Origin of the sequence: Pseudoalteromonas neustonica (genome assembly GCF_001653135.1) — a bacterium.
GTDB lineage: Bacteria > Pseudomonadota > Gammaproteobacteria > Enterobacterales > Alteromonadaceae > Pseudoalteromonas > Pseudoalteromonas neustonica.
The window spans coordinates 1-57,671 of sequence record NZ_BDDS01000013.1 but is presented as its reverse complement, the minus strand read 5'-3'; the positions used below and the strand labels follow the sequence as shown (position 1 = coordinate 57,671).

Sequence of the window (57,671 nt, the reverse complement as noted above, 5' to 3'; positions counted from 1 at the left end):
TATGGCTAAATTGTTGTACAGAGCATGATTATGCTTATTGGCAGGGGGGCACGTATGAGCAGCGTTTAACAGCTGATCAGCAGTTACAACACTGTGTGGCTCAAGTTGGCGAACCTGCAATAGCACAGCTTATGTTAGCGGGTGTTCGAGTGGGAGGGAGTCCTTATTTACCAACATCATTTAGGTGGGGATATGGCTGGTCCTATCCACGCTGGTATCAGCCGTTAACCGATGATGAAAAACAGCAAATAAAACGATAAAAATAATGTTAATAGATAGAGAAACTCTTATATTTCTTCATCTTTAATTCAGATGATCTTGCTAGGCTAATAAATTTAATGAACAGCCTGTACTGTATATTATTAGTTAAAATGGCTTTATACCCAAGCCACCTCAAAATGCAGAATTCAGCGTTTCACAGGGGCTTAATATCAAGGCGTTGCTTTGCAACAATGGCAATCCCTTTTAAGAAGGAACAACGATGAGAGTAAGTGACTGTGAAACGCCCAATGGGTTGGTTTAAAAGCGATTTATACTGCGTTATTTTTATAAGGGATTGATTTTAAAAATAGAACCACTATTACTTGCAATCAATGCCTTGCCTAAATCGCTTTTAATTCCAACGACGCTCACATCTTGAGGTGGCTTGGGTATATATTTAACCTAATTAAGGAACTAACGTGTTAATAGCAGAGATAATAATAACCACTATTTTATTTATTTTTACTGTATTACCTATGTCTTATAGCCAGCATTACTTAGTGAGAAGTTGTGATTTTGTTCGCCTGCAGGTTTTTTATTTGGCGTTGTTTAACCTTGTTATAGTTATGTCGATGCTCCTTATTTTTGGTGGAGATTATTTGTGGTGGGCAGCAGTAGCGGTGGCTAACAGTATTATTGTTAGTGTTCAAGGTTGGTGGATATTTCCTTACACATGGTGCGCTGCGCATGAGGTTAAAAGTGCCCAAAGTAACGCGCAGCATAGTATTCGTATTATGTCAGCCAATGTATTAATGTCGAACCATAATAGTGATGCATTGCTAAAGTTAGTTGATAAGCATCAGCCCGATTTACTGATCACGCTTGAGTCAGATGATTGGTGGCAGCAAAAGCTCAGTGTGCTCAAAAAAGACTACCCTCATACAATTGATTGTCCAAAAGATAACCGCTATGGCATGCATCTATTTAGTAAATACAAAATTAAACAGGCGCAAATTTGTGAGCTTGTTGAAAGTGATGTGCCTTCAATTCACATTTTGTTTGTTAATGATGAGGGTTTAGAGATGCAAGGTCACTTCATTCATCCAGCACCGCCGAGCCCAACAGAAGAAGATTCCTCTCGCCCGCGAGATAGTGAGTTGATAATGGTGGCCAAAGCGCTTAAAGATGCTACGCGCCCTGTGATTGTCGCTGGAGATTTAAACGATGTGGCTTGGTCTCGCAGTACTCGTTTATTTATGCAAGTAAGTGGCCTATTAGATCCACGTAAAGGGCGTGGCTTTTTTAATACATTTCATGCGAGTTACTTTTTTATGCGCTGGCCGCTGGACCATCTTTTTCATAGTACAGGGTTTACCGTCAAGCGCATTAAGCGTTTGGCCAAGTATGGCTCTGATCACTTTGCGTTACTAACTGAGTTGGTTTATGAAGATATTGAGCAGCATTCAAATCTTGATGAGAATACCGAGTTAGAAGAGGATGTTGATGCATTAATGATGGAGCATTTAGATAAAGGCCAAGTGCCTACATTTTAAAGGGTGTGTCATTGTCGCAAAGTAATGCCTTGATATTAAACACCTGTGGAACGCTGCATTTTGCATTTTGCATTGTGAGGTGGCTTGAGTATATACATTAAGGTGATGGATGCATAAAAAAAGGGCCAATAAAGGCCCTTTGCAATGATGTAATCAATTAGCTAATCATAATTGTTTTAATATTTACAAATTCTCGTATGCCAAAACCGCCGTGTTCACGGCCGTGACCACTGTCTTTTACTCCGCCAAATGGTAAATTTGGTTGCGCTAAACCATAGCCGTTTATATTGATCATACCGGTTTCAAAATGATTTTTGGCAAGCTCAATAGCTTTGTTTTCATCTTTTGAGAAGATACCACCACCTAAACCATAACGTGAGTCGTTAGCGATACGCATAGCGTCTTGGTTATCTTTAGCTTTAATTAACGATGCTACAGGGCCAAAAAGTTCATCATCGTATGCGGGCATACCTGGCGATAAGTTTTCAAGTAGCGTGGGCGGATAGTAAAAACCCGTTTGCTCTGGAATGTTGCCACCTGCGACGACAGTAGCCCCTTTTGCAACTGATTCTTGCACTTGCTGATGAATTTGATCGCGTAAATCCTCACGCGCCATTGGCCCAAGGTTAGTCTCCTTATCCATCGGGTCGCCCATTTTCATGCTTTTAAGTTGCTTGCTGAGGGCATTTTTAAAGTCATCATAAAGGGCATCAACAACGACAAAGCGCTTAGCCGCCACACATGTTTGGCCATTATTTACCATTCGCCCTTGTAAGCAGGTTTTTACAGCAAGCGCTAAGTCTGCATCATCAAGGACTAAGTAGGCATCGTTACTTCCCAGTTCTAATACCGTTTTTTTAACGTATTTACCTGCACGTTCAGCTACTTTTTTACCTGTACCGTCACTGCCAGTAAAGGTCACGCCACGAATAGCTGGGTGGCTAATCAACTCGCTGGCAGTTTTACCGTCAATTAATAAATTAGTGAAGCAGTATTTTTCAAAGCCCGCTTCAATAAAGAGAGATTCGATTTTTTCAGCCATGCCAAATACATTACCGGCATGTTTAAGTACGGTAGTATTACCTGCCATTATGTTAGTTACAGCGTAGCGGATCACTTGATATAGTGGGAAGTTCCACGGTTGAATGCCCAATAAAACCCCGGTCGGTTGGTAAGTAATAATTGCTTTACCATTTTGCATTTGACGTGTTTCATCCGCTAACTGCGACGCGCCATTTTCAGCGGTATAACGACAAATTGCAGCGCATAGCTCGACTTCTTGTAAGCCTTGTGAATAGAGTTTACCCATTTCTAAAGTCATTAACTCGGCCAGTTGTTGTTTATTTTTTTCAAATATACTGGCAAGATTATTGAGTAAATCAGCGCGTTCAGAAAATGATGTTTGGCGCCATTTTAAAAAGGTATCGTGGGTTTTATCCACTGCTTGCTGTGCTTGCTCCAATGTTAGTAATGTATACTGAGCAATGGTTTCTTCAGTTGCCGGATTGATAGTGGTTACTGTGTTAGTCATACTTATCTCCTTACAAATCATGTGCAGAAGATATTGCAAAGCTAACGCCACTTTATTTTTTAGCTAAATAAGCTTTTTAACCACTTGTTAATAATGGGGTTTGTGTTTTGTTTGGTTTTATTTATATAAATTATTAAGTAGCTGTATTCTGTAAAAAATGCACGTAACAGAAAATGTTACAAGGAGAGTCTAATGATAAGGTCACTTTTTAATATTCCCCTTGCGCTTATTCAAGCGCCTATGGCCGGCGTGCAAGATGCAAAGCTTGCAGCAAGCGTGTGTGAAGCCGGTGGGCTTGGCTCATTACCATGTGCGATGTTAAGTGAGCAGCAACTTATAGCTCAATTAACTCAACTTACACAAATTACTAATAAACCTTATAACCTTAACTTTTTCTGTCATGCGCAATCAGATTATACGCCAATCCAAACACAGCAGTGGCATTGTCTTTTAGCTCCCTATTTTGCAGAGTATGGTGTTGATGAAAGAGCACTAAGTAGTGAGGCATCCCGACAGCCCATAACTCAAAAAATAGTCGATGTTATAGCCCCATTTAAGCCGCCAGTAGTGAGTTTTCATTTTGGTTTACCTGCAAATAATATAGTGCAACAAATCAAGAGTTGGGGGGGCAAAGTAATCTCAACCGCGACGACTCTCGACGAGGCTATTTGGCTTAATAACAATGGTGCGGATGCAATTATTGCGCAAGGTTTAGAAGCCGGAGGACATCGTGGGCATTTTTTATCAATGGATTTGAATTTACATAAAACAACCACAGAGCTTGTTAAAGAATGTGTAGCTAACGTGAGTGTTCCTATTATTGCTGCTGGCGGTATTGCTGATGCGGATGACGTACTGAATATGAAGCTACTAGGCGCCAGTGGTGTGCAGGTTGGTAGTGCTTATTTACTGTGTAATGAGGCAACAACATCTGCACTTCATCGTGATGCAATATTAAAGCAAGGCGATGGATCTACATCATTAACAACGTTGTTTTCAGGGCGTGTAGCCAGAGGCATTTGTAATCGTGTAATGAATGAACTCGGCTCAATACCTGAGCATGTTCCGCCATTTCCTTATGCAAGTATTGCAATCACGGCGCTTAGATCTAAAGCCGAGGAGCGTAAGGAAAGTGGTTTTTCACCGCTTTGGTGTGGGCAAAAGTATATTCCTCGAGTGAATGTGAGCGCAGCTGAAGTGTCGTTGGTATTAATGAGTAAGTGGTCTGTATAGATGCCACAATCACACATATTACCACTGGGCGATAGTAACCGTGAATTAGCGCATGCTTTGGCTGATAAATTAGCGGGGCGTTATCCGACAAAGCAATTTGAGCGTGATGACGTGTTAGTGCAGCAAGGGCAAAAACAATATTATGGGTATTTGTTACTTGATGGTGTGCTTGGGGCATTACATGCAACTGCTGATGGCGGTCAGAAGTGTAAAGAGTTTTATTTTAAAGACGAGTTTGCATTGCTATTTACTAATTGGCTAACGGATACAGATGCTTTTTATCAATTGAAAGTTATTAAATCTGCAAAAGTAATTGTTGTGCCACTTAGCCTTTTTACTCAGCCTGCATGGCAATGTTTAAAGCAGCAATTAATTACTCAACAGCTTATTTTTAAAGAAGCAAAAGAAGCATTTTTACTGCTCAATACACCTGAGCAGCGGTATTGTTATTTAGTGAACGAAAAACCTCATTGGCTTGCTCAACTGAATTTAACTGAAGTCGCACTGTATATTGGGATATCGGCTATATCATTATCAAGAATTCGTAAGCGCCTTAACTTAAGTTAAGGGGAAACGACATAAAGCTAGTTAGACTGCTGTTTTTACAGGAGTCGCTATGTTCATACTTTCACAATGTTTGGTTGCAGTTGCCACACTTTTAGATTTAGCATCGTTTCAATTTAAGTCCCGAAAACTTATATTACTGTGCTTGTTTAGTTCGGTGCTTTTAACTGCCACTCATTTTTTCTTATTGAATAAAATGAGTGCCGCTTTATTGATGCTGATTGCCGCTACACGATACTTTTACTGTATTTTTAACCGTAGCCAATGGGCGATGTTAGGGTTTATGTTATTAAGCTGTGTTGCCGTGGCTCTAAGTTGGCAAGATTGGCTGAGCGGTTTGGCGTTAATCGCAACCTTGATACAAACATTTGCTTCATTTCGACAGCGGGATGTATTGTTGCGACTATTTATGGTGCTCGGTACTGCTTTTTGGATAAGTCACAACATATTGGTGGGTTCACCTGTTGCGGTATTAATGGAGTGTTTATTTTTAATGAGTAACCTGATTGGGTTGTTTCGTTTTTATGTGCTGCCTAAGGATATTAAACCTGCAAGTTAGCAGGTTTAATTTTTATTCAGAGCATTAAAGTTTTTTTACAATTTCTTTTAGTAAGTAAGTTTCGCGGATAATTGATAGCCCTTGTTTATCGCTGTTGGCCAGTGTGCGCTCGTTGTGGGCTATGGCCTCATGAATATCAACCCACTTAGCAACCATGCCATTTTGCTGCTCGTAATGCTCAAGCTGCGATTGTCCTAACTGCGCATCAATACTGCAAAAATAACAGTAAGATTTAATGTTTATAACGTCAAAGTCATCTTTGTACCAAGGCCTAAATTCTTCGTATAAACCAAACTCACCAAGTACTTTAATATTTTGGGCGCCGGTTTCTTCTTGTAGCTCGCGGATAAGCCCTTGCTCAATAGTTTCATCTTCGTCAATGCCGCCGCCGGGTAGGCTGTAATCTTCATAGCGTTTAGTAAACATAAGCAAAATAGTATTATCACGTAGGACAATTGCGCGACCCGTTAAGCGAGTAAACTGCGTTGAAGTTGCATTACTTATACTCGGGTGGATTGCTGTTTTTAATAAGCGCATAGAGTTCCTTGTTTAAATTTAAAAAAATACCTTATTAAGTAAACCAATTGTATCAGTTAAGCGTACATATATAGTTAAGTGCGTATTCTATGTCATAAGAGAAAGTCAGAACCTTTTATTTATTTATTAGGGTGCGTAGAATAGGAAAAAAATCATAGGGATTTAAAATGTTAAACATACTTTTAGTCGATGATGACGCCGAGTTTAGTGATGTTGTATGCCATATAGTTGAATTTTTAGGTCATAACATTGATACCGCAGCCAATTTGGCAGAAGCAGAACAATGGTTTGTTAATAATACCTTTGACCATGTTTTTTTAGATTTTATGCTGCCAGATGGCAGCGGTTTGCATTTGGTTGAGCACTTAAAAAGTATTGGGCAAACTCCAAAGATCACGTTAATTTCTGGTCATCCTTCAGTTAAAGGTAAATTAGCTGAGATGTGTGAGCCTAACGTAGGGCATTTGGTTAAGCCTTTGCAGCGCGAAGATATTGAGCGAGTACTTAACCCTAAAAAGAAAGCAAATAAGAAAAAAGCAAAGCCGAGCATTGAAAAGCACTTTGGTACGCTAATCGGCGAATCTGAAGTGATGAAGAGTTTGTATACCATGATTGAACGCGTTGCGAATACAAGCGCAAATGTGATGTTAATGGGAGAAAGTGGTGCAGGTAAAGAGGTAGTCGCTCAGGCTATCCATAATGCCAGCCAATGTGAGGGGCCGCTTGTGGCAACCAACTGTGGTGCTTTATCAAAAGAACTAATAGGCAGCGAACTGTTTGGCCATGAAAAAGGGGCATTTACAGGGGCTATCGCCCGTAAAGAGGGGGTGTTTGAGCAAGCAGCAACAGGAACCTTATTTTTAGATGAAGTAACTGAAATGCCTATTGATATGCAGCCAAATTTACTGCGTGTTCTAGAAAGTAGAAAGGTTACACGAGTAGGTGGAAACCGTGAGCTACCTGTTGATTGTCGTGTTATATCAGCTACCAACCGTTCGTTAACTGATTTGGCGCAAAACAATGTTATTCGTGAGGATATTTACTTCAGGTTGGCTGTGTTCCCTATCGATATTCCAGCATTGCGCGAGCGCAAGGAAGATATAGAGCTACTTGCTAAAGCTTTTTTAGAGCAGTTAAATGATGAAAATGGTACTGATTTCAACTGGCAAGCAAGCCAGTTAAAAGAGCTTGAAAGCTATGATTGGCCGGGTAATGTACGAGAATTACGCCATGCAATCCATCGTGCCTTTATAATGAGCGATCCAAAAGGGAAAGTAATTACGTTACCAGGTAATTTAGAATCGCCTTTTTCACGTGCAAATAAGCAAACCCAAGCTAATCAGGTTAGTGCCGGTCAAACTATTGAGGAAGTTGAGAAAGAGCTGATCCACGCGACTTTAGATAAAGTACAAGGCAATAAGACTTTGGCGGCTCAAATGCTAGGGATCAGTACTAAAACACTTTATAACCGGCTAAATGCTTACGGCGGCATAGGTGAATACAAGTAAACAAGGTAATCATAGAGGGCAATATGAGTGATAAAGAACCTTTAAATAAATTAGTTCATGATGCGCGTGCACCACTTAATCGTATATCAATGAATGCAGAACTGATAAAGCTTGTGCTAGAAAATGACATGCCTAAAGATAAGGCAATTGCTGCACTAGATAAAATCATCAGTAATTGTCAGCAATGCAGTGATAGCTTGCAAAAAATTAGTGATACGCAATAAAGCATATAGGAAATAAATACGCGTGAAGAAACAGCAAGGAAAAACAAACATAGTATGGGCAAGTTTTATCGCCGTTGTGCTCTGTATTATTGTAGGTAATGCTTTTTTAGCATTGAACACAATTCAAAGTTTAACTAAAACACAAGGCAGTTTAGATAACACAAACTCATTGACAGCTGCAATAGAACAGCTTCATTTATCCGTTGTGCAAGCTGAATCCGGTCAGAGGGGTTACTTACTGACAGAGAAAGAAGATTACTTGCTTCCTTATTTTGATGCGATCACTCAGTTAGAGTCACAAACTGAGCATTTGAAGTCATTGCGATCAGAAATTGATGAGCAAGCTCAGCATATAGCTGAATTATTTTTATTGGTTGACGCTAAAATTAAGGAGCTAAAGCTTACTGTTAACTTGGCTCAAGATGATAAGGAGCGCCGTGCATTAGGTATACTTAATACTGATAGGGGCCGAGAACTTTATAAAGAAATTAGAGCGCTTGTAACAAAAATTCAAGATCGTGAAATTATTTTTAAAGCGCATTTATTTGCAAAGTTAAGGCAAATTAAAAATGAAGCAAAAATAACGTTTGCGATTACAGCGATTACGAGTGCTTTGTTAATTATCGGCATGTTTATTTTGACGCGGTTAAATTTGCGAAATGAAGCTAGGTATCGCTTAAAACTTGAACATCAAAATGAAACACTCGCAAACAAAGTTAACGAGCGCACGCAAGAGCTTACGTTGTACTCAGATGAGTTGAGTCGCAGTAATCGAGAGCTTGAAGACTTTGCATTTGTGGCAAGTCATGATTTGCAAGAACCCCTGCGAAAAATTCAGGCATTCAGCGACCGCTTGGAAACAATGTATAAAGACGAGTTAGGTGAAAAAGGCATTGATTACATTGGCAGAATGAAAAATGCGGCGCAGCGTATGTCAAATCTAATCAACGATTTGCTAGAGTTTTCACGTGTAACAACACGTGGTAAGGACTTTACAGACACTGACTTAAACATTGTGATGACTGAGATATTAAGTGATTTAGAAATTGCGATAAAAGAAAGTGATGCACAAGTTAGCGTAGCTGAAATGCCCATTATTAAGGCTGATCCAAGTCAAATGCAGCAGTTGTTTTTAAATTTAATATCTAATGCAGTTAAATTTAGGCGGCCAAATGAAGCGCCTGTAATCACTATTGAACATGAGCATTATAGTGAATTTAGCGATGACCATAATACTGAGTTATCGTGGCAAATTATTAGGGTTTCAGATAACGGCATTGGCTTTGAACCCGAATATACAGATAAGATTTTTGTGCCGTTTCAGCGTCTTCACGGGCGATCGCAATACAAAGGCACTGGTATTGGTTTATCTGTGTGTCGACGTATAGTTGAGCGCCATGGTGGCACAATAACTGCAAAAAGCGAAAGCGGCGAGGGTGCAACCTTCGTCATAAAATTACCTGTGGAAAGTGAGCTTTTCACACTGCAAGGAGAGGCGTAAATGCCATTCACTAAAGTAAAACCAATTACGATATTAATGGCTGATGACGATGAAGATGATCGTTTACTAGCACAGGATGCATTAGCCGAAAGCCGCGTACTTAACGAGCTATACTTTGTTGAAGATGGCGTTGAGCTTTTAGAGTACCTTGAGCGCAGAGGAAAGTTTGAAAGCAAAGAGTCGTCACCACGACCGGGCTTAATTTTATTAGACCTGAATATGCCTCGTATGGATGGTAGAGAAGCTTTACAAGCAATTAAGGCTAACCCTAATTTAAAAGGGATCCCAGTTGTTATTTTGACCACATCTAAGCAAGAAGAGGATATGGTAAAAGGTTATGATCTAGGTGCTGCTTCATACATTACTAAGCCTGTCACATTTGAGGGGTTGGTTGAATTAATGAAAACGTTAGGAAAATATTGGGTAGAGTTTGTTGAGCTGCCGAGTACTTTTAACGATTAATAATAGACACACCCAAACGCCTTAAAAAATAACCGCTTTGATTAAGAGTCGTAAATGTTGTTTTGAGGTGTTTAGGTTTGAGCCTACTTAGATATGTTTAAGTGGGCTTTTTAGCATAGGGAGATATTATGTTAACTAAAGCAACCAAATTGCTGCTTGTTGAAGATGATGAAGATGATTATATACTCACTTGTGATTATCTAGAGCAGTTAAGTGCGCATACGTTTGACATAGAGTGGATCAGTGATCCTCTGAGTGCTGTTGAAGTACTAAGCAAAAACGAACATGATATTTGCCTCCTTGACTACCGGTTAGGTGCATCAGATGGGTTAACAGTATTAAAACAAGCGGTAGAAAATGGGTTTGCTGGCCCAATAATCATGTTAACGGGGCAATCAGATGATGCGCTAGATTCAGCTGCACTTGATGCCGGAGCCGTTGACTACCTTGTAAAAAATGAGATGAGTAGTAGCCGGTTTGCACGTTCAATTCGTTACGCGTTAGCTCGACGTGATGTTGAAGATGAACGTTTAGAACGATTAAAAGCAGAGGCAGAAAACCGCTCGAAAGATCGCTTTTTAGCGCACTTAAGCCATGAATTACGTACGCCATTATCGTCTATTTTGGGGTACACTGAGTTACTTATGCAAAGTGACTTTAGTGAGCATGCGAATAACGAATTGGGGGTGATTTATCGTAACGGTAAGCACTTACTTAGTTTGTTAAATGATGTGCTTGATTTATCAAAAATAGCTGCAGATAAACTTGAACTCAGCTGCAGTAATGTAAACTTAGATAGCTTAATGGCTGATGTATTTACCTTGATGCGCGTATCGGCGTTGGATAAAGGGTTGTCTCTTCGATTTGAGTCACTGCAACCTCTGCCGTTGATTATTAATATTGATGCGACACGGTTTAGACAAATTCTGATTAATATTGTCAATAATGCTATTAAATTCACTGATGAGGGTGAAATTGTTGTTAGAGCCTGGACCGAGGTGGTTAATAATCGGGAAATGCTATTTTTTAGTATAAAAGATTCAGGAGTTGGTATAGCATCTGAAAAACAAGCCTTAATATTTAAACCATTTGAACAAATTGCGGATGTAGAGTCTAGATCTGTTGGTGGTGCAGGCTTGGGCTTGGCGATATGCTCTGAGTTATTAAGTAGAATGCAAGGAAGCATATCTTTGGAGTCCGCTATTGGTAATGGCTCTAAATTCACTATTTCTCTCTATCCTGGCAATATTGAGGGAGTTGAACGTGAGCTTCTTAAACTTGATTTAACGCCAAATATGCAGCATAAAACCGCGCCATGTCAGGTTACTGGTCGAGTATTAGTGGTTGATGATTTAAGAGATTTACGGGTTTTAGTTGGCCATATGATCTCCTCCGCAGGGGCTAAAGTAGACTATGCGGAACATGGAAAACAAGCGCTTGATAAGGTTAGTAAGGCGCAACAAAATGGCACCCCTTTCGACATTATATTTTTAGATATTCATATGCCAGTTATGGGTGGAAAAGAGGCAACAATAGAGCTCAGGAAAATGGGTTTTAAGGGAGCTATTATTGCTCTGACTGCCGCTACAATGAAAGGAATACACAGTGAGTTATCCGCATTAGGCTTTAATGATGTGATCGGTAAGCCAGTAGATTCAACTTTATTGTATCAGTGTTTGCAAGATAAGCTTATAAATAATAATCAACCCGAAGAAACAGCGATAAAGCATAAAGTAAGTGAAAGTAGTGCACGCTTTTTATTAGTTGAAGATGATGCTGATGCTGCGCAAATAACTCAACTATTACTGGAAAGCTTAGGAGTCGAAACGCTGATCGCATCAAGCTATGCTCATTGTCTTGCGGTTTTAAAAAGTGATAGCCAGTTTGATAAAGTACTGCTTGATATGCATTTACCAGATGGCAGCGGTTTGGAGCTGGCCAGCTATATAAAACAACATTATCCAAAAATACAGCGGGTAATTGTCAGTGGTATGGAGCCAGATCCTGTGAAAATTAAGCAGTTGGAAATAGAACAAGTACTGTTAAAGCCGATTAATTTATCGTTGTTAACAGACCTGATTAATGTTTGACATAAAGGAATATCTTTAATGAATACAATATTGTGTGCTACTGAGTCAATTAGTCCGAATAAAGTTGTTTGTGTAGGACGTAACTTTGCAGCTCATATCGCAGAGCTTGGCAATGAAACGCCCACTGAACTGTTACTTTTTATAAAACCAAATAGCGCAATTAGTACTAATTTAAAAAGCCACCATAACGATGATGAATTGCATTTTGAGACCGAACTGTGTTTTTTAGTACAAAATAATCGCCTTGCGGCAGTTGGAATTGGACTTGATTTAACAAAGCGCGATGTGCAAACACATTTAAAGAGTAAAGGGCTGCCATGGGAGAGAGCTAAAGCATTTGATGGTTCTGCTGTATTTAGTGAGTTTGTGCTAATAGATGACAGTAAAGCCGCATTTAGTTTTAGCTTGAACATCAATGGTCAGGTACAACAACAAGGTGATTGTGAGCTGATGATCACAAAACCAGATGCTATTTTTGCGCAAATTAGTGAGTTTATGACTTTGCAAGATGGCGATATTATAATGACTGGTACGCCTGCAGGTGTCGCAGTGGTAAATGCGGGATCTGAGTTTGTAGCTCAACTGTATTTATCGCAGCAGTTATTATTAGAGCAGCGCTGGTTAGCCGTTTAAATTTACCTTGAGTATAGGACTGAGATGGTTTTAGCATAACAAAAGCCCAATGATTTATTGGGCTTTTTAGTGGCTGTTTAAAATGGCATTGGGTATTGTCTAAAAACAGTACCTATATCGGTAAGCGCTTGTTCGCTTAGTTCAATATTAAATGCAGCAATGTTATCTTTTAGCTGGGCCATAGTTGTTGCGCCAATAATTGATGACGATACACCATCCACTTGGTCGCACCATGCTAGCGCCAATTGTGCCGCTGACATTTTATATGTTTTAGCGATTTCTACATATTGGCTTATTGCCTGTTGTGATTGTGGGGTATCACGAAATAAGCCATTGCGTTGCATTAGCGTCCAGCGGCTTCCCTCTGGGCGTGCGCCATTAAGGTATTTACCGCTAAGCATGCCGCCAGCCAGCGGTGACCATGGTAGGTATGCAATATCTTCATGAATACATTGCTCTATTAGATAGGGCCAATCTTTTGCGTGGAGTAGGCTAAATTCATTTTGAATAGAGGCCATGCGCGGTAGGTTATGCTCTTCGCTTAAACGTAAAAACTGACTAATGCCCCACGGTGTGTCGTCAGAAAGCCCACAATGCTTGATTTTACCTGCTTTTACACAGTCATTGAGCCCTTCTAAAATATCGAGCATACCGGCAGTGTGCTGCTCTGTATTGGCGTCACTAAAGCGGATCATACCGGGCCATTGTTTACTAAAATGGGGGGATTGTCTGTTTGGCCAATGTAGTTGGTATAAGTCAATTACGTCGGTTTGTAAGCGTTGTAACGAATTATCAACCGCATTAATGATTGCTTGGCGCGTAATGTCGCCGCCATCACGGACCCAAGAAAGACCGTTACCTGCAATTTTAGTTGCCAGTACAATGTCATCACGTTTACTTTTATTGCGTGATAACCAGTCGCCAATTATTTGCTCTGTTTTACCGTATGTATCAGGAGTCGGCGGTACGGCATACATTTCAGCCGTATCGATAAAGTTAACGCCTTGCTCTAGAGCATAAGCAATCTGCTCATCCGCATCCGCTTGGGTGTTTTGTACGCCCCAGGTCATGCTTCCTAAGCATACCCGTGACACATTGATACCACTGCGACCTAGTGGGCTATAACGCATAATAAATCCTTATTTTTAATTTAATCTCGTGAATAAGTATGAAGTGCGGCCAATAATGGTTCACTCAATAGCGCTTTTTTACCCGTTTTAAAGTTAAACATGACAACTTGTGAAGAACCTAACGTGGTGACTGCATTTTGCTGTTGGCTAAATACGCTGTAATGCATCATAAAACGATCAGCCTGTATGTCACTAATGGTTACGCCAACCAGTACTGTATCAGGAAATGTTACTGGGCGTTTATACCGTGCATTGTTTTCACTTATTACAGGTCCAATCCCTGTGGTTTGCAAATCTTCTAATAAATTTATTTGATTAAAAAAATCAATGCGGGCAGTTTCGAAGTACCGAAAATAAACGACGTTATTAACATGTTGTAAGGCATCCATTTCACCCCAGGCGACATTAATTTGAGTATGAATAGGGTATTGTTTTATAAATGATTGCATTGACTATGACCCGTAAAAACTAAAAACCTAGGTTAGCAATTGCGTGGCGGTAGCTCAAGATAATTAGAATAATGAGGGAAATGTGCTAAGTTTAATGACTAACGTTGACATAAAGAGTCTAGCTGAATTTAAAGGAGATAATAATGAATATACCTACCAACAAAGCTATAAAATGGTTAGCGCTATTGGCGGTAATTTGTTTAGCCTTCGTGTGTTATGCAATGGGGAATGCCTCAGGCGCAATTGCATTGGTGATCCTTGGTTTTGTACTTGAAGGTGCGTTTTGGTTGTTTGGCAGCCGTTTATTTAATCGTAAGAAATCGTCACAAGAAGAATCATCTCCCTCATGACTTGCTAATAGATCAAAGTTAATTAATAATGACTGTTTATTTATACAGTTGTTTGGTTGGGGAAATGAAAAAGTTTATTCATATCGACATGGATTGCTTTTATGCTGCCGTTGAAATGCGAGACAATCCTGCGCTTGCTAACGTGCCATTAGCGATTGGTGGTAATAGCCGCCGTGGCGTGCTTTCTACAGCAAACTATATAGCGCGTGAGTATGGTGTACGTTCAGCTATGTCAAACTACCGAGCCAAACAATTATGCCCAGATTTAGTGATTGTACCAGGACGAATGCACGTTTATAAACATGCTTCAGAGCAAATACGTGCCGTGTTTCAGCGTTATACAAACCTTATAGAACCTCTCTCTTTAGATGAAGCTTACCTTGATGTTACCGACAGCACGCCATGTCATGGCAGTGCGACTTTAATGGCGCAACAAATACGCGCTGATATTTATGCCGCCACGGGTTTAACTGCATCGGCTGGGATCGCTCCTATTAAATTTATTGCTAAAATTGCCAGTGATGAAAATAAACCAAACGGCCAATTTGTTGTATTACCAGATCAAGTTGATGCGTTTTTAGCTCAGTTACCACTGGGTAAAATACCGGGCGTGGGAAAAGTTACGCTGGAAAAGCTTAATTTAAAAGGGCTATATACAGGCGCCGATGTATGCGCTAAAGGCGTTAATTGGATGCAGCAACATGTGGGGAACTTTGGCGTTTCACTTTATCAAAAGTGCGCAGGGCTTCACATTGGCTGTGTATCTACAAATCGTGTGCGTAAATCATTAAGTGTGGAACATACATATGAATATAACAAAACTAATCTACAAGAATGTCTTGAGCAGTTACCGTTATTGTTAGAAGAGTTAACGCGGCGCTTAACTAAGCAAGGTTTAGATCAGCGAATTAGTAAACTGAGTGTTAAAGTAAAGTTTGCCAATTTTGTCGTAACTTCTGCCGATCAAGCCTACCATCAATTAGATAGCAGCATTTTTACCGAGCTATTGAGTAAAGCTTATCAACGTGGTGTACAACAACCCGTTAGGTTACTAGGCATTGGTGTTGGAGTGAAAAGTGAGCCTCAACAGCATGTGCAATTGAGCATATTAGACTAAAGGTTTACAGTCAGCGTTGTTTAAATATTGTTAGTGTAGATGATGGGAGATAAAACATTGTTTTTAAATACGCAATAGTTTGGTTGCTTCCTAATTAATAATAATTTTAACTATAAGAGAGAAGGCTATGCAATCGGTTGTTATTGTACTGCTGGGTATGGTTGGGATGCTTTTTGGCTGGTTTGTTTATTCTAAATTTATCGCCGAGAAGATTTTCAAAATGGATGACAGCTTTGTCACGCCAGCCCATGAACTTGAAGATGGTGTGGACTATGTGCCCACTAATAAAGTCGTCCTTTGGGGACATCACTTTACCTCTGTTGCAGGTGCTGCACCTATTGTTGGTCCTGCTATTGCTGTTTACTGGGGTTGGGTGCCTGCGGTTTTATGGGTTGTTTTTGGAACAATATTCTTTGCGGGTGTGCACGATATGGGCGCACTTTGGGCAAGTGCGCGTAACAAAGGTAAATCAATGGGCGCATTGTCTGAAAGCGTGATTGGTAAGCGTACGCGTGCATTATTTATGATTGTGGTTTTTTTAGTGCTACTAATGGTTAACGCGGTATTTGGGGTGGTGATTGCTAAATCATTTATCAGTAGTCCTAATGCTGTTTTTCCTGCTTGGGCCGCAATTGTAGTGGCATTGGTTATTGGTCAGTTATTGCGTAAAAAAGTATCGCTAATACCGCTTTGCTTTATTGGTGTTGGAATTTTGTATTACACCATTTACCTGGGCAGCAGCATGCCAATTTCATTACCTGATGAATTATTTGGTTTAAGCGCAAATGCTAACTGGATTATAATTTTATTTGCCTATGCAGCAATTGCGTCATTGTTACCTGTATGGATGCTATTACAGCCTCGTGACTTTATTAATGGTATGCAACTGCTTGTAGGTTTAGTGTTGTTATATGGTGCAGTATTTATCTCTATGCCAGACATTACAGCGCCGGCATTTAATACCCAAGTTGCGATGGACACACCCAGTATAATCCCACTGTTATTTGTAACAATCGCGTGTGGCGCGGTATCAGGCTTTCACGGCATTGTGTCCTCTGGTACTAGCTCTAAACAGCTTAATAAAGACAAAGATGCCCGTTTTGTGGGTTACTTAGGGGCTGTTGGCGAAGGTATGCTTGCACTTATTACGTTAGTCGCTGTAAGTGGTGTTGCACTGGCTGTATCCCCTGAAAAGTGGCATGAAATATATAGTCACTTAGGAGCTGGCAGTGTAGGTGCATTTGTTAATGGTGGCGCAAACTTAATTGAAAGTGGCTGGGGTATCTCACACGAAATAGCGTCTACTTTACTAGCCGTTATGGTTGTACTTTTTGCTGGTACAACCATGGATTCTGGGGTTCGCTTACAGCGCTATATTATCCAGGAGTGGGGTGATATTTATAATATTAAGATTATAAAAAATGGCGTTATTGCAACGCTGTTAGCTGTCGTTTGCTGCTTGTTATTAGCATTTGGTGCTGGTGGCGCTGATGGAAGTGGCGGTATGATTATTTGGCCATTATTTGGATCAACTAATCAGATTCTTGCAAGCTTAACGTTATTAGTCATTTCTGTGATGCTTATTAAAGCAAACCGTCCAGCTAAGTACACATTGATCCCTATGAGTTTTGTATTAGTGATGGCCTTTTTTGCAGGTGTAATAAAGCTGGGTGAATACTATCAACAAGGTAATTGGTTGCTCGTGACGCTTGATGTTGTGGTATTGGTTATCAGTGTATTAGTGATGCTTGAGGCATGGTCTGTAATTGCTAAGCACCGAGCAGAGAGTAAATCAGCAAGTAGTGAATAGATGATTTATTTTACACTGTAACCACAAGTTGCCAGCGGCGTATTAGCTTGTCTCGCTTTGCTGGCAATGGGTACTTAAATAAATGATAATAAGGTCCTATTTTTTGACAACAGGACCTTTTTTATGGCATATCCTCACGCAGTTGCAGCAGCAACATTTGATGACGCAGCACATGATGCGTTAATTATTATCGGTAATGACTTCTCACACTTAGCTGATAGCTCATTAAGCCAGTCAATTGCAGCGCAGATGGCTGTAGATGCACGCATTGGCAAACAAGTTACCCTATTAGTAATCGATTCTAAGCGCGTTATTTTAGCCCCTACGGGTCCGCTTAATCGTGATTACGACGACGTACGCCGTTATTTTGATGCAGCGAAACTTGCGATTAATGAAGCTAAGGCATCAGGCTGCACACAGCCTGCTATTTATTTACCGCAAGCAAGTCAAGAAAGCCGTTATCAATATGCCCTTGAAGTTGCTTATTTAGGTGCTTGCCAAGCCTTGTGGCAACCACTTGAAGCGCGTGAGTTTCATGGTCAAAACATTGAACCAATTACTCAAATTACTTTAATTGGTGCAAATGAAAAAACGGCGAAAGCTGTTGATGCCATGGCCGCTGGCCAATATGCGGCTCGCGATCTATGTGGTACCGAGCCTGAACGTATGGCGCCACCGCGCTTTGCTGACTACTGCGTTGATTTATTCAAAGGCAGTAATGTGAGTGTTGAAGTGATTTCTGATATCGCAAAAATTGATAAAGATTACCCAATGTTAAGTACTGTTGCGCGTGCATCTTATGCCGTTGAGCGTCATCATCCACGCGTGGTTAAACTTGAGTATATTCCGCAAGGTGATGTTACTCGTACGCTGATGTTTGTTGGTAAAGGCTTGGTTTACGATACAGGCGGTGCAGACTTAAAAGTAGGCGGTTACATGGCTGGTATGAGCCGTGATAAAGGTGGTGCAGCTTCTGTTGCTGGCCTTATGAAATCAGTTGCTGATTTTCAGCCTCAAGGCGTAAAAGTAATTGCCTACTTGGCCGTTGTACGTAATTCAATTGGCTCAGATTGTTTTGTACCAGATGAAATAATTACTAGCCGTGAAGGTGTACGTGTACGTATTGGTAATACGGATGCAGAAGGCCGCCTAGCAATGGGGGATTTACTCAGTGAAATGAAAGATTTAGCGAAAGGCGAAGTGAACCCTGAGTTATTCACTGTCGCCACGTTAACAGGCCACGCTGCACGTGCGATGGGCCCTTACAGCGCGTATGTTGAAAATGGACCAGCACGTGCTGCAAATGTGTCGCGCAAGCTAGCTGATTGTGGTGATTTATGGGCTGATGGCGCAGAAGTTTCGCGTAGTCGCCGTGAAGATTATGACTTTATCAAGCCACGTACACTCGCTGATGATGTGCTTTCAAGTAATAATGCAGCTTCAGCTGTCACAGCCCGTGGGCACCAGTTCCCGATGGCATTTTTAGCTGTTGTTGGTGGCCTTGATAAACACGGTACTGATTCTGCAGAGCCAATTCCATACGTTCACATGGATATTGCTGGCAGTGGTGTTGAAGGTGGTGACTGGCAGCATGGTAAACCAACTGCGGCGGGCTTAAGTAGCTTATTCGCACGCTATTGCCTATAACATTCACAATTATACAAAAAAGCCTCGTATGATAATGTAACGGGGCTTTTTTGTGTCTATTTATTTAGAGGGAGTCCATATAAGAGCCTAGAACTAATCAAGTTTAAATCGGTTAACGACCTCGGTAAGAGCTTGACTGCTGCGCTTTAAGTTATCACTCGCGCCAGAGAGTTGCGATGTGTTAGCTAGAGATTGTTCAGTTGATTGCGATAATTCACCAATGCGTAAATTCACCTCATCTGCAGCACTTGATTGTTGCTCAGTAGCACGAGCGATCTGGCCGTTCATATCGGTGATCACTGATACTAAACGCTCAATCTCACTTAGCGATATGTTGGCTGTTTCTGCTTGCTGCACTGTATTTGTTGATAACTGCCGACTTGCGGTCACGGCATCAACAGCCGCTTGTGCGCCTGTTTGCAGTTTGGCTATCATAGCCTGAATCTCATCGGTACTTTTACCTGTGCGGCTAGCGAGAGTACGAACTTCATCGGCAACCACCGCAAAGCCACGACCTTGCTCTCCTGCGCGAGCTGCTTCAATTGCTGCATTTAAGGCAAGTAAATTGGTTTGTTCAGCAATTCCTCTGATCACATCAAGTACAGAGCCAATATTGTTAGTTTCTTGCGCTAAATCAGCAGTTACTTGGCTGACCGTTTCAATGTTTTTGGATAAAGTTTCGATGGCTTGGATTGTTTTAGCAACCACATTTTTACCGTCAGATGCGTTGCTTGCGGCTTGTGATGCTGCTTGCTCGGCAGCTTCCGCATTACGGCTTACATCATGTATTTGGTGGGTCATTTGCTCCATTGCAGTAGCAACTTGGGTTGAGCTATCGTTTTGTAACTCTATAAATGAGTGGTTTGTTTTACTGGCATCGTCTACGGTGTGAGCATGCTGGTTTACTTCATTTGCATTATGAGCGACTTGCTTGAGTGACTCGCGCATTTTTTTTGTATACAAGTTGAAGTAACGAGATAGGCGTGATACTTCATCATTGCCACTTTCATCCAGTGTTTGGGTTAAGTCGCCTTCACCTTGAGATATGTCTTTCATCATATCGGCTGCAAGCTGCGTAGGACGTAAAATGCTGCGACCAATAAAATAACTTAAACTAATTAACAATATAATAATGATGCTGGCATTAATAATCATTAGGCTTTTTAATGAAGCGAACGACTCATCAATTGTATCGATATACACACCCGATCCAATAATCCATTGCCAAGGCGTAAAGCCTTTTACATAAGCAATTTTATCAACGGGTTTATCTTTACCTGGTTTGGGCCATTTGTAAGGGACATAGCCACTGTCATGTTGTTTTACAATATTAACCATTTCAACAAACAGACGCGTACCATCAGGATCTTTTGTTTCAGATAGCGATTTACCGTTTAACTGTGGTTTTATTGGGTGCATAACCATCGCTGGTTGAAAGTCATTAATCCAGTAGTAGTTACTGTCGTCATAACGCATAGCTGCAATGGTTTCTAGTGCTCTAGCTTGTGCTTGAGATTCGCTCAGAGAGTTATTGAGCTGCAATGAGTGATAATGCACAATAATACTATGGGCAGTCTCGACTAGATTTTTAGTTTTTATATATTGCTCAGTTTTGAGCGAACTATATTGCTGAGCGAGGCTGGTGACACTTAATAGTATTAACCCAACGACTACGACACCGACAAGCATAGCCAAACGCTGAAAAATTGTAAAGCGACGTAGATACGACATAGTACTTCCTTAGTTAGGCCGCAATTATTGCGAGTACTATTAAGCGTAGTAAAAAAAGAGTAGAAATCTAGTTAAGGTATTCTTTTCTTAATCGAATCAAGGGTTTTATAGCGTTTATTATTAAGCATAAAAAAGGCTGATTTTGCAATCAGCCTTTAGTTATTAAATTACTAATACGTTTTATTTAACATCAAAATGACGATTAAAGAAGCTGGTAATGGTTTGGTGCAAATGTGTTTGCACATTTTTACCACGAAGGCTGTGTTTTGAGCCTGGGTAGGTCATCATTTCAAACTGCTTTTCGTTATCTTGTAATTGCTTAAATAACTTTGTTGCATGCGTAAACAGCACGTTGTCATCAGCCATACCGTGATAAATCATTAATGGACCTTTTAAGCCATCTGAATATGGGAATACAGCGCTGTCCGTGTAGCCTTTTGCATTAGTGTTTGGGTGACCTAAATAACGCTCAGTATAGTGAGTATCATATAATGCCCAATCAGTTACTGGCGCGCCCGATACACCTGCTTGAAAGTAATCACCGGCTTTAAACATGGTCATTAGCGCCATGTAGCCGCCGTAGCTGTGACCATAAATACCAATACGTTGTGGGTCTACATAATCAAGCGTTCGTAAAAATTCAACGCCTTTAATTTGGTCTGCCACTTCTACAACACCCAAGTTTTTATAAATAGCGTCTTCAAACTTTTTACCTCGATTGTACGAGCCTCGGTTGTCTAATTGAAAAATGACATAGCCTTGTTGCGCCATATATTGGAAATACAGGTTTTTACTGCGCCAGCTATTAGTAACACGCTGTGCATGAGGACCGCCGTACACATTAACAATAACAGGGTGTTTTTTGCCATTGTTAAGATCACTTGGTTTGAATAAGCGATAATGCATTATTTGGCCATCTTCAGCTTTTAATGTGCCGTATTCTGGCTCAGCAAGGTCAGCTAGGTAAGGTGTAAGAGGGTGGTTTTTATCAAGCTTATTTTCTTCAAGCCACGTAATAAACTCACCATTTACTTTACGCAGTGCAGCAGAATTTGGTTTATTTACAGACGAGCTATTATCAATAAAGGTTTTGTTGTCTTTTGCCAGTACAACTTTATGGTATGCACCTTGTTCAGTGATACGTTTAATATTACCTTTTTTAAATAATGGTACGCTGTATAAATGACTTTCAAGTGGCGTGTCTTTTCTGCCTGCAAAATACACGACGCCTTTTTTCTCATCAACCCCTTTTAGTCCATCTACAACCCATTCGCCATCTGTAATTTGACGAACTAATTTACCGTTGGTACGGTACAAGTATAAATGTTTAAAGCCGTTACGCTCTGATGCCCATACAAAATGTTTTTTATCGTTTAAGAATTGCAGGTCAAAATGCAGGTTGATCCAGGTATCACTGGTCTCGGTCAATGCAACTTTTTGATTCTTGGTCTCGCTGTTATAAAAACGCAGTTCTAGTTTTTGCTGAGAACGATTTTGCCATTGGTAAGCAAGAGTTTTATCATCTTTTAGCCAATTAGCACGGGCGATATAAATATCTTCGTCTTTGCCTAAATCAATCCAATCAACGGCTTGATCATTGAGGGATACGACGCCCAATTGGATTTTAACGTTGTTAGTCCCTGTAAATGGGTAGCGTTGGTTAAACAACTTAACTTCTTCTGCGTAAATTTCGTTACGGATCGCTTCTTTTACTGGGCTTTCGTCAATGCGAGTAAAGGCAATTTTAGATTCATCACCCGACCACCAGTAACCCGTCATACGGCTCATTTCTTCTTGCGCAACAAACTCAGCCATGCCGTTTTTGATTACGCCGCCGCCATCTTTGCTAAGCTGAATTTCTTTACCTGATGTAAGATTTAACGCATACAAGTTTTGTTCACGAATAAAGGATACAAAATTACCTTTAGGCGAAAAGCGTGCGTCCGTTTCGAATGTATCGGTATCGGTTAATTTGCGGCTTTTTGCTGAGGCTAAATCATAGTAATACAAATCACCATTGAGTGGGAAAAGCAGCGCTTTACCATCTTTAGACCATTTATATTCTAATATACCTTTGCCAAAAATACGTTGACGTTCACGGCGTGCTTTTTCTTCATCAGAGAGGTTTTCTGGGCCTGAAAATAACTGTGCAGAGTCAACTAATACACGATTAGATTTATCTTTTAAATTGTATTCCCATAAATCGTAACGGTTGTAGTCATCTACCTTACCTTGCAAGTAAGTAACGCGACTGCCGTCAGGCGAGAATTTAAGTTGTACGGGCGCTTTGCCTGCTAAACTAGGGTCATCAAAGACACGTTCTAACGTCAGTGGTTCGGCCTGGACTGTAATGGCTGTTGCTACTAGAGGTAGCAAGTATGAGAGGTGTTTAATTTTTTTTAACACGTATTTACCTTCGCTCGAATAAAAACTGTAATGATGGTAAAGCCAAGCGTGGGCAACTGCAACTAAATGCTATAAAGTAGCGAAAATGCACTGTGTTTAATTTAAAAGGAATAAAAATGACGGTTGAATTTTCTTTGGCCCCAGAGTTTGTGCGCGATTGTATAGAGGTTGTTGATTGGCCATTGTGCAAAGTGTTGCTAATGAACGACAGCCAATACCCATGGTTTATTTTAGTGCCTCGTCAGGCTGGTTTAAAAGAAAGTATCGATTTGAGTGATGATGATCAAATTCTGCTGATGAAAGAATCAGCGAAACTTAGTCGCTTACTTCAAAGCATATTTAATCCAGATAAACTTAACGTTGCAGCGCTTGGTAATATGGTGCCACAACTACATATCCACCACATTGCACGTTTTAAAACAGACGTTGCGTGGCCTGCGCCTGTGTGGGGGAAGTTTTCAGCTGTGCCTTATAGTGATGCGCAAATTACACTCTTAAAAGAGCACTTTTAGGTGTTTTAGTGTTGCTTGTTATTTTGGTTGTTTTAATGATGGTAATGCTTGTTGCTAAGTATAAATATTATCAGTTAGTAGAAACGTTTGAACCAGCTATTTGGCAACAACTAGGTTCACCGCGTTGGCTGAAAGTGCCTTTCGTTTTTATTTCAAAACAGGGTAAACAGTATTTATCAGAAATTACTCACCCAAAGGTATGCCAGCGAGAAAAGCAGTATCGGATCACCCTTATTTGTTAATCACAGTGTTAACTATCAGCATGCTTTATTTTAAGTATGTGTAACAACGCAACTTGAGTTCTGGTTAAATATAAAACCGCCGCAGCGGTTTTATATTTACAAAGCCTAGGTTTAGTTTAACCCTAATACAGCTTTACCTTGTTTAAAGGTTACATCTACCGGGATATTTGCTTGGCTGAGTTTTTCTAAGTCTTTAGCAAGCTCAGTTTTGATATCACCGTGGGTCGCAATTAGCTGGTCCACTTTTTGGTAATCACCATCACCTTGCAGAGTTAAAATTAAGCTAGATAATTTGGCCATCGCCAGGCCCATTTTTTCCATGTTTACGCTATAAAGACCTTGCTCGTTTTTAGAAAATGCACCTTCTTGGGCGAAAAAGTTAAAACGGATCATATTGGCTTTACCGTGAGCGCTTGATGCACCAAAGCGTACTGAGCGGAAGATGCCAGCCATAAAGGTTGTGTAATAATCTTCTAAAGTCCCTTCAGTGATTTCGCCTTTTTTAAGTAACTGTTCAACCATATACAAACCTAGTATATCGGCTTTACCTTCTTCTAATGCGCTGGCGTGTTCTTGCAATGATTGGCGTACAGTGCCTTTATTTGTGATGGTGTTTTTTATGCCCAAACCATGTGCTACTTCATGGAACATTGTATTAGCAAAAAATGCATCAAAAGTAATGTGTTTACGCTGCTCAGGCACAATGAGTTGCTCAGCAATTGGTACTAAGATTTTGTCGAATTTTGCACGCATTGCATTTTTAAGTTGCAGGCGACGCGTGCCTTTTTCTAGTTGCACTTGTTCGTCATTTGGTAAATTGATAGCAATTGTTTTACTGCCCGCATTGGAGTGGCCTGCGTAGTAAACAACGTCGTAGGCATTTAAGTCCGCGTCAGAGCCGGGTACTTCTTGCTTGTATTTAGCATCAACGGGTAAATCTTTTTGTAACTCAGGTAAAAATGCGGCAAATTTTGCTAGACGCTCAGACCATGCTAAATCTTTAACTAATACGTAAGACTCAAACGCTGCGCGAGAGCCAAATAATTGGTCTTCGTAGGTTTCAATTGGGCCGATAACGACATCAATCGGGTTATTCTTCATGTCCATCCAAGCAAAATCTGATGCTTGGTATTCATCATTTAAAAGGGCATCCGCACGTAAGTTGAGGTAGTTTGCAAATTCTTTGTCATCTGCGAGTTTACTTGCTTCACGTAATAAAGACGCTGTTTTTTCAAGTGCTTGTGCATACTCAATAGAGTAAGCGACGCTGTATAGCTTGCCATTTTCATCACGTTTAATGATTGAGTACAGGCCATTCTTGTCTGTAACGCTTGAGTTATTAAGCTCTTCTTTGGTCATATCTGCTGGGTAAAACTGTGCACCAGCACTCTTTTCTTCATAGCCAGATAGAAATACTTGGTCACCATTTAAACGATCCCATGGGCCATAGTTTATGTCAGCAAATTTTTGTACTTTTGGGTCGTTTATTTTAGCTAAAAATACGGCTTTATCTTCACCAAAGGCTTGGCGCCAAAAAAGGTCATCCATAATTTTAGATGCATCAATTAGCTTTGCTACCATGGCTTGTTGATTTGTACTAAGGTGAGATAAGTCTGTGGTAAGCGTGAAATCAGTGTAGATATCTAAGCGATTTTCCTCAGCGTTAACTAACTGTGTTACATCAGCATGTGTTGTTTTAGTTTTTTCTGCTGTTTGTGTGGTTGTTGCTTGCTCAGAACATGCACCAATAAAAACGCTACTGGCGAGAATAAGTGCTTGGCTAATTTTATTGAGAGTCATTATGTTGCCCATTAAAAGTGTGTTTAATTTTTGTCTCTGCTAAAAGGAGACTAACGCTTACTTGTTATGTCAGCATTAAAGCAAACCTTGAGCGTAAATAGCAAGCTTACCGAATCATTCGCCGTTACTTCTGAAAGAGTAAAACCGCTAGAATAAATAAATTAAGATAATTTCTTTGTTTTTTCTTAACTTTAGCGGCAAGTTAGACAATACTGTATCTATAATAAACAAACATTCCATGGTTTAGATATATTAAAAACCAATACAGAAGGATGGCACATCTATGTCAACAGAAAACGCACTACTGACCATTTTGGTCGATCGAATAAATAATGACACCTTGGTTTTACCAACTTTGCCAGAGATTGCTGTACGTGTTCGTCAAGCTGCAGATAATCCGGATGTAAATTTAGCGCAAATGGCTGATGTAATATCTCATGATCCCGCTTTGGCTGCGCGGATGATAAAGGTTGCAAATAGTGCGTTTATGGGGCGTTCGGTTAAGGTTTCTAATATCAATCAGGCCGTTACTCGCATTGGTTTAAGACAAATTAAAAATATTGCGACAGCAATGGCAATGGAACAACTGTTTGTTTCAAACAATGAATTAATAAAAGGTTACATGGATAAAGCATGGCAAAAAACCTTAAAAGTTGCATGTCATTCAATTACGCTAATGGAGTTTTTTCTTAAAGAGAATAAGCAAACGTCATTAAATCGCGATACGATTACATTAGCGTCATTAGTTTATAATATTGGTGTATTGCCTATTTTGACAGAAGCTGAGCGTCACCCTGAAGTATTTGCTAATCCGAGTTTTTTAGCTCATGCAATCCAAAAACTCAGTGGTAAAGTCGGTGGTGCTATTATGCGCGCATGGGATTTTACAGATGAATTTGTTGAAGTGTCAGAAAGTTGGGCAAATCCTAATTATCGACCTGAAAACATAAGCTATGTAGATTTTATTCGCATTGGTGCGATCATGGAAGGGATTTTACAAGTGTCTGATAAATCAGCTGCTTTACAAATGTATATTGATAAAGGTGTTATTTCATCAACTGATATTTTCTCAAGTGATGACTATTATAAAATGCTTGATGATGTGAAATCTGTATTTAGTTAATTATTACGAAAAAAGCGCCTCGGCGCTTTTTTTGAAAATCAAACTCTAGGCTAAGTCTTCAACGTCGCCTAAACCTTGTGTTAGTTCTTCTAGTAGTAATTTAATTTCTTCTGAAGCAAGAATAAAATCAGCGTCTAGTTTTACTAACATATCTTCTTTTGGTATATCAGCATTTTCTTCTTTGAGTGTATCTGAGTAGCTTAAGCGTTTAATTGAACCGTCATTTTGTAACATGAATTTAAGACGTTCTTGCCAATCAAGCGCAAGCTTAGTGACACGCTTACCACTTTCTAAGTGTGATTTTACTTCATCACATGCAAGGTCGTGGCCTTTAAGTTTAACTTGTGCACCACTGTCATCTGCTTCTTCTAACTCGGCGTCTGAGCCAATTGCAAAGCCCTCAGGCGTACTAAAGTTGGTTAGCCAGTCAGTTAAAAACACATCTAAGTCATAGTTAGCAAAAGCAGGGACGACAGGTAATGTACCCAGAGACTTGCGAAGTAATGCTAATAGCTCTTCAGCTTTATTGAAACTGCCGCTGTTAACGACTACCCAACCATTTTCTTGGTCGATAAAGGCAAACTGTAAGCTCGATTTTTTAAATGCTTGCGGCAATAAGCTATGCAGGATATTTTCTTTGAGCTCATCTTTCTCTTTTTTCTTAACTGGGCGATTTTCTTCAGCTTCGATCAGCTCAATTTTTTCTGCAACCATATCGTTGATCACAGCGGCCGGAAGTACTTTTTCTTCACGCTTAGCGCAGACTAAAATACTTTTTTGCGAAAAGTGAGAAAGGGTATCCCCGTGCTTACCAAAGGCTTTGGTCCAGCCAAATGTGCTTAAATCTTGGCTACCGCAAGGGCGAAATAGGTCCTGCTCTAACGCTTTGTCAAAGTCTTCTTGAGTATACGAAACGTCTTGTTTAAAGCGATAACAAATAAGGTTACTAAACCACATAGGTTGATTGATCCAATTGGTAAATTTGTTCAATCATAGCAATAAAAATCGGATGTCGAAATGACTGATTTAGCTAATGCTTAGCAATTGAGCAAAGCATTAGCTAAATATAAGAAGAAGTAACTTAAAAGGGTTTTAACTGAGGCCAGTTGACTTTTTAGGATTGAAATATGTTTAATCTACAGGCGATTTAATCTCAGTATGAGGTTTAACGGGCTAAGTAAAATAGAGCAAAGCTTCCTCGTTTGCTCATTTCCTTTACCTACATCCATTTAGGTAACAAAGAGTTAATCGCCTCTAGGAAGAACCCTTTGGGCAGCGCATGTTTGGAATTTATACTGCGTCGTTATCGCCTATTTATAAGGAACAACCACACAGCATAGGCGCTGCCTAGCCTAAATACCAAACATACTGGTGTAAAATTAATCACAAAAGGTCAACACGCCCTAATCTAATTACTAAAAATTGACAGTGGCTTTGGCATGTTTTTGGGGAAACTGATCACATAGCTTAAGCCATTACCCGGTGAGCTTGTTGCATCAATTTCACCACTGAGAGTCTGTTTTACTAAATTAAATGTAATGTGGGTACCTAAGCCGCTGCCACCTTGTTCACGTTTTGTTGTAAAGAAAGGGTCGAAAAGTTTTTCGAGTTGCTGTTCTGTAACGCCATTGCCGTTATCGTTAAAGTTGATAATTACATTATCGTCATCATCTTTAATATCAATATTAATAACGCCATTTGTAATGCCTTCAAACCCATGGATCAGGGAGTTCATTATTAAGTTTGTAAAAATTTGGCTGATCGCGCCTGCGGGTAAATTCAAGGTCAAGCTTTCTGGGCAATCTAAATTAATATGATGCGTGGTATTTTTAATTTTAGGATGCAAAGAGCGGATCACTTCACCTAAATACTCTTTAAAATTAATCGTCCTAACAGCTTCACTGGCTTGATCCACCGCGATTTGTTTAAAACTAGCCACTAATTCAGATGCGCGATCTAAATTAGTGGTTAATAAACTGGTGCTTTGCTTGGCATCATTAATGAACTCTTCAAGTGCTTTTGGCGAGAGGGTTTTATTTTTATATGCATTTTCGATTTGTAATAACCGTTCTTGTAAAAAAGACGTGGCGGTTACACCAATCCCCACTGGTGTATTGATATCATGCGTGATCCCGGCAACTAAACCACCTAGCGCGGCCATTTTTTCAGAGCCTACTAGACGCTCCTGAGCCATATTTAGTTCATCTACATAACGCTGTAATTCTGTTTGTTTGGTAAGTAACTCATGCTCGGTATGACGACGTAGATCAATTTCTTCGGTAAGTGTTAACTTTTGCTTTTCGAGTTCATATTTTTGCTGCTGTAAATCCATCATTGCTTGACTCAGGTTTGAAGTTTTACGTGCAACTTCTTGTTCAAGTTGTAGATTTTGCTGATCAAGTTTTTCGTTACTTAGAATGAGTTCTTTTTGTGTATGCTCGAGTTCTTGGCGATACTGCACAACTTTATCAATGAGTTTATTAAATGATTGCTCCATTACTTTTAGTTCATTGTGTTCTGTTGTTTCTATTTCAATATGTTGGCCTTCAAGATCGTTGAGTTCAAGGTCTTCAATTTGCTCTGTCAATTGCGCAAGTGGTTCGGTAAGCAATTTTCTAAATGCCATTAAAAACAAGATGATCAAAAAGGTTGTTTTGATCATTGCGTTGCCAATTAGAAAATAAATTGACAGCATAATACGGCTAAATACAACTTCGCGGCTGGAAAATAAAGTCACGTCGCCTACTTGCGTGGCTCGGCCTGAAAACTCAAAAATTAATGGGAAAGTGTACCCAAATAAACCGGATGGGGTGTCTTCAATAATTGCTTCTTCTTGAACCAGCTGCTGGCTGTATAATTCTCGGATATCAAGAGAACGACCTAATTGAGAAATAATCTCGCCGCTATCGTCACGTACTATAATGCCTTCAATCATAGGAATAGCGAGTAAACCTTCGGCTGTGGTGATTGTTTGTTTAGTGTTTAGCTCCCAGATAGCACGCGTTAAACTGCGACTAAATGTTTTTTGTAGCGTAGTCAGTTCATCACGAATGTAATCTTTAGTATTTACATATTCAGCAATTACTTGTCCGCATGTGACAACAAAAGTCAGCAAAAAATAGACGGATAAAACGCTTGTTAGCAGCTTTTTAGATAGGCTTTTTTGTAGCATGGATTTCCCATAGCTCCTTTATTCATCATTTAATACCCAAGCAGCGAGTACATTCATCTGTAAAGTTAGCTAATAAACGCCTAAAAATAAATAAAATAATCTACTTTTCCTCAACAAATTTATTCATTTTTCTTTTTTTAGCAAAAACTTATGTTTATTTCACAGGAATGATTGTGTTATAAAATCACTATATTGCTGTTAGAGTAATGTTTCTTAGTTACTGAGAACCCACCCGTCATTTATAACCATGTGAGCTAGTAGTTAATAGTATGAATTTCTCTGTATTAGTATGTGATGATTCAACAGTAGCACGTAAACAAGTCGTGCGATGTATAAATGAATGCCTAAGCGCAAATATTATGCAGGCAAAAAATGGCCGAGAGGCATTGGAATTAATGCAAATTCATAGCTTTGATTTATTGTGTCTTGATTTAACTATGCCAGAAGTTGACGGTGTTCAGGTGCTTGAATGCATTAAACAAAGCAGTATTGAATGTTTTGTTCTCGTTATATCTGCGGATATTCAGGCTGAAATGAAACAGCGAGTCGCTAATTTAGGGGCTATCGATTTTATAAATAAGCCAATAGATAAAGTAAGGCTTAATGAAATATTGCATAAATTTGGCATTCATTAGAGCTCTTTATAACCAAATAGCATAATTTATCTTTTAATGTGGGGTTGACAGAATAGCCTTGTTTAAGGCAGTCTAAAGGCTATGAAAATAAATACAAACGTACTGACCATTATTATTACAACCACCATTCTTACTGGATAGTGGCATAGGTCGGTGCAACAAATTTAAAGGCCTGTGTTCACAACGAACACAGGCCTTTTTTCGTTTTATGGGATGAGGAACATAAAAATGCGAGTATTAAAATTTGGCGGGTCATCACTTGCCGACTTGGCATGTTTACAGCAGGTAGCTCAGTTAGTTAAAGCACAGTTAAAAGATGAAATGTTATTGGTACTTTCAGCGCCAGGTGGAATGACTGATTCGTTAGTCGCACTTGCAAGTAGCGCTGAACAGGGATTTGATTATAGCGAACAGTGGGATGCACTCGCGTCTCGTTGTGACAGCTTAAAAGTAGCTGTTGAAGCTGAATGTGGGCAAGTACAAAATTGGCCTGATTTAGATGAGCTGAAAAATAAACTTGCTGGTGTCAAATTAATCCAATGCTGTCCTGATCAGGTTCGTGCTTATATTATTAGTTTTGGTGAGCGCGTGAGTGTGGCACTGATGCAGTGTTTGCTAAGCTCGCACAACGCTCGTTACCTTGAAGCAACTGATTGCATCGCATCAACCAATGGCCACATTGATGCGGAAGCTGATTTAGTAGCGAGCAAAATTCGCTTCCAAGCGGCTTTAAAAGTGAGCCCTGCAACTATTTATATTATGCCGGGTTTTACAGCTAGCAATGAACAAGGTCAGTTAACTACACTCGGGCGCAATGGTTCTGATTATTCAGCCGCAATTGCAGCAGCGTGTTTAGAAGCAGAAGTTTGCCAAATCTGGACTGACGTGGACGGCGTATACAGTGCAGATCCTCGTTATATCAAAAAAGCCACTAAGGTTGATTTTTTATCATATAAAGAAGCGATGGAGCTTTCTTACTTTGGTGCCAAAGTTCTTCACCCTAAAACAATTTTACCGTGTGCTAAAGCGGGCGTGCCATGTGAAATTAAAAATACTCATAACCCAGAGGCGCAAGGCTCATTGATCAGTAACGATAATGTATCATCGGAGCCAGTTAAAGCGTTATCCAGTTTACAAAACCTTGCGATGCTAACAGTTTCAGGCCCAGGCATGAAAGGTAAGGTAGGCATGGCATCAAAAGTATTTAATGCCCTTGCTCATGATAATGTATCGATTGTACTTATTACTCAGTCGTCATGTGAATTTAGTATTAGCTTTTGTGTCCATGAATCGGACTTACCATTAGCGCTTGATGCACTGCAAACAGCGTTTGAGCTTGAATCACAAGCAGGGCTTATTGAGCCTGTGCAAGTACAACGTAACTTAGCCATTGTTACGTTAGTGGGTGATAACATGCGTGCTCATAAAGGCTTGGCCGCTAAGTTTTTTGCATCGCTTGCTCAAGCGCAAGTGAATATTGTTGCTATTGCACAAGATTCAACTGAAAGTGCTATTTCCGCGGTGATCGACGGTGAACTGTGTAATGATGCTGTAAAAGTGTGTCACGAAAATTTCTTTACTCATATCCCATCAATTGACGTGTTTTTATTAGGCTGCGGCTTAGTTGGTCAAGAACTTATAAAGCAATTAGAGCGCCAGCAAACGTGGCTGGAAAAGCGCAATATTAAGTTAAATCTATACGGTGTTGCTAACTCTCGTCAATTACACCTAGATGCCGAAGGTATTGCTTTTGATGATTGGCAACAAAAATTAGCCGCATCTGAACAAGTTTTTGATTTAAAACTGGTTGAGCAATTTGTTAGGCAAAACCATTTAATCAACCCAGTATTAGTTGATTGCACCTCATCAGATGCATTGGCTGCGCAATACGTTGACTTTTTAAATGCGGGTTTTCACGTTGTGGCTGCAAATAAAAAAGCGACAACGAGTTCATATGCTTATTACCAAGACCTGATTGCAGCAACCCAAAAGAATAACCGTAAGTTTTTATACGAAACAAATGTAGGAGCAGGGCTTCCGGTTATAGATAACTTACAATCGCTGTTTGGTGCAGGCGATGAGTTGCTTGAGTTCAGTGGTATTTTATCTGGTTCATTGTCTTATATATTCGGTGCCTTGCAAGATGGTTTATCGTTATCTGAAGCAACCATTAAAGCAAAAGAGAGTGGTTTTACTGAGCCAGACCCTAGAGATGATTTATCGGGAACAGATGTTGCGCGTAAATTACTGATCATTGCCCGTGAGGCTGGCATGAAGTTAGAGCTTAGTGATATTGAAGTTGAATCGGTCCTGCCTGTTGGTTTTGCACAAGGTGATGATGTTGCAGAGTTTATGGCTAAACTACCGAGTTTAGATGCCGCATTTAGTGATCGCATTCAAAGTGCAGCCAGTGAAGGTAAAGTATTGCGTTATGTGGGCACAATCAATTCGGGTCACTGCAAAGTCGGTATTGAAGCGGTTGATACAAAACATGCATTGGCAGTTATTCGTGATGGTGAAAATGCCTTAGCAATCTTGAGTGAATATTACCAACCACGTCCATTTGTAATTCGTGGTTATGGTGCAGGATCTGCAGTGACTGCTGCGGGTGTATTTGCTGATATCTTAAAAACGTTATCGCGCTAGGAGGGGACAATGATTGAAGTATATGCTCCAGCGTCTATTGGGAATTTTGCCGTTGGTTTTGATTCATTAGGCGCTGCACTTGCGCCTATTGATGGCACATTATTAGGCGACATTGTTGCAGTAAGTCCTGCAACAAGAGATGAGTTTATTTGCTCGGGCGAGTATGCACATAAATTGCCAAGTGACGCTAATGAAAACTTAGCGTATCAGTGTTTAGTGCATTTTCGTACACATGTTGCGCCAAGTATGCCATGCGTAAAATTAGAGCTTAAAAAGAATTTACCGATTGGTTCAGGGCTCGGTTCTAGTGCGTGCTCAGTTGTAGCGACCTTTGCGGCACTTGATCAATTTGCAGGCACTGCGCTTAGCCAAGTAGAGCTGATTGAATTAATGGCTGATTTTGAAGCTATTGTAAGTGGTGGTCGTCATTACGATAACATCACACCTTGTTACTTAGGTGGTTTACAGTTGACGGGTGATTTGATCCCAGATAAGTCGATTAGCTTACCGGTAGATAAAAACTGGTACTACGTAGCCGCTTTTCCTGGTTTTTCGCTTAATACCGCAAAAGCGCGTTCAGTACTACCAAGGCAGCTAAGCATGCATGCCAGTGTTGAATTTGCACAGCGCTTATCAGCGTTTAGTACATTGTTGTTAACTGGTCGTTTTGATAACGCGTTATCAATTATGAGTGATGAAATAGCAGAACCATATCGCGCACCGCTTATTACTGGGTTTAGTGAAGCGAAAGCGGCACTGCCGGAGCTAGGTGCTGAAATAGTCAGTATTTCTGGTGCAGGCCCTACTTTATTTACCGTGTGTAAAACGCTTGAAGCTGCACAGCAATGCGCACAGTGGCTTGAACAAAACTATATCAATGAACAAGGCTTTTGCCACATTTGTAAGCTTGATAACGCCGGCACGCGTCAGTTATAAGAATTTAAGGAATAAATAATGCAATTACATAATTTAAAAGATGATTCACAAAAAGTGTCGTTTGTTGATGCAGTTAAAACAGGTTTAGGCCGAAACCAAGGCGTATTCTTTCCTGAATCCCTAGCGCCACTGGCGGACATTGATGCTTTACTTGATATGGACTTTGTTAGTCGTAGTAGTAAAATTTTATCGCATTTAATTGGCGATGAGTTGCCCGCAGATACTGTTGCGCAAATGGTGCAAAATGCGTTTAACTTTCCGGTAAAACTGGTTGAAGTAGAAGAAAATATTTATTGTTTGGAATTGTTCCACGGTCCAACACTTGCCTTTAAAGACTTTGGTGGCCGCTTTATGGCTGAGTGCTTAGCACAATTTAGCCAAGGTGAAAAAACTACAATACTAACAGCAACCTCTGGTGACACAGGTGCAGCTGTTGCTCATGCGTTTTATAATAAACCAAATATTGATGTGGTGATCCTTTATCCAAAAGGGAAAATTTCTCTAGCGCAGCAAAAACTGTTCACTACATTGGGGAATAACATTCATTGTTATGCAGTTGATGGTAGTTTTGATGATTGCCAAGCGATGGTAAAAAATGCATTTTTAGATGATGAAATTAAATCTCGACTAGGTTTAAACTCGGCTAATTCAATTAATATCAGCCGTTTAGTTGCACAAGTTTGTTACTACTTTGAAGCAATTGCACAATTACCGAAAGAAAAACGTGCTAACGCGCATATCTCTGTGCCAAGTGGTAATTTTGGTAACGTGTGTGCGGCAATGATCGGTGCTGTTATTGGTTTGCCTGTCGCTAAACTCAGTGCAACAACGAATCAGAATGATACTGTACCGCGCTTTATCCATGATAAAAACTGGGCACCTAATGCGACGATAGAATCACTTTCAAACGCAATGGACGTGAGCAAACCTAATAACTGGCCACGAGTGCAAATCATGTTAGATAATAATTGGTTTAGTTATGATGACTTTTATTCAACCAGCGTTGATGAAAGCAATACACAAACAGTGATGAAAAAAATTCAACAAACGGGCTATGTTGCAGAGCCTCACACAGCAATAGCTTATCAGGGACTTAAAGCTAATTTAGCACAAGGAGCGGCAGGGGTGTTCTTAGCTACAGCGCATCCAGCTAAGTTTAAAGATAGCGTAGAAGAGATTTTAAATATAGAGCTCGATATGCCAAAACCATTAGCGGATGCATTAGCTAAGCCATGTTTGGCTGAAGATATTGCAGATGACTACAGTGTGCTTCGCGATATTTTATTAGCTAAATTAGGCTAATTTTTATAATTAGATAAAGTTAAAACAAAAAAGCGATAATACATTACGTATATCGCTTTTTTATTGTAAAAATATTTAAATTTAAACCATAGACCGTGAACGACGATTTAAAATACGTAAACATAAAATTAAAATGCCAATCAAACAGATCATCGCGCCAGCAAGTGTAACGAGTTGATTGGGTACCCGACTAACTAGAATTAGACCAGTAAGCAACAGAATGAAGGGCTTAAATTCATAATAATAATAGTGTTTCCTTACTTTTTTTCGGTTTACTTTATGATCTATACGGCGCGCATTAGATCGCAGACGCCAAATGTTTGCGCCATTTAAGAACAAAGCAATGCCGATAGCCGTCGGCAATAGGGTAGTCGAGAAAAGAATGCAAAACCCACCAAAAATAAAATAGCAGTAGGGAATAAATTCGTAAATAGGTTTAGCTAACATAATAAGCCTATGATCATCCATGATTACATTTCGTACAATAGTAGTGTAAATAGAAACAAATGCAATAAATTAACACATTAAAAATACAAATATTTAGTTGTTTTATTTATTAGTATTATTTATGTTTCTATAAAAAAATATCATTACAAAAACACTGTGAATTAAATTCAATCCCTGTTTAAATATGTTCATCTTTACACCGTAGTCAAATTGACGTTTTCAGCGTACAATATTGCCTTTAAAAACACCATACACGTTGCCCTAGGAGCCCCCATGTTAGAACGTAGCATGAATATTTCGGATTTTGATCCAGAGTTATTTGACGCAATCAACAAAGAGACTGCTCGTCAAGAAGAACACATTGAGCTTATCGCATCTGAAAACTACTGTAGCCCACGCGTACTAGAAGCGCAGGGTTCACAGTTAACAAATAAATATGCTGAAGGTTATCCGGGCAAGCGTTATTACGGTGGTTGTGAGCACGTTGACGTGGTTGAGCAACTAGCGATTGACCGTGCAAATGAATTGTTTGGTTCTGAATACGCAAACGTTCAGCCTCATGCTGGCTCACAAGCAAATGCCGCTGTATTTTTAGCGCTATTAGATGCTGGCGATACGGTACTTGGTATGAGCTTAGCTCATGGTGGTCACTTAACGCATGGTTCACATGTGAGCTTCTCTGGTAAGCTTTATAATGCAATCCAATACGGACTTGACGAAGCAACGGGCGAAATTGATTACGCACAAGTTGAAGCGCTAGCACTTGAGCATAAACCAAAAATGATCATCGGTGGTTTCTCAGCATACTCAGGTATTGTTGATTGGGCTAAATTCCGTGAAATCGCTGATAAAGTAGGCGCTTACTTGTTCGTAGATATGGCTCACGTTGCTGGTCTTATTGCTGCAGGCGTTTACCCAAGCCCAGTACCACATGCACACGTTGTAACTACTACTACGCATAAAACATTAGCAGGTCCACGTGGCGGTTTGATTATTTCAGCCTGTGGCGACGAAGCTATTTATAAAAAGCTTAATAGCGCTGTTTTCCCAGGTGGCCAAGGTGGTCCTTTATGTCATGTTATTGCTGCAAAAGCAGTGGCATTTAAAGAAGCACTACAACCAGAGTTTAAAGTATACCAAACTCAAGTTGTTAAAAATGCCCAAGCAATGGTTGCAGTAATGCAAGAGCGCGGCTACAAAATCGTGTCTGATAAAACAGAAAATCACTTGTTCTTACTTGATTTAATCAATAAAGACATCACTGGTAAAGATGCAGATGCAGCTCTAGGTAATGCGAATATTACAGTGAACAAAAACTCAGTACCAAACGATCCACGTTCACCATTTGTTACCTCTGGTCTGCGTATTGGTTCACCTGCAATCACACGTCGTGGCTTTAAAGAAGCTGAATCTAAAGAGCTAGCGGGCTGGATCTGTGACGTGCTAGACAACATCACTGATGAGTCTGTACAAGCACAAGTTAAAGAAAAAGTTAAAGCAATCTGTAAAAAATTACCTGTTTACGCTTAATTATTAAGCTCACTGTAATTTAGATCACAATAGCGACGTTTTTTGCTATTATAAAGGCCGCCTTAAAGCGGCCTTTTTTGTTTTTAATGGAAGCTGATACCTATGCATTGCCCATTTTGCACCGCAAAAGATACCAAAGTAATTGACTCGCGTTTAGTTGGTGGTGGCCACCAAGTTAGACGACGCCGTGAATGCAATGAGTGTCATGAACGCTTTACCACCTTTGAAGGTGCTGAACTTGTGATGCCTCGGGTAATTAAACAAGATGGCAGTCGCGAACCTTTCAACGAAGATAAACTTCTCAATGGTCTACACCGCGCATTAGAAAAACGTCCCGTTAGTACTGAGCAGGTTGACGAAGTTGTCAATATTATCAAATCTCAACTACGAGCAACGGGTGAGCGTGAGATATCCAGCCACTTAATTGGTGAGTGTATTATGGAAGCGCTTAAAAAACTCGATAAAGTCGCCTATGTACGTTTTGCTTCTGTGTATCGTTCGTTTGAAGATATCCGTGAATTTGGTGAAGAAATCGCCCGCTTAGGGGAGTAAAATGAGTCAAAACGTATTATTCACAGAGCAAGATCATCAATTTATGGCACGGGCTATTGAACTTGCCAAGCAAGGACGCTTTACAACAACACCAAATCCTAATGTTGGCTGTGTGCTAGTTAAAGGTGGTCAGATTATTGGTGAAGGCTTTCATCAATTAGCTGGGCAAGGTCATGCTGAAGTCAATGCGTTAGCAATGGCAGGTAGCCAAGCCAAAGGTGCCACTGCGTATGTCACACTTGAGCCTTGTAGTCATTTTGGTCGCACACCTCCGTGTGCCGAAGGCCTAAAAGCCGCGGGCGTGATAAAAGTGATTGCCGCGATGGTTGATCCAAATCCACAAGTGGCAGGTAAAGGTCTCGCAATTTTAGCTGATGCAGGAATTGAGGTTGCATCAGGGCTATTAGAGCAACAAGCTAAACTATTAAACCGTGGCTTTTTAAAGCGTATGGAACAAGGCATGCCATTTATTACCTGTAAAATGGCGGCAAGTCTTGATGGTAAAACGGCCCTTAAAAATGGTCAAAGTAAATGGATTACGGGCTCTAAAGCTCGTCAAGATGTGCAACTTTATCGTGCACAAAGCTGCGCTATTTTAACGGGGGCGGATACCGTTTTAGTTGATGACGCCAAGCTTAATGTTCGTATTGATGAATTGCCAGAATCATTACCCACAGAGTTACCTTTGCGTCAGCCAGTAAGAATTATTATTGATTCACAAAATCGTTTAACTCCTGAACTGGCTTTGTTTAGTATAGAAAGTGAGATAATTATTCTTACCACTGAGCTTGATAAATCAAAGCAATGGCCTCATTACGTAAGCCATATTGTAGTGCCAAAACAAAATAATAAGGTTGATTTACTGGCCGCTCTCAAGCTTTTAGCACAACGCCAATTTAATCATATTTGGTTAGAGGCCGGTGCAACCCTTGCGGGAAAAATGACAGAGCAGGGGCTTATTGATGAATACATTATTTATTTCGCACCTAAATTGTTAGGTAACGATGCCAAAAGTTTATTAAATTTTGCAGAACAGACAAATATGCAAGATGTGGACAACTTAACAATTAGCGAATGTGCACTAATTGGTGATGATATTCGTATCACAGCTGCGCGGTGTTTAAATACAGCGCCTTAACCTACTATTGAAGAGCAACCTTATGTTTACTGGTATAATAGAAGCAACAGGCACAATTAGTAAATTAGAACAAAAACAAGGTGATTTAGCCATTCGCATTCAAAGTAGCAACCTTGATATGGCCGATGTGAATTTAGGTGACAGTATTGCAACCAACGGCGTATGTTTAACGGTTGTAGCAAAGCACAGTGATGGTTTTAGTGCTGACTTGTCAAACGAAACGATAAGCTTAACCGGGTTTGCTCATTATAAACAAGGGCAAACGGTTAACCTTGAAAAAGCCATGCAACCTGTATCTCGTTTAGGGGGGCACTTAGTCTCTGGGCACGTTGATGGTATTGCGACTATTACAGCTATTACGCCCAATGCGCGCGCTGTTGAATATTGGTTAAGCACCGATGCGCAACTGATGAAGTATATCCCGTATAAAGGCTCGGTATGTATTGATGGTATTAGCCTAACGGTTAATGCGATAGAAGATAACAAATTTAAACTGACTATCGTGCCGCATACGAGTGAACAAACAACCATTGCTGATTTTAAAATTGGCACCCAAGTGAATTTAGAAGTTGACCAAATTGCTCGTTATTTAGAGCGCTTGATCAAAGGGGCAGAACAACCTGCCGGTTCAGATATTTCGATGAATTTACTTGCCCAAGCGGGTTTTATTAAGTAGCCCCAACTCCACAACTTACACGAGCAGATTATGAATTTACACAGCGCACAAGAAATTATTGATGACATTAAAGCCGGTAAAATGGTTATTTTGATGGACGATGAAGATAGAGAAAATGAAGGCGATTTAATTATCGCAGCCGAACATATAAGTGCTGAAGCGATTAATTTTATGGCCACTCATGGCCGCGGCTTAATTTGTTTAACAATGACACAAGAACGTTGTGAGCAGCTTGATTTACCATTAATGGTTAAAAACAATGGTGCAGCATTTTCGACTAACTTTACAATGTCCATCGAGGCATCTAAAGGTGTTACCACGGGGATTTCTGCTGCAGATCGCGCGCGTACTGTACAAGCTGCGATAGCCAAAGGTGCTGTGCCAAGTGATATCGTGCAACCGGGTCATATTTTTCCAATTATGGCGCAACCGGGTGGGGTGTTAACCCGTGCAGGTCATACTGAAGCTGGTTGCGATTTAGCGCGTTTAGCTGGGCTTGAAGCATCGTCAGTAATTGTTGAAATTCTTAATGCCGATGGCACTATGGCGCGCCGTCCTGATTTAGAAATATTTGCCGAGCAACATAACATCAAAATTGGCACCATTGCTGATCTTATCGAATACCGTAACATTAACGAAACCACTATTGAGCAAGTCGCGAAATGTAAATTGCCAACAGAGCATGGAGAGTTTGATTTAGTAACCTATAAAGATACTATTGACGGCCAGCTGCATTACGCACTATTAAACGGTGACGTTAAAGCGAATGAACCAACTTTAGTACGTGTTCATCTGCAAAGTACTTTTAATGATATTTTGTTATCAGATCGCAGTGCCGATAGAAGTTGGGGCTTATCAGATGCTATGGCCTATATTGCTAAGCACCAAGGTGTGTTAGTAATTCTTGGTAAGCAAGAATGCACTGATGAATTAGAAGCCACGGTTAAAGCGTTTGCAGCAGAAGATGCTGGCGAAACTGTTGCACACCGTAAGTTTCAAGGTACATCGCGTACTGTAGGTGTCGGCTCACAAATCTTGGCTGATCTGGGAATTGAAAAAATGCGCTTAATGAGTCGCCCTAAAAAGTACCATGCGCTGTCGGGCTTTCACCTTGAAGTAGTTGATTACGTAGAACCAGAATAAGCTCAGGCCTGTTTCTGGTTTTAGATTAATAAACTTTAATTATGAAAGGCAAACAGGCTCTAGGCTATTATTTTATTTATATGGTATGATGCGCAGCAATTTTTGCGCAATCGCAGCCGCTTAAACTTATTTTTTAGGGTTATCGAATGAAAATTATTGAAGGTAATAAATACGCTCCGGGTAAGAAATTCGCAATTGTTATTTCTCGCTTTAATGACTTTATTGGTAGCAGCCTTTTGGCAGGCGCTGTTGATGAATTGAAACGTACAGGTGGTGTATCTGATGATGATATTACCGTAGTTTATGTACCAGGTGCGGTAGAATTACCTTTAGCAGCGAAACGCGTTGCAGCAAAAAAAGAGTATGATGCAATCATCGCTTTAGGCGTCGTGATCAGAGGTGGTACGCCACATTTTGATCTTGTTGCTGGCGAATCAAATAAAGGCTTAGCGCAAGTGTCGCTTGAGTATGATATCCCGGTTGCATTTGGCGTATTAACCACAGAAAGCATTGAGCAAGCGATTGAACGCGCGGGCACTAAAATGGGCAACAAAGGCGGCGAAGCTGCTCTAGGTGCACTTGAAATGGTTAATGTGTTAGATAAAATTTAAGTTTAAGGAATTTTTGTGAAACCAGCAGCAAGGCGTAAAGCACGTATTTTAGCACTTCAAGCCGTTTATTCTTGGCAATTAAGTGGCAATGCAATTGCCGATATCGAACAACAAATGTTGATCGAAAATGATGTGACTAAAATTGATGTTGAATACTTTAAAGATCTTTCGCGTGGTGTTGCTATAAATCATAAGCAACTAGACGAAGCAGTCTCTCCACATTTAACGCGTCCTTTCGACGAGTTAGACCAAGTTGAACGCGCTATTTTACGTTTAAGCAGCTATGAGCTGAAATTCCGTGAAGATGTACCTTATAAAGTTGCTATCAACGAAGGTATTGAGCTTGCTAAAATCTTTGGCGCAGAAGACAGTCATAAGTTTGTTAATGGTGTACTAGATAAAGCAGTAAAGCATTTACGTAAGTAATGCGACTGCAAAGAGGAGAGCCGGCATAGGCCGGCTTTTTTGTGTATGAAGGAATTTGAATTAATTAATCGCTACTTTAAAGGTCGCGGTATAACTCGTCGCGATGTTAATTTAGGGATTGGTGACGACTGTGCTTTGGTGACTGTGCCGCAAAATTGCCAGTTAGCTATTACCACAGATACACTTGTTGCGGGCGTGCATTTTTTTGATGATATAGCTCCGCGCGCGCTAGGCCATCGTGTACTTGCTGTAAACTTAAGTGATCTAGCGGCAATGGGCGCTGAGCCGACCTGGGTTTCGGTTGCTTTAACATTGCCAAATATAGACGTCGAGTGGTTGGAAGAGTTCACCGAGGGCATGCATGAAATTGCTGAGTACTTTAATGTACAAATTATCGGTGGTGACACTACACAAGGCCCTTTAAGTATTACTATTTGCGCCAAAGGTATTGTGCCAGAAGGTAAAGCGCTACGTCGTAGTGGTGCTAAAATAGGTGATTGGATTTATGTTACTGGACCTCTAGGCGATGCGGGTTTGGCTATAGAGGCTCGAAAACAAGGTTTAAATATAGCGCCAGAACACCTAAGATATGTTAATCAACGGTTTGATTATCCAACTCCGCGCGTTGCTGCAGGTCAAGTTTTACGTGGTTTTGCATCTTCAGCGATAGATATTTCTGATGGTTTATTAGCTGATCTTGGCCATATAGTTGGTATGTCACAGGTCAATGCGAGCATTAATGTTAATAATATTCCAACCTCAGATGCAATGCGCGCTACTTTAAAGCGAGATCAACAGCTGCCTTTTATTCTTAATTATGGCGATGATTATGAGTTGTTATTTACTGTACCTGATAGTAATAAAAGCATGCTAGAAATGAAATTACGTCAATATGGTGTCGATGCGAGCTGTATTGGTCAAATAAAAAGTGGTGAAGGGCTAATTGAGCTAATGCTCGACGGTAATAAATTAGAATATGACCGTACAGGCTTTGAACACTTTACCAAGGAGTCGGTTTGAATAACCCCTCAAAATTTAATTTAAAACGTCCACATCAATTTTTTGGTTTGGGTTTTGGCTTAGGACTAGCACCTAAAGCCCCCGGTACTTTTGGCACGTTTGCAGCATTGCCGTTTATTTTTATCACTATGCATTATCCACTGTGGTTACAAATAGTTTTTGCTGTAGTTATAAGTGTTTTTGGGATATGGGCATGTGGCAAAACCGCAGATGACTTAGGTGTGCACGATCATCCTGCGATTGTGTGGGATGAAGTTGCCGGGTTTTACATTACCATGATTGGTGCTGCGCTGAGTTGGCAATCTCTGTTAGTTGGTTTTTTATTGTTTCGCTTTTTTGATATTTTTAAGCCTGGCCCTATTCGTTTACTTGATAAGCGTGTGCATGGTGGTTTTGGCATAATGGCTGATGATATTTTAGCGGGTATATTTTCATTAATTTGTGTTCAAGCATTGTTCAAATTGGGCTATTTACCGCTCTGATCGTCTTAGGTTTAAAGCTTTATATTAAATAGTTCATTAAACAAAGCAGCGTTGGCGTTTATAGAATCACATGGATGGGGAAATGGTGGTGCAGGAGCAATAGTCGAATAGTTTTAGGATTATTTTTTTGATCACTATAATCGACCACTTGCTTAATACAATTGGTATTCGTTCTTTGCAATAAGGTGTTGACGTTATGATGCGATTTTTATTGGTTGTTACCGTGCTGCTATGCAGTATGCCGAGCAAGGCATCAATTACAGACTATGTTGTAAAGCAATGGAATACACAAAATGGTTTGCCTTCACAATCACTTAAAAGTGTTGTGCAAGATGAGCAGGGTTATATGTGGTTGGGTACTCAATTTGGTCTGAGCCGCTTTGATGGTAACACCTTCACCAACTACAACACCTTAAATAGCCACTTTTTGCCAAGTAATGGTATTAATAAATTGTTAGTCGATAGCGATGGTTATTTATGGATTGGTACCAAAGATGGTATTGTTGTTATTGATCCAACCACCATGGCTGCGCAACAATTTAATGTTAAAGGCCCTGTACGAGATGTACTCGAAGATGGTAAAGGGAGCATCTGGATTGCTGCTAATGGCTTATATTATGTGCCTCGAAACCAAATTAGTTTAAGCCTAGATACAAGTAATCAAGTCTTAGCAGCAAACGCTACCCCTATCACACAAATTGTTGGTTCAGTCAGTAAAATGGCCTTGTCATCAGATGGGATATGGCTAGTAAATGAACGTCACTTATTACGGTTAACTAACTCATCCTCTGATTTTGCTAAATTACGCTTAGAACTTACTGCTAAAGTCTCCTTACCTGAACGATTAGCACAAACGATTATTCACGACTTAGCTTGGCTTGAAGGTAACTTGTATTTGGCTTCCGAGTTAGGCGCTTACTTTTTAGACCTTGATGATGAACTAAGATCTTTTCCCCTCCCAAATGCAAATAATTCTGCTGTTTATAAATTTATGAGTGACTCTGATGGGGCGCTCTGGATTTCAACGTACGGACGTTTATTGTTTAGGGATAATTCGGGCGACTGGCAATGGGTTGAACCCAGTCAGCTTGACCAAAGTATTTGGTTTGCGGACTTATACCGTGATAAAGAAAACAACATTTGGCTTGCCAGCTTTAGTGAGGGGTTATGGCTTGCTCATGAAGGGAGGATTGAACGTCATTCTGCAATATCACAAATGACAGAAGCCGTTATGGCTATTAGCCAAGCACCGGATGGACGATTATGGGTCGCTAATCGAAGTGGCGTAGGCTACTTTGATTTAGATAAAAACTTTATAAATAAAATACCGAGCAATCAATATGGCCGCGCGGCAGTTCATGATTTACAGTTTGATGGCGATAGACTTTATATAGCGACAGGGCGAGGTGTTTTTTTCTATGAAAATAAAACCTTATACACAGTCCCTGGGCGAGCACTAAAAGATAACCCTGTATTTGCGATCAGTCGCTCCAACAAGGGAGGCTTTTGGATTGGGACAGGCCGAGGTATGTATAGATTGAGCTACGGTGGTTTAACACCCTTTGCTTACAATGCATTTTTAGGCAGTAAGTTTATTACTTATGTGCTCGATAAGGCAAACTTTGGTCTTATAGGAACAAGTAAAGGGGCATATTATTTTACCGATCGTGGTATTGAAAAAATAGGTGATCAAACAAGCTTAGAAAGCGCCTATATTACGAGTATCTTACATATAGATGGTGTAGGTATATTAATAGGTTCGTTAAATGATGGGTTATTTTATCGCAGCGCTCAAGGGCAGTGGCATCAACTTGATGCGTCAAATGGCTTACCATATGGGTCGATTTTTAGTTTGCGTTACGATGAAAAACTAAAGCGTATTTGGGTTAGCACCATGAAAGGTGTGTATCGAATGCCGGTTGAGCAATTTAGTGGCGACATTGAAAGTTTAAAAGTAGAGCAAGTGATATCTTCTTTTGATCGCCAATTAGATGGTAAAGCAAGTCAGTGTTGCACTGGTTTAGGTCATGATGCTGTTGCTGAATCAGGTAATTCGATGTGGTATCCGAGTTTACAGGGTGTTGTTGAAATACCTAAAGATATTGAACTCTTCGGTATTAAACCTTTACGTCCAAAAGTCGAAAGTTTAAATACAGGGTTACGTACACTCGCTACGGCAGCTTTAGGAGATAATCCTGAGCTTGAAACCGATGAGCGGGATATTACGCTTAAATACACAGCGATTGATTATTCTGCGCCGACGAGTATTGAATTTAGGTATCGACTTAGTGGTTTAGATAGTGATTGGCGTTATGCCAATACTCGTCGTGAAGCCATTTATACTAATTTACCGCCAGGGCCATTCTTATTTCAACTTGAAGCAAAGCGACAAGGTGAAGATTGGGTTAAGGCTCAAAGTACCGAATATGCGTTTGTAGTACCAAGACGTTTTGATGAAACCATTTATTTTAGGTTACTCATTACCAGCAGCTTTATTTTGTTATTCTACCTTGTGTTCTGGGTGTTTAGAAAGCAAGAACGACGTAAGCAAGCAGCTCTTGAAAGTCAGGTAACTGAGCGCACAACAGAGCTACGTGAAGCTAATGATAAGCTTAACCAAGTTAACTCCCAGCTAAAACTTGTAAGTCACTCAGATGAACTTACAGGGCTTAGGAGTCGTCGCTTTTTGTTTGATCAATTACCAAAAGATATTGAGCATTTCCAACGTAATTCTCAGTCGTTACAAGCGCAGGGGAAATCTTTAGTTTTACTTATTATTAATTTTGATAATTTTAGCCGCATAAATGATGCTTATGGCCCGTTAGGTGGAGATAGTTGTTTACAACAAATGGCTGCATTATTGAATACCCGTACACAGGGCTCTGATTATGTTGCTCGTTGGAGTGGTGATGAGTTTTTATTATTACTACGAGATTTCAAACGTGCATCAATTGATAGTTACGTATCAGAGTTGTGCAAAGCCGTTGCCTCTCATACCTTTAAATTACCCAATGGCAGTAATATAAATTTAACTGCATCAATCGGTTTTTCATTTTACCCATTACCACTTTTAGGTGGGCAAGTAATTGGCTGGGAAACCTCTGTCAATCTAGCAGATATTGCTCTACAGCAGGTCAAAAAGCGTGGTGGTGACGGGGCTGCTAATATTACGTTTGATGAACAGCTTGATGCATTTGAATTTGAACAAACTCATAATGTTGAACAACAACTCAGTGTTTTACAGGCAAATGGTCTCGCCGATATAAAAATTTGGATGCGATAAGGCAATTTAAAATATAAAAAAGGAGCCCTTAGGCTCCTTTTTTATTTCTGTGACATGAGGAAATTAATCAGGTAATTAATCAATAAACTGTTTAATTGCAGTGAGAATACCTTGCTCTCCTAGCCCCATTTCATCATGCATTTGCTCTTGTGTACCATGCTTGATGAATTCATCTGGAATACCTAAGTTTAAAATGTTAGCGGTTGCTTTCATAGCTGCTAAATATTCATTAACCGCAGACCCAGCACCACCGACAATCGCATTATCTTCAAGTGTAACGATAACATCATGCTTTGCTAATAATGTGTCTATTAAGACGGTATCAAGCGGTTTAACAAAGCGCATGTCAACGAGACTAGCACCTAGTTCATCTGCGGCTAATTGTGCATTTTCAAGTAACGTACCAAAAGATAAAATTGCGATTTTAGTCCCTTGTTTAATGACTCGGCCTTTACCAATCTCAAGTTCACTCATTTGCTCACTGATCTCAGTCGTGCCAGCACTACCACGAGGATAACGAACCGCAACAGGGCTGTTACAACGATAGCCGGTATACAACATTTGACGGCACTCATTGGTGTCACTAGGTGTCATGATAATCATATTTGGAATGCAACGCATGAAACTTAAATCGTATGCGCCTTGGTGGGTTTCACCATCAGCGCCAACAATACCCGCACGGTCTATAGCAAATAGTACAGGGAGATTTTGCAGCGCAACATCGTGAATGAGCTGATCATACGCACGCTGTAAAAAACTAGAGTAAATTGCAACAACCGGTTTCAGCCCTTCGCATGCAAAACCAGCCGCTAAAGTAACAGCGTGTTGTTCAGCAATGGCAACATCAAAATATTGTTCCGGATACTCTTTTGAAAATCGAACCATGCCTGAACCTTCACGCATGGCCGGGGTAATTGCCATCAACTTTTCATCTTGGCTTGCCATATCACATAGCCAATCGCCAAATACTTTAGAGAACGTGGCTGCGCTTGGTTTTGATTTTGGTAGGCTTGAAATAGCAGGGTCAAACTTAGGTACGCCATGATAGCCAATAGGATCAGCTTCAGCTGGTTTATAGCCTTTGCCTTTTTGAGTTTTAATATGCAGTAACTGCGGGCCTTTTAAATTACGCATGTTACGTAGTGTATCAACCAGCATATTCACATCATGGCCATCAATTGGGCCAATATAGTTTAAACCGAGTTCTTCAAAGAAAGTTCCCGGGATAACCATGCCTTTAAGATGCTCTTCCATTCGACTGGCTAATTCCTTCACTGGTGGCACACCAGATAAAAGTTTTTTACTACCTTCGCGAATATTTGTATAAAAACTGCCAGATAAAATCCGTGCAAAATGATTAGTTAGTGCGCCAACATTTTCCGAAATCGACATTTCGTTGTCATTCAAAATGATCAACATGTCAGATTTAACATCACCTAGGTGATTCATTGCTTCAAATGCCATACCCGCAGTAATTGCCCCATCGCCAATAACAGCGACGGTTTTACGGCCTTTCCCTTCTTTTTGAGCAGCAATCGCCATTCCTAATGCTGCTGAGATTGAAGTACTTGAGTGACCAACACTAAAAGTATCGTATCGGCTTTCTTCGCGAAAAGGAAAAGGGTGTAAGCCATCTTTTTGACGAATGGTATGCATTTGGTCACGCCGACCAGTTAAAATTTTGTGCGGGTAGGCTTGATGGCCTACATCCCAGACTAAACGATCATCAGGTGTGTTATAAACATAATGAAGTGCTACTGTAAGTTCTACAGTGCCTAAGCCTGACGCAAGGTGGCCACTGCTTTGCGAGACTGAATTAAGTAAATATTCACGCAACTCATTGCTAAATGCAGGTAATTTTTCTTGCGCTAAATCACGCAGTTGGGCTGGTTCATCAACCAAACCTAATAATGGATACTTGCTACTATCAAGTGTCATGATTTTTAATACATCCTTCGCTAACCAGAGGTCATTATAGCGCAATGTTACTCTGATTTTTTAGTTATTTTGTACGTCATTGTTTACTCATTGTTGAGCTATATTTAATAATCGCGTTCAACAATATATTTTGCCAAGTTTTCGAGCTCACGTGTATCAGCATCAATTTCAGCTAGCGCATTGAGTGCTTGATTGAGTAATGATTGTGCTTTTTCTTTTGCGCCATCTAAGCCCAATATTGCAGGGTAAGTTGCTTTATTTGCTGCGATATCAGAGCCTTGTGGTTTTCCGAGTGTGTATGTATCGCCTTCAACGTCTAGGATATCGTCTTGTACCTGAAAAGCCAACCCAATTGCATTTCCAAAAATTCTTAGCTGTTGTAGTGTACGCTCATTTGTATTTATAGAACACATGGCACCTAGCGCTATAGCGCAGTTTAATAATGCACCTGTTTTTAAATTATGCATGCGTTCGAGTTCAGATAAGCTAATCACTTTATCCGTAGCAGCAATATCTAACGCTTGCCCACCAACCATACCCTCAATTCCAGATGCTTTAGCCAATACGGCAATCATTTTTAATTGTTGCTGAGCAGGCACTTTAAATTGATGATTGGCAATTAATTCAAATGCTAATGTTTGTAGTGCATCACCTGCCAATATAGCTTGTGCCTCACTATACATTATATGGCATGTTGGCCGACCACGGCGCAAGTCATCATCATCCATTGCAGGTAAATCATCATGTACAAGCGAATAACTATGAATACATTCTATGGCAGCTGCGAGAATATCAAGATCTTGTTTGTTTGCGCCTAGCATTTTCCCCGTGGCGTATACCAAAAATGGGCGTATACGTTTGCCACCATTTAAAACACCATAATGAGTTGCATTTTTAATGGTTTCGTCTGTATCTAGAGGCTGTTTAAAATACTGATTAAGGGTTGTTTCAACATCGTGTTGAGCCTGTTTTATTTGTTCTTTTAATGGCACCGATTAATCCAAATCATTATCAAAAGTTGTAAGCGCTGATTGGTTATTATTACCCATTAGAATAGCTACTTTTTGCTCTGCTTGTTGTAGTTTATTCGATGATGCCCCCGCTAGTGAAATCCCACGTTCGAACTGTTTTAATGACTGCTCAAGAGATAACTCTCCTTGCTCCATTTGTGTGACGATTAATGAAAGTTCTTCGAGTGCTTGCTCAAAACTGAGGTTTTCTGGTTTTTTAGTCGCCATACAGAATTTAACTTAGATGATAGAAATTTGAGGCCAATTTTAGGGGGAATGCTAAACTAGGTCAAAGACTGATGTGTTTTTTTTAATTAATAATTGGTTTTGCTCGTAAATACATTGGAGTATAAGAATAGGTTAATGCGAGATTTACTGTAATACTTAATTAAATTGAACAAAATACAGCTCGATATTCTTAATTTATTTATATGAAATGATTTAAGTATTTCAATAAATTGCCGATAAGCGCTTAATAATAAAAATTTGTTGTCAGTGGCAGCAATGTATCGATTCCTCTGGAGGGATAAGTGGATTTAGCAACCATAATAGGTATTCTCGGAGCTATTGGCTTAATTGTCATGTCCATGTTTATGAGTAGTAGCGGTGAAATGGCGATGTTTTACAATACACCGTCAGTGGTTATCGTATTTGGCGGTTCACTGTTTATTGTTTTATCTAACTTTACAATGTCTCAGTTTCTTGGAATAGGTAAAGTTGTAACCAAAGCATTCATGTTTAAGATTGAATCTCCTGAAGAACTTATTGAAAAAGCAGTTGAACTTGCTGATTCAGCACGTAAAGGAGGGTTCTTAGCACTTGAAGAGGCTGAAATCCCTAACGGATTTATGCGCAAAGGTGTCGATATGCTTGTAGATGGCCACGATGCTGATGTTGTGCGCGCTACATTACAAAAAGATATTTCTTTAACCCTTACTCGCCATGAAACGGGGGCTGGTTTATTTAAATCACTGGCTGATATAGGCCCTGCAATGGGTATGATTGGTACGCTCATTGGGTTAGTGGCAATGTTGTCAAACATGGATGATCCAAAAGCGATAGGACCTGCAATGGCGGTAGCGCTTTTGACCACATTATACGGCGCATTTTTAGCGAACGTTGTAGCAATTCCAATTCAAGTGAAATTAGAGCTGCGTAAAGAAGAAGAAGCAATGAACCAGCGTTTGATTCTAGATGCAGTTTTGGGTATTCAAGATGGCCAAAACCCAAAAGTAATAGAAGGTATTTTGAAAAACTACTTACCAGAGTCAAAACGTAAAGTGGATACTGAGGAGTAAGCATGTCTGATCAAGAGTGCAAATGCCCACCACCTGGTCTGCCCGCATGGATGGGAACCTTTGCTGATTTAATGTCATTGTTGATGTGCTTCTTTGTACTTTTGCTCGCGTTTTCTGAAATGGATGTCCTCAAGTTTAAGCAAATTGCGGGTTCGATGAAGTTTGCTTTTGGTGTTCAAAATAAAATAGAAGTTAAAGATATTCCAAAAGGAACGTCCGTGATTGCCATGGAGTTTACCCCCGGTAAACCTGAGCCAACACCTATAGAGACAATTCAGCAACAAACCGTCGAAATGACACAGCAAATGCTAGAGTTTCAAGCGGGCGATGAAAGCTCTGCAGGTGGTCGTCAAGAGCAGCGCGGCGATAAGCGCGGTGGTGAATCTCAAAGTACTGCACAAGAGCAGTCATCAGAGCAATCAACAGCGGCGGCTGATCAAGAACAAGTAAATGAACTCGTTAAAAAAATTGCTCAACAGTTGGAGCAGCAAATCATAGATGGTGCAATAGAGCTTGAATCACTTGGTCAGCAAATTATTATTCGGATCCGTGAAAATGGTTCATTTCCTTCAGGTAGCGCATTTTTACAACCTAAATTTAAACCAATTATTCGTGATATTGCGACGTTATTAAAAGATGTGCCAGGTGAAATTACAGTCTCTGGGCATACCGATGATTTTCAAGTTTCTAATGAGTTATATACCAATAATTGGGACTTGTCATCTAAGCGTGCCGTTGCCGTTGCCACAGAAATGCAAAAAGCACAAGGGTTTGATAAAACAAGAATGATGGTTGTTGGTCACGCAGAAACCCGCCCATTAGTGCCAAATGAAACGGATACTGATAGACGCCGTAATCGGCGTGTTGAGATTTCTATAATGCAAGGTAAAGCGAAAGAATCAGATCCAATAGAAGTTCGTTAATGATACTTGGCAAAGTACTTTTTTTAGCATAAAGTAAATTTTCCTTAACAAGTGTAATGGAGTGACTTATGAGAAAAATAGACAAGTATAGCTATATGCCAGGTAATGGCGGTGGCAATGACGATGATGATAAGAAACCAGATAAAAAATAGCTATGGCTGATTGGTTTTTGAAGTTTATTTTAATTTTGGAAAATAGCTGGGTGTTTATTTTAAGCCCAGCTATTTTTGTTTTCTATTTACGTAAAGATTTTTTTGCACTTCGTTTTGTTTCGATAACCGCCGCTTTTTTTCTTTACGGTACGCTTATACACGATCCTTTAAAAAATTTAGATGACGGTATATATGTATATCGGTATGTCGTTTGGGCATTCAATGATCTAGCTTGGATGGCATTAATTGCATATCTAGCCATTAAAGATAAAGTGTATTTATGGCAAAGCATATTGGGGCAATTAGTGGTTTTAGGGGCCCCAATTTTACAGTTGTTTAGGCTGCTTGATCGCCACCTTTGGGATCTTTCATATAGTACTATGATGTATAAAACATTATTACCTATTATAAACATAGCTACGGTGGTTGTGTGTTATCTACCATTAATATATTTAGTTTTAAAAAAACGCGATATGACCTCACAAGCTTAATAATTCCCCATCTAATTTACCTGTGCTAAAATACTGTTTATATAAACAGTTGTTGTGGCGCGTTATTATGAAATTATACATTGCTGAAAAACCCTCACTTGGTCGTGCAATTGCCGATGCGTTGCCAAAACCTCATAAAAAACATGACGGCTATATTGAAGTTGCTAATGGTGATTGTGTTTCTTGGTGTATAGGCCATTTGCTAGAGCAAGCAGAACCAGATGATTATAACGAGCAGTATAAAAAATGGCGTTTTGATGACTTACCTATCATTCCACAGCAATGGCAGTTAAAGGCAAAACCTAAAACTCGTAAACAACTTACTGTACTTAAAAAATTAATCAAACAAGCTGAACAGCTTGTTCACGCTGGCGATCCGGACCGCGAAGGTCAGTTACTGGTGGATGAAGTAATCGAACAAGTAAAATTATCACAAACTAAAAAGCAGAGTATTCAACGCTTATTGATTAGTGATTTGAATGTGAGCGCAGTTAAAAAATCATTGCAAAATGTGCGCTCAAATCGAGATTTTATTCCGTTAAGTGTATCTGCTTTAGCCCGCTCTCGAGCTGATTGGCTGTTCGGTATGAACTTAACGCGTGCCTATACACTTGCAGGTCAAAAAGCAGGGTTTGGTAATGTATTATCGGTAGGTAGAGTACAAACGCCTATTTTAGGTTTAGTGGTAAATCGCGATAATGAAATAGCTAACTTTATAGCGAAGCCATTTTATGAAGTATTTGCCCATCTAAGCACAGAAAATAAAGAGACATTTTCTGCAAAGTGGCAACCAAGTAAAGCCTGTGAACCTTATCAAGATGAAGAGGGAAGAGTACTTCACCGTGGACTTGCTGAAAATGTTGCGTCACGTATTTCTAATCAACCTGGTGAAATTACAGCGCTTGAACAAAAGCAGAAAAAACAACAGGCCCCTTTGCCATATAATTTATCAGCATTACAAATAGATGCTGCCAAAGCATTTTCAATGCCTGCACAAAAGGTATTGGATATTTGCCAAAATTTATATGAGCGTCATAAGCTCATTACCTACCCCCGTTCAGATAATCGTTATTTACCTAAAGATCATCATCAAGAAGCTGCGAGTATAATAAAGGCAATTGTTATTAATGGTGGTCAAAGTGATGCAAATTGCCAAGGCGCTGATATTAACAAACGCGGTAAGTGTTTTAACGACAGTAAAGTTGCGGCGCATCATGCCATTACTCCTACAGCTAAGCAGCTAAAGTCAGTAAGTTTGAATGCGGAAGAAAGTAAAGTGTATGGATTGATCTGTCGTCATTATCTAATCCAATTTTATCCTGACTATATTTATAACGAAACAAAAGCAGAAATAACAATTAATGGTGGTGTTTTTAAAGCTAACGCAAAGCAAGATGTGAGTTTAGGTTTCAAAGTACTGATGGGAAAAACAGCATTAAAAGATGAGCAGATCTTACCTCCTTTAAGAAAAGGTCAAAAGTTACATTGTGAGCGGGGCGAAGTTATCGATAAAATGACCAGCCCACCGGCCCATTTTAATGATGCTACATTGCTTGGCGCGATGACAGGCATTAGCCGTTATGTTAAAGATCCAGAGATTAAAAAAATATTAAAAGAAACGGATGGCTTAGGAACCGAAGCAACCAGAGCGGGTATTTTAGAATTGTTATTTAAAAGGCAATTTTTAAAGCGCCAAGGCAAACTTATTTTAGCAACTGATACAGGTAAGGCATTGATCAGTGCGTTGCCACACGGTTTAGCCAGTCCAGATTTAACTGCAAAATGGGAAGCGTCACTGAGCAATATTGCAGAACAACAAATGAGTTATCAACAATTTTTAAATCCTTTATTAGCTGATTTAGTAGGATTTGTTGAATTAGCCAAAAATTGTAACAGCAACGTGTTTGCGCAATTACCAAAAACGTCGCCAAAGCGACGTTTTAAAAGAAAAGCCAAACCAAAAGCCAAAACTGCATAAGTTTATTGGTTAAATAAAGCCACCGCTGCATTACTCATCGCGGTAATACCCGTTGGGATTGCAGTTTTATAGTCAGGAGCAAATTTACTGGAATGCAGAGAAGGTAAAGTTGCCCCTGATTTTTGAGCTGCTAGATAGTGGCCTTGCTCTACACCACCTAACCAAAATAAGGTAATAGGAATTTTTTTATCTGTGCGGCCATATAAGCCAAAATCTTCCCCAGCCATAACCGCTTCTGTTTCTAGTACATTACTCTGGCCAATTGCGGCGCTAATCGCACTGCGTACAAGATCAGTTTGAGCTGGATTATTATAAGTTGAAGGGATCGACTCATCTTCGTGTACATAAACAACGGGTAATAACTCTTCAGTTAAGCCCGCACTAAACGCAATACCACTACTAATACGTTTGATCGCTGCAATTTGTTGCTCGCGAATTTTAGGGTTATAACTACGTAATGTTAGTTGTAGTTTCACCTCATTTGAAATGACATTATGTTTTGATCCACCATGGATTGAGCCTACCGTAATTACTGATGGTTCAAGAGGAGATAATTCACGACTAGTAATTGTTTGCAGCGCCAAAATTATTCGTGATGCAATCACCACAGGGTCAACTGTCAAATGTGGATAAGCGCCATGACCACCTTTACCTTTGACAGTTATATCCACTGAATCTACACTTGCCATAGTATATTCATTCTTCATGCTTACTTTACCAGCAGGAACACCGGCACTAACATGTAAAGCAATTACATGATCAGGAGTAGGGTATTTGGTGAATAAACCTTCTTTAAGCATCGCTTTTGCGCCGCCACCTACTTCTTCTGCAGGTTGTGCCACCATCATCAAAGTACCTTGCCAAGCACCTTTATGCAGCATTAACTGTTGTGCAGTGCCGATAAACGAACTCATATGAATATCGTGACCACAACCATGCATTACTCCAACCTTAGCCCCTTCGTCATTTATTACTGTGACCTTTGATGCGTAAGCTTTGCCCGTTTGTTCTGTAATTGGCAAGCCATCGGTATCAGTACGGATCATAACTGTTGGGCCATCACCATTTTTATACATGCCAACGACACCGTAGCCGCCTATGTTATCGGTAACTTCAAAGCCAAGCGTCCGTAATCTCTTTGCAAGCTTAGCTCCCGTTTGTTGTTCATGGTATGAAAGTTCGGGTGATTGGTGTAAATCTAAGTAAAACTTTTCAATAGCAGGCATCGTTTTATCTAATTCCAGATCTAACGTTGTTGAGCTTGCAAGTGGACTAAGCAGTATAAGTGCAGCATATAGACTATGAAATTTCATAAAATACCTTTTTGGTTTATGGCTTGTAATTATTATGTTTGCCTCCATATAAAACCCTAAATAGTCTGATATGGCAATCAATCGCAATGAATAATATGGTAAATGTTAATCCGCAAAATCTTCAGCAAGTTCTGGGTGAAACATCACAACAAAAACTAGTTCTATTAAGCTTTTTCTCAGCACAAAGCCCTGAGTGTCAGTCTCAAGCTGCTATTTTACAAACAATAGCAAAAGATTATGGTGACTATATTTTGATCGCCACATTAGATTGTGATGCAGAGCAAGCACTCGCAGCACAACTAGCACAGCAAGTTGGGCTGCAAACGTTACCAACATTAGTATTATTGAAAGATTCAGCCCCAGTCGATGTATTAGCTGGTGCACAAGCTGAAACTCAAATAAGAGAAGCATTAAGTAAGCACTTACCACAACCTCACGAAATGTTGTTAGAACAAGCCAAGCAAGCACTCATTGCACAAGATTTAAATCAAGCGTTTAATTTTGCTAAGCAAGCGTATGAATTGGATAACACCAATGCGCGTATAAAATTAGTATTAGCAGATATCTGCATTCAAATACATAAGCTCGATGATGCACATGCATTATTAGGCTCGGTGGACGAAACAGACCGAGATGCATATTTTACAAATATTCAAGCAAAGTGTGAGCAAGCTCTTCAAGCACAAGAATCGCCAGAGCTAAAAGCACTTCAAGCGAAAGTTGAAAAATACCCTAATGATCTTGAATTAAAAGTAGAGTTAAGTGCAGCATACGATCAAGCTGGCAAGAAAGAGCCTGCATTAGAATTACTCTTTACTGTATTGAAAAGAGATTTGAACTTTGCCGATGCCAAAGTAAGTTACTTAGCTATTATAGCCTCTTTACCCGATGGTGATAGTTTGGCTGCTAAATACAGAAGAAAGCTATACAGTATCTTATATTAATCAATTTATAGCTGAATTTTAGAAAGCGCCAAAGTGGATGGCGCTTTTTTGTATTAAAAACTTGCGAAATACTAATAATCGACAATACTGAAGATCCTCTTTGAGAACGTTGGTATGTATTTTATACAGATAACTTAGGGTTTTATGCTGTTTAGCTCATAAACTGAACGAACGGTGCGTTGTTTCAAGTTTTCTTTAAAAAACGCTTGCGTAAAATCAACCGCGCCCTATAATGCGACCCCACTGAGACGGCAGACAGCAACGCTTAGCGGGGCAAGAGTTAATCAGTGAGTCGAGTAAAACTTGAGTTTGAATTTTTATAAAGTTTAAATTTAAGTGTTGACAAAAAAATAGGAAAGCGTAATATGCGCAGCCCTAGCGAGATAAAGTTTAACTTTAATCGCAACGTTCTTTAACAATATAAAGCAATCATCTGTGTGGGCACTCGTACAGATTGAGTTCTAACAGCCGAACTTAAATTTCTTTTTAGATAGGTAAGCAAGGCAAAAAATTTAGAGTCTCAATGTGATTTCTCGAAAGAGAAACTGAGTGACCAACAGAATAGTTATTTTTAATAATTATTCGGCACAGTCAATTCAATATCGAAAGATATTAAATAAATTCAGAATTCATTGAGCAGGTTCTTCATTCTTTATTGGATGAGAACAGAAAAAACTTTTAATTGAAGAGTTTGATCATGGCTCAGATTGAA

The 57,671-nt window shown here is 39.9% G+C and carries 50 protein-coding genes (1 of these 50 running past the window's edge); 37 read left to right on the top strand and 13 right to left on the bottom strand.

Translation table 11 applies throughout. The annotated features are described in order from the left end of the window. Together A7967_RS16075 and A7967_RS16070 are read left to right on the top strand one after the other, a co-directional pair. Window positions 1-260, top strand: the 3' portion of a protein-coding gene (locus tag A7967_RS16075; protein ID WP_054206187.1) for a PH domain-containing protein. Its footprint begins 124 nt before the window's first position; the window shows 260 of its 384 coding nt (coding positions 125-384); its start codon lies beyond the left edge, outside the window; the stop codon is at window positions 258-260. Window positions 261-680: 420 nt separating this feature from the next. Further along, complete coding sequence (locus tag A7967_RS16070; protein WP_054206186.1) at window positions 681-1,754, top strand: endonuclease/exonuclease/phosphatase family protein; 1,074 nt, start codon at window positions 681-683, stop codon at window positions 1,752-1,754. A 157-nt stretch (window positions 1,755-1,911) separates the two neighbouring features. Here the strand turns inward: A7967_RS16070 and A7967_RS16065 are convergent, their stop codons facing one another. After that, entirely contained in the window at window positions 1,912-3,285 is a 1,374-nt protein-coding gene (locus A7967_RS16065) for an NAD-dependent succinate-semialdehyde dehydrogenase (RefSeq protein WP_054206185.1), read from the bottom strand. Window positions 3,286-3,477: 192 nt separating this feature from the next. Here A7967_RS16065 and A7967_RS16060 point away from each other — a divergent pair, with 192 nt between their 5' ends. From A7967_RS16060 to A7967_RS16050, 3 genes are read left to right on the top strand one after another with little or no spacing between them, the layout of a single operon-like run. Continuing rightward, the gene (locus tag A7967_RS16060) at window positions 3,478-4,518 is read left to right on the top strand and encodes an NAD(P)H-dependent flavin oxidoreductase (RefSeq protein WP_054206184.1); all 1,041 of its coding nucleotides are present in this window, start codon (window positions 3,478-3,480) and stop codon (window positions 4,516-4,518) included. Continuing rightward, window positions 4,519-5,085, top strand: coding sequence for a Crp/Fnr family transcriptional regulator (locus tag A7967_RS16055; protein ID WP_054206183.1), 567 nt, complete (start codon window positions 4,519-4,521; stop codon window positions 5,083-5,085). Window positions 5,086-5,134: 49 nt separating this feature from the next. Then, entirely contained in the window at window positions 5,135-5,641 is a 507-nt protein-coding gene (locus tag A7967_RS16050) for a YgjV family protein (RefSeq protein ID WP_054206182.1), read from the top strand. A gap of 24 nt (window positions 5,642-5,665) precedes the next feature. On the opposite strand, the gene A7967_RS16045 is transcribed toward A7967_RS16050, so the two are convergent. Further along, complete coding sequence (locus A7967_RS16045; protein ID WP_064435857.1) at window positions 5,666-6,178, bottom strand: NUDIX hydrolase; 513 nt, start codon at window positions 6,176-6,178, stop codon at window positions 5,666-5,668. Window positions 6,179-6,345: 167 nt separating this feature from the next. Between A7967_RS16045 and A7967_RS16040 the strand changes: the two genes are divergently transcribed. From A7967_RS16040 to A7967_RS16015, 6 genes are all read left to right on the top strand, one after another. Then, window positions 6,346-7,686, top strand: coding sequence for a sigma-54-dependent transcriptional regulator (locus tag A7967_RS16040; protein WP_054206180.1), 1,341 nt, complete (start codon window positions 6,346-6,348; stop codon window positions 7,684-7,686). A 23-nt stretch (window positions 7,687-7,709) separates the two neighbouring features. Further along, on the top strand, window positions 7,710-7,910 hold the full coding sequence (locus A7967_RS16035; RefSeq protein WP_054206179.1) for a hypothetical protein: 201 nt from the start codon (window positions 7,710-7,712) through the stop codon (window positions 7,908-7,910). A gap of 22 nt (window positions 7,911-7,932) precedes the next feature. Continuing rightward, window positions 7,933-9,411 carry a sensor histidine kinase gene (locus tag A7967_RS16030; RefSeq protein ID WP_082379067.1) on the top strand — a complete coding sequence of 493 codons (1,479 nt, stop codon included), beginning with the start codon at window positions 7,933-7,935 and terminating at the stop codon, window positions 9,409-9,411. Continuing rightward, window positions 9,412-9,873: a response regulator gene (locus A7967_RS16025; RefSeq protein ID WP_054206177.1), complete on the top strand. Its 462-nt coding sequence runs from the start codon at window positions 9,412-9,414 to the stop codon at window positions 9,871-9,873. Between the two features lie 128 nt (window positions 9,874-10,001). Further along, window positions 10,002-11,963 (top strand): response regulator, encoded by a 1,962-nt coding sequence (locus tag A7967_RS16020; protein ID WP_054206176.1) that lies wholly within the window; start codon window positions 10,002-10,004, stop codon window positions 11,961-11,963. An 18-nt stretch (window positions 11,964-11,981) separates the two neighbouring features. Continuing rightward, a complete protein-coding gene (locus A7967_RS16015; protein WP_054206175.1) occupies window positions 11,982-12,596 on the top strand; it encodes a fumarylacetoacetate hydrolase family protein in 615 nt (204 codons plus the stop codon). Between the two features lie 77 nt (window positions 12,597-12,673). On the opposite strand, the gene A7967_RS16010 is transcribed toward A7967_RS16015, so the two are convergent. Both A7967_RS16010 and A7967_RS16005 read right to left on the bottom strand, forming a co-directional pair. Beyond that, a complete protein-coding gene (locus A7967_RS16010) occupies window positions 12,674-13,726 on the bottom strand; it encodes an aldo/keto reductase (RefSeq protein WP_054206174.1) in 1,053 nt (350 codons plus the stop codon). Window positions 13,727-13,746: 20 nt separating this feature from the next. Then, window positions 13,747-14,175 (bottom strand): acyl-CoA thioesterase, encoded by a 429-nt coding sequence (locus A7967_RS16005; protein ID WP_054206173.1) that lies wholly within the window; start codon window positions 14,173-14,175, stop codon window positions 13,747-13,749. Between the two features lie 143 nt (window positions 14,176-14,318). On the opposite strand from A7967_RS16005, the gene A7967_RS16000 reads away from it, so the two are divergent. The 4 genes from A7967_RS16000 to A7967_RS15985 all read left to right on the top strand — a co-directional run bounded on the left by A7967_RS16000 (window position 14,319) and on the right by A7967_RS15985 (window position 19,099). Continuing rightward, the gene (locus A7967_RS16000; protein WP_054206172.1) at window positions 14,319-14,525 is read left to right on the top strand and encodes a hypothetical protein; all 207 of its coding nucleotides are present in this window, start codon (window positions 14,319-14,321) and stop codon (window positions 14,523-14,525) included. Between the two features lie 64 nt (window positions 14,526-14,589). Further along, window positions 14,590-15,642 (top strand): DNA polymerase IV, encoded by a 1,053-nt coding sequence (gene dinB / locus A7967_RS15995; protein WP_054206171.1) that lies wholly within the window; start codon window positions 14,590-14,592, stop codon window positions 15,640-15,642. A gap of 127 nt (window positions 15,643-15,769) precedes the next feature. Continuing rightward, on the top strand, window positions 15,770-17,452 hold the full coding sequence (locus A7967_RS15990; RefSeq protein ID WP_054206170.1) for a carbon starvation CstA family protein: 1,683 nt from the start codon (window positions 15,770-15,772) through the stop codon (window positions 17,450-17,452). A 123-nt stretch (window positions 17,453-17,575) separates the two neighbouring features. Beyond that, window positions 17,576-19,099, top strand: coding sequence for a M17 family metallopeptidase (locus tag A7967_RS15985; RefSeq protein ID WP_054206169.1), 1,524 nt, complete (start codon window positions 17,576-17,578; stop codon window positions 19,097-19,099). A gap of 93 nt (window positions 19,100-19,192) precedes the next feature. Here the strand turns inward: A7967_RS15985 and A7967_RS15980 are convergent, their stop codons facing one another. Both A7967_RS15980 and A7967_RS15975 read right to left on the bottom strand, forming a co-directional pair. Continuing rightward, window positions 19,193-20,830, bottom strand: a complete 1,638-nt coding sequence (locus tag A7967_RS15980) for a methyl-accepting chemotaxis protein (protein ID WP_054206168.1) — start codon at window positions 20,828-20,830, stop codon at window positions 19,193-19,195. Window positions 20,831-21,010: 180 nt separating this feature from the next. Beyond that, the gene (locus A7967_RS15975) at window positions 21,011-23,236 is read right to left on the bottom strand and encodes a S9 family peptidase (protein ID WP_054206167.1); all 2,226 of its coding nucleotides are present in this window, start codon (window positions 23,234-23,236) and stop codon (window positions 21,011-21,013) included. Between the two features lie 116 nt (window positions 23,237-23,352). On the opposite strand from A7967_RS15975, the gene A7967_RS15970 reads away from it, so the two are divergent. Both A7967_RS15970 and A7967_RS15965 read left to right on the top strand, forming a co-directional pair. Continuing rightward, complete coding sequence (locus tag A7967_RS15970; RefSeq protein ID WP_054206166.1) at window positions 23,353-23,748, top strand: HIT domain-containing protein; 396 nt, start codon at window positions 23,353-23,355, stop codon at window positions 23,746-23,748. An 8-nt stretch (window positions 23,749-23,756) separates the two neighbouring features. Beyond that, window positions 23,757-23,990 carry a hypothetical protein gene (locus tag A7967_RS15965; protein WP_054206165.1) on the top strand — a complete coding sequence of 78 codons (234 nt, stop codon included), beginning with the start codon at window positions 23,757-23,759 and terminating at the stop codon, window positions 23,988-23,990. A gap of 111 nt (window positions 23,991-24,101) precedes the next feature. Here the strand turns inward: A7967_RS15965 and A7967_RS15960 are convergent, their stop codons facing one another. After that, complete coding sequence (locus A7967_RS15960) at window positions 24,102-25,790, bottom strand: DUF8614 domain-containing protein (RefSeq protein WP_054206164.1); 1,689 nt, start codon at window positions 25,788-25,790, stop codon at window positions 24,102-24,104. A gap of 283 nt (window positions 25,791-26,073) precedes the next feature. On the opposite strand from A7967_RS15960, the gene A7967_RS15955 reads away from it, so the two are divergent. After that, window positions 26,074-26,913, top strand: a complete 840-nt coding sequence (locus tag A7967_RS15955; RefSeq protein ID WP_054206163.1) for an HDOD domain-containing protein — start codon at window positions 26,074-26,076, stop codon at window positions 26,911-26,913. A gap of 45 nt (window positions 26,914-26,958) precedes the next feature. On the opposite strand, the gene rdgC is transcribed toward A7967_RS15955, so the two are convergent. Next, window positions 26,959-27,870 (bottom strand): recombination-associated protein RdgC, encoded by a 912-nt coding sequence (gene rdgC, locus A7967_RS15950; RefSeq protein ID WP_054206162.1) that lies wholly within the window; start codon window positions 27,868-27,870, stop codon window positions 26,959-26,961. Between the two features lie 451 nt (window positions 27,871-28,321). Next, a complete protein-coding gene (locus A7967_RS15945; protein ID WP_054206161.1) occupies window positions 28,322-30,085 on the bottom strand; it encodes a sensor histidine kinase in 1,764 nt (587 codons plus the stop codon). A gap of 269 nt (window positions 30,086-30,354) precedes the next feature. Between A7967_RS15945 and A7967_RS15940 the strand changes: the two genes are divergently transcribed. From A7967_RS15940 to A7967_RS15875, 14 genes are all read left to right on the top strand, one after another. Next, complete coding sequence (locus A7967_RS15940) at window positions 30,355-30,720, top strand: response regulator (protein WP_054206160.1); 366 nt, start codon at window positions 30,355-30,357, stop codon at window positions 30,718-30,720. A gap of 228 nt (window positions 30,721-30,948) precedes the next feature. Beyond that, on the top strand, window positions 30,949-33,366 hold the full coding sequence (gene thrA, locus A7967_RS15935; protein ID WP_054206159.1) for a bifunctional aspartate kinase/homoserine dehydrogenase I: 2,418 nt from the start codon (window positions 30,949-30,951) through the stop codon (window positions 33,364-33,366). 9 nt (window positions 33,367-33,375) lie between these two features. Further along, entirely contained in the window at window positions 33,376-34,302 is a 927-nt protein-coding gene (gene thrB, locus A7967_RS15930; RefSeq protein ID WP_054206158.1) for a homoserine kinase, read from the top strand. Between the two features lie 18 nt (window positions 34,303-34,320). Further along, window positions 34,321-35,604, top strand: a complete 1,284-nt coding sequence (thrC, locus tag A7967_RS15925) for a threonine synthase (protein ID WP_064435856.1) — start codon at window positions 34,321-34,323, stop codon at window positions 35,602-35,604. Window positions 35,605-36,324: 720 nt separating this feature from the next. After that, complete coding sequence (gene glyA / locus A7967_RS15920) at window positions 36,325-37,581, top strand: serine hydroxymethyltransferase (RefSeq protein ID WP_054206156.1); 1,257 nt, start codon at window positions 36,325-36,327, stop codon at window positions 37,579-37,581. A gap of 102 nt (window positions 37,582-37,683) precedes the next feature. Further along, window positions 37,684-38,133 carry a transcriptional regulator NrdR gene (gene nrdR, locus A7967_RS15915; RefSeq protein ID WP_016708083.1) on the top strand — a complete coding sequence of 150 codons (450 nt, stop codon included), beginning with the start codon at window positions 37,684-37,686 and terminating at the stop codon, window positions 38,131-38,133. Between the two features lies 1 nt (window position 38,134). Beyond that, entirely contained in the window at window positions 38,135-39,271 is a 1,137-nt protein-coding gene (ribD, locus tag A7967_RS15910) for a bifunctional diaminohydroxyphosphoribosylaminopyrimidine deaminase/5-amino-6-(5-phosphoribosylamino)uracil reductase RibD (RefSeq protein ID WP_054206155.1), read from the top strand. Window positions 39,272-39,293: 22 nt separating this feature from the next. Further along, a complete protein-coding gene (locus tag A7967_RS15905) occupies window positions 39,294-39,947 on the top strand; it encodes a riboflavin synthase (RefSeq protein WP_054206154.1) in 654 nt (217 codons plus the stop codon). A 30-nt stretch (window positions 39,948-39,977) separates the two neighbouring features. Next, window positions 39,978-41,090, top strand: coding sequence for a bifunctional 3,4-dihydroxy-2-butanone-4-phosphate synthase/GTP cyclohydrolase II (gene ribBA, locus A7967_RS15900; RefSeq protein WP_054206153.1), 1,113 nt, complete (start codon window positions 39,978-39,980; stop codon window positions 41,088-41,090). 146 nt (window positions 41,091-41,236) lie between these two features. Further along, window positions 41,237-41,701, top strand: coding sequence for a 6,7-dimethyl-8-ribityllumazine synthase (gene ribH / locus A7967_RS15895; protein ID WP_016708079.1), 465 nt, complete (start codon window positions 41,237-41,239; stop codon window positions 41,699-41,701). Between the two features lie 15 nt (window positions 41,702-41,716). Then, on the top strand, window positions 41,717-42,127 hold the full coding sequence (gene nusB, locus A7967_RS15890; protein ID WP_054206152.1) for a transcription antitermination factor NusB: 411 nt from the start codon (window positions 41,717-41,719) through the stop codon (window positions 42,125-42,127). A gap of 45 nt (window positions 42,128-42,172) precedes the next feature. Further along, window positions 42,173-43,147: a thiamine-phosphate kinase gene (thiL, locus tag A7967_RS15885; protein ID WP_054206151.1), complete on the top strand. Its 975-nt coding sequence runs from the start codon at window positions 42,173-42,175 to the stop codon at window positions 43,145-43,147. Further along, window positions 43,144-43,629: a phosphatidylglycerophosphatase A family protein gene (locus A7967_RS15880; RefSeq protein WP_054206150.1), complete on the top strand. Its 486-nt coding sequence runs from the start codon at window positions 43,144-43,146 to the stop codon at window positions 43,627-43,629. The genes thiL and A7967_RS15880 overlap by 4 nt, the downstream gene beginning before the upstream one ends. A gap of 196 nt (window positions 43,630-43,825) precedes the next feature. Next, window positions 43,826-46,912 (top strand): ligand-binding sensor domain-containing diguanylate cyclase, encoded by a 3,087-nt coding sequence (locus A7967_RS15875; protein ID WP_054206149.1) that lies wholly within the window; start codon window positions 43,826-43,828, stop codon window positions 46,910-46,912. 75 nt (window positions 46,913-46,987) lie between these two features. Here the strand turns inward: A7967_RS15875 and dxs are convergent, their stop codons facing one another. From dxs to A7967_RS15860, 3 genes are all read right to left on the bottom strand, one after another. Further along, on the bottom strand, window positions 46,988-48,850 hold the full coding sequence (dxs, locus tag A7967_RS15870; protein WP_054206148.1) for a 1-deoxy-D-xylulose-5-phosphate synthase: 1,863 nt from the start codon (window positions 48,848-48,850) through the stop codon (window positions 46,988-46,990). Window positions 48,851-48,954: 104 nt separating this feature from the next. Continuing rightward, window positions 48,955-49,842 (bottom strand): (2E,6E)-farnesyl diphosphate synthase, encoded by an 888-nt coding sequence (gene ispA, locus A7967_RS15865; protein WP_054206147.1) that lies wholly within the window; start codon window positions 49,840-49,842, stop codon window positions 48,955-48,957. Window positions 49,843-49,845: 3 nt separating this feature from the next. Continuing rightward, window positions 49,846-50,088 (bottom strand): exodeoxyribonuclease VII small subunit, encoded by a 243-nt coding sequence (locus A7967_RS15860; RefSeq protein ID WP_054206146.1) that lies wholly within the window; start codon window positions 50,086-50,088, stop codon window positions 49,846-49,848. 302 nt (window positions 50,089-50,390) lie between these two features. Between A7967_RS15860 and pomA the strand changes: the two genes are divergently transcribed. From pomA to A7967_RS15840, 4 genes are all read left to right on the top strand, one after another. Continuing rightward, window positions 50,391-51,158: a flagellar motor protein PomA gene (gene pomA, locus A7967_RS15855; RefSeq protein ID WP_054206145.1), complete on the top strand. Its 768-nt coding sequence runs from the start codon at window positions 50,391-50,393 to the stop codon at window positions 51,156-51,158. Between the two features lie 2 nt (window positions 51,159-51,160). Further along, window positions 51,161-52,081: a flagellar motor protein MotB gene (locus A7967_RS15850; protein WP_054206144.1), complete on the top strand. Its 921-nt coding sequence runs from the start codon at window positions 51,161-51,163 to the stop codon at window positions 52,079-52,081. Between the two features lie 154 nt (window positions 52,082-52,235). After that, window positions 52,236-52,724 (top strand): hypothetical protein, encoded by a 489-nt coding sequence (locus A7967_RS15845; protein ID WP_054206143.1) that lies wholly within the window; start codon window positions 52,236-52,238, stop codon window positions 52,722-52,724. Between the two features lie 67 nt (window positions 52,725-52,791). Further along, window positions 52,792-54,702: a DNA topoisomerase III gene (locus tag A7967_RS15840; RefSeq protein WP_054206142.1), complete on the top strand. Its 1,911-nt coding sequence runs from the start codon at window positions 52,792-52,794 to the stop codon at window positions 54,700-54,702. Window positions 54,703-54,704: 2 nt separating this feature from the next. Here A7967_RS15840 and A7967_RS15835 read toward each other — a convergent pair whose 3' ends face one another. Next, the gene (locus A7967_RS15835; RefSeq protein ID WP_054206141.1) at window positions 54,705-56,015 is read right to left on the bottom strand and encodes a M20 metallopeptidase family protein; all 1,311 of its coding nucleotides are present in this window, start codon (window positions 56,013-56,015) and stop codon (window positions 54,705-54,707) included. A gap of 86 nt (window positions 56,016-56,101) precedes the next feature. Here A7967_RS15835 and A7967_RS15830 point away from each other — a divergent pair, with 86 nt between their 5' ends. Then, complete coding sequence (locus tag A7967_RS15830) at window positions 56,102-56,959, top strand: tetratricopeptide repeat protein (RefSeq protein WP_054206140.1); 858 nt, start codon at window positions 56,102-56,104, stop codon at window positions 56,957-56,959. The last annotated feature ends 712 nt before the right edge of the window (window positions 56,960-57,671 follow it).

Excerpts from the sequence above, each read along its gene's own strand:
- A7967_RS16065 (WP_054206185.1), bottom strand. The coding sequence starts at position 3,285 with ATGACTAACACAGTAACCACTATCAATCCGGCAACTGAAGAAACCATT.
- A7967_RS16060 (WP_054206184.1), top strand. The coding sequence starts at position 3,478 with ATGATAAGGTCACTTTTTAATATTCCCCTTGCGCTTATTCAAGCGCCT.
- A7967_RS16055 (WP_054206183.1), top strand. The coding sequence starts at position 4,519 with ATGCCACAATCACACATATTACCACTGGGCGATAGTAACCGTGAATTA.
- A7967_RS16050 (WP_054206182.1), top strand. The coding sequence starts at position 5,135 with ATGTTCATACTTTCACAATGTTTGGTTGCAGTTGCCACACTTTTAGAT.
- A7967_RS16045 (WP_064435857.1), bottom strand. The coding sequence starts at position 6,178 with ATGCGCTTATTAAAAACAGCAATCCACCCGAGTATAAGTAATGCAACT.
- A7967_RS16040 (WP_054206180.1), top strand. The coding sequence starts at position 6,346 with ATGTTAAACATACTTTTAGTCGATGATGACGCCGAGTTTAGTGATGTT.
- A7967_RS16035 (WP_054206179.1), top strand. The coding sequence starts at position 7,710 with ATGAGTGATAAAGAACCTTTAAATAAATTAGTTCATGATGCGCGTGCA.
- A7967_RS16025 (WP_054206177.1), top strand. The coding sequence starts at position 9,412 with ATGCCATTCACTAAAGTAAAACCAATTACGATATTAATGGCTGATGAC.
- A7967_RS16020 (WP_054206176.1), top strand. The coding sequence starts at position 10,002 with ATGTTAACTAAAGCAACCAAATTGCTGCTTGTTGAAGATGATGAAGAT.
- A7967_RS16015 (WP_054206175.1), top strand. The coding sequence starts at position 11,982 with ATGAATACAATATTGTGTGCTACTGAGTCAATTAGTCCGAATAAAGTT.
- A7967_RS16010 (WP_054206174.1), bottom strand. The coding sequence starts at position 13,726 with ATGCGTTATAGCCCACTAGGTCGCAGTGGTATCAATGTGTCACGGGTA.
- A7967_RS16005 (WP_054206173.1), bottom strand. The coding sequence starts at position 14,175 with ATGCAATCATTTATAAAACAATACCCTATTCATACTCAAATTAATGTC.
- A7967_RS16000 (WP_054206172.1), top strand. The coding sequence starts at position 14,319 with ATGAATATACCTACCAACAAAGCTATAAAATGGTTAGCGCTATTGGCG.
- dinB (WP_054206171.1), top strand. The coding sequence starts at position 14,590 with ATGAAAAAGTTTATTCATATCGACATGGATTGCTTTTATGCTGCCGTT.
- A7967_RS15990 (WP_054206170.1), top strand. The coding sequence starts at position 15,770 with ATGCAATCGGTTGTTATTGTACTGCTGGGTATGGTTGGGATGCTTTTT.
- A7967_RS15985 (WP_054206169.1), top strand. The coding sequence starts at position 17,576 with ATGGCATATCCTCACGCAGTTGCAGCAGCAACATTTGATGACGCAGCA.
- A7967_RS15980 (WP_054206168.1), bottom strand. The coding sequence starts at position 20,830 with ATGTCGTATCTACGTCGCTTTACAATTTTTCAGCGTTTGGCTATGCTT.
- A7967_RS15970 (WP_054206166.1), top strand. The coding sequence starts at position 23,353 with ATGACGGTTGAATTTTCTTTGGCCCCAGAGTTTGTGCGCGATTGTATA.
- A7967_RS15960 (WP_054206164.1), bottom strand. The coding sequence starts at position 25,790 with ATGACTCTCAATAAAATTAGCCAAGCACTTATTCTCGCCAGTAGCGTT.
- A7967_RS15955 (WP_054206163.1), top strand. The coding sequence starts at position 26,074 with ATGTCAACAGAAAACGCACTACTGACCATTTTGGTCGATCGAATAAAT.
- rdgC (WP_054206162.1), bottom strand. The coding sequence starts at position 27,870 with ATGTGGTTTAGTAACCTTATTTGTTATCGCTTTAAACAAGACGTTTCG.
- A7967_RS15945 (WP_054206161.1), bottom strand. The coding sequence starts at position 30,085 with ATGCTACAAAAAAGCCTATCTAAAAAGCTGCTAACAAGCGTTTTATCC.
- A7967_RS15940 (WP_054206160.1), top strand. The coding sequence starts at position 30,355 with ATGAATTTCTCTGTATTAGTATGTGATGATTCAACAGTAGCACGTAAA.
- thrA (WP_054206159.1), top strand. The coding sequence starts at position 30,949 with ATGCGAGTATTAAAATTTGGCGGGTCATCACTTGCCGACTTGGCATGT.
- thrB (WP_054206158.1), top strand. The coding sequence starts at position 33,376 with ATGATTGAAGTATATGCTCCAGCGTCTATTGGGAATTTTGCCGTTGGT.
- thrC (WP_064435856.1), top strand. The coding sequence starts at position 34,321 with ATGCAATTACATAATTTAAAAGATGATTCACAAAAAGTGTCGTTTGTT.
- glyA (WP_054206156.1), top strand. The coding sequence starts at position 36,325 with ATGTTAGAACGTAGCATGAATATTTCGGATTTTGATCCAGAGTTATTT.
- nrdR (WP_016708083.1), top strand. The coding sequence starts at position 37,684 with ATGCATTGCCCATTTTGCACCGCAAAAGATACCAAAGTAATTGACTCG.
- ribD (WP_054206155.1), top strand. The coding sequence starts at position 38,135 with ATGAGTCAAAACGTATTATTCACAGAGCAAGATCATCAATTTATGGCA.
- A7967_RS15905 (WP_054206154.1), top strand. The coding sequence starts at position 39,294 with ATGTTTACTGGTATAATAGAAGCAACAGGCACAATTAGTAAATTAGAA.
- ribBA (WP_054206153.1), top strand. The coding sequence starts at position 39,978 with ATGAATTTACACAGCGCACAAGAAATTATTGATGACATTAAAGCCGGT.
- ribH (WP_016708079.1), top strand. The coding sequence starts at position 41,237 with ATGAAAATTATTGAAGGTAATAAATACGCTCCGGGTAAGAAATTCGCA.
- thiL (WP_054206151.1), top strand. The coding sequence starts at position 42,173 with ATGAAGGAATTTGAATTAATTAATCGCTACTTTAAAGGTCGCGGTATA.
- A7967_RS15875 (WP_054206149.1), top strand. The coding sequence starts at position 43,826 with ATGATGCGATTTTTATTGGTTGTTACCGTGCTGCTATGCAGTATGCCG.
- dxs (WP_054206148.1), bottom strand. The coding sequence starts at position 48,850 with ATGACACTTGATAGTAGCAAGTATCCATTATTAGGTTTGGTTGATGAA.
- A7967_RS15860 (WP_054206146.1), bottom strand. The coding sequence starts at position 50,088 with ATGGCGACTAAAAAACCAGAAAACCTCAGTTTTGAGCAAGCACTCGAA.
- A7967_RS15850 (WP_054206144.1), top strand. The coding sequence starts at position 51,161 with ATGTCTGATCAAGAGTGCAAATGCCCACCACCTGGTCTGCCCGCATGG.
- A7967_RS15845 (WP_054206143.1), top strand. The coding sequence starts at position 52,236 with ATGGCTGATTGGTTTTTGAAGTTTATTTTAATTTTGGAAAATAGCTGG.
- A7967_RS15840 (WP_054206142.1), top strand. The coding sequence starts at position 52,792 with ATGAAATTATACATTGCTGAAAAACCCTCACTTGGTCGTGCAATTGCC.
- A7967_RS15835 (WP_054206141.1), bottom strand. The coding sequence starts at position 56,015 with ATGAAATTTCATAGTCTATATGCTGCACTTATACTGCTTAGTCCACTT.
- A7967_RS15830 (WP_054206140.1), top strand. The coding sequence starts at position 56,102 with ATGAATAATATGGTAAATGTTAATCCGCAAAATCTTCAGCAAGTTCTG.